Origin of the sequence: uncultured Chitinophaga sp., assembly GCF_902168175.1 — a bacterium.
Taxonomy (GTDB): domain Bacteria; phylum Bacteroidota; class Bacteroidia; order Chitinophagales; family Chitinophagaceae; genus Chitinophaga.
The window spans coordinates 1-54,355 of the sequence record NZ_CABHOU010000022.1 but is presented as its reverse complement, the minus strand read 5'-3'; the positions used below and the strand labels follow the sequence as shown (position 1 = coordinate 54,355).

The 54,355-nt window shown below is 48.8% G+C and carries 34 protein-coding genes, 6 tRNA genes and 1 pseudogene; 23 read left to right on the top strand and 18 right to left on the bottom strand.

Translation table 11 applies throughout. The annotated features are described in order from the left end of the window. Positions 1 to 79: 79 nt before the first annotated feature. The 3 genes from QZT80_RS03275 to QZT80_RS03265 are packed head-to-tail and all read right to left on the bottom strand — an operon-like array spanning position 80 to position 3,215. On the bottom strand, positions 80 to 1,309 hold the full coding sequence (locus QZT80_RS03275; protein WP_295117581.1) for a DUF4350 domain-containing protein: 1,230 nt from the start codon (positions 1,307 to 1,309) through the stop codon (positions 80 to 82). 4 nt (positions 1,310 to 1,313) lie between these two features. Next, positions 1,314 to 2,222: a DUF4129 domain-containing protein gene (locus QZT80_RS03270; RefSeq protein ID WP_295117578.1), complete on the bottom strand. Its 909-nt coding sequence runs from the start codon at positions 2,220 to 2,222 to the stop codon at positions 1,314 to 1,316. A gap of 6 nt (positions 2,223 to 2,228) precedes the next feature. Then, on the bottom strand, positions 2,229 to 3,215 hold the full coding sequence (locus QZT80_RS03265; RefSeq protein WP_295117575.1) for a stage II sporulation protein M: 987 nt from the start codon (positions 3,213 to 3,215) through the stop codon (positions 2,229 to 2,231). Between the two features lie 60 nt (positions 3,216 to 3,275). On the opposite strand from QZT80_RS03265, the gene QZT80_RS03260 reads away from it, so the two are divergent. After that, positions 3,276 to 4,085 (top strand): RDD family protein, encoded by an 810-nt coding sequence (locus tag QZT80_RS03260; RefSeq protein WP_295117572.1) that lies wholly within the window; start codon positions 3,276 to 3,278, stop codon positions 4,083 to 4,085. Between the two features lie 6 nt (positions 4,086 to 4,091). Here QZT80_RS03260 and QZT80_RS03255 read toward each other — a convergent pair whose 3' ends face one another. Together QZT80_RS03255 and QZT80_RS03250 are read right to left on the bottom strand one after the other, a co-directional pair. Further along, on the bottom strand, positions 4,092 to 4,568 hold the full coding sequence (locus QZT80_RS03255) for an RDD family protein (protein WP_295117569.1): 477 nt from the start codon (positions 4,566 to 4,568) through the stop codon (positions 4,092 to 4,094). Between the two features lie 39 nt (positions 4,569 to 4,607). Then, positions 4,608 to 5,072, bottom strand: coding sequence for an RDD family protein (locus QZT80_RS03250; RefSeq protein WP_295117566.1), 465 nt, complete (start codon positions 5,070 to 5,072; stop codon positions 4,608 to 4,610). Positions 5,073 to 5,271: 199 nt separating this feature from the next. Between QZT80_RS03250 and QZT80_RS03245 the strand changes: the two genes are divergently transcribed. The 3 genes from QZT80_RS03245 (at position 5,272) to QZT80_RS03235 (ending at position 8,222) form a co-directional block, all read left to right on the top strand. After that, positions 5,272 to 6,366, top strand: coding sequence for a carbohydrate-binding family 9-like protein (locus tag QZT80_RS03245; protein WP_295117564.1), 1,095 nt, complete (start codon positions 5,272 to 5,274; stop codon positions 6,364 to 6,366). Between the two features lie 5 nt (positions 6,367 to 6,371). Beyond that, a complete protein-coding gene (locus QZT80_RS03240) occupies positions 6,372 to 7,448 on the top strand; it encodes a family 10 glycosylhydrolase (RefSeq protein ID WP_295117561.1) in 1,077 nt (358 codons plus the stop codon). Positions 7,449 to 7,538: 90 nt separating this feature from the next. Beyond that, entirely contained in the window at positions 7,539 to 8,222 is a 684-nt protein-coding gene (locus QZT80_RS03235; RefSeq protein ID WP_295117558.1) for a hypothetical protein, read from the top strand. A gap of 32 nt (positions 8,223 to 8,254) precedes the next feature. Here QZT80_RS03235 and QZT80_RS03230 read toward each other — a convergent pair whose 3' ends face one another. Beyond that, on the bottom strand, positions 8,255 to 13,684 hold the full coding sequence (locus QZT80_RS03230; RefSeq protein WP_295117556.1) for an Ig-like domain-containing protein: 5,430 nt from the start codon (positions 13,682 to 13,684) through the stop codon (positions 8,255 to 8,257). An 869-nt stretch (positions 13,685 to 14,553) separates the two neighbouring features. Here QZT80_RS03230 and QZT80_RS03225 point away from each other — a divergent pair. From QZT80_RS03225 to QZT80_RS03205, 5 genes are read left to right on the top strand one after another with little or no spacing between them, the layout of a single operon-like run. Continuing rightward, on the top strand, positions 14,554 to 15,246 hold the full coding sequence (locus QZT80_RS03225) for a response regulator transcription factor (RefSeq protein WP_295117553.1): 693 nt from the start codon (positions 14,554 to 14,556) through the stop codon (positions 15,244 to 15,246). After that, on the top strand, positions 15,236 to 16,597 hold the full coding sequence (locus QZT80_RS03220) for a HAMP domain-containing sensor histidine kinase (RefSeq protein WP_295117551.1): 1,362 nt from the start codon (positions 15,236 to 15,238) through the stop codon (positions 16,595 to 16,597). Before QZT80_RS03225 ends, QZT80_RS03220 begins: the two co-directional genes overlap by 11 nt. Before the next feature lie 56 nt (positions 16,598 to 16,653). Beyond that, a complete protein-coding gene (locus QZT80_RS03215; protein ID WP_295117548.1) occupies positions 16,654 to 17,898 on the top strand; it encodes a TolC family protein in 1,245 nt (414 codons plus the stop codon). Positions 17,899 to 17,901: 3 nt separating this feature from the next. Next, positions 17,902 to 18,981, top strand: a complete 1,080-nt coding sequence (locus QZT80_RS03210) for an efflux RND transporter periplasmic adaptor subunit (RefSeq protein ID WP_295117545.1) — start codon at positions 17,902 to 17,904, stop codon at positions 18,979 to 18,981. Positions 18,982 to 18,989: 8 nt separating this feature from the next. Then, positions 18,990 to 22,088 (top strand): CusA/CzcA family heavy metal efflux RND transporter, encoded by a 3,099-nt coding sequence (locus tag QZT80_RS03205; protein WP_295117543.1) that lies wholly within the window; start codon positions 18,990 to 18,992, stop codon positions 22,086 to 22,088. A gap of 86 nt (positions 22,089 to 22,174) precedes the next feature. On the opposite strand, the gene QZT80_RS03200 is transcribed toward QZT80_RS03205, so the two are convergent. From QZT80_RS03200 to QZT80_RS03150, 11 genes are all read right to left on the bottom strand, one after another. Beyond that, positions 22,175 to 24,730 carry a polynucleotide kinase-phosphatase gene (locus tag QZT80_RS03200; protein ID WP_295117540.1) on the bottom strand — a complete coding sequence of 852 codons (2,556 nt, stop codon included), beginning with the start codon at positions 24,728 to 24,730 and terminating at the stop codon, positions 22,175 to 22,177. Continuing rightward, on the bottom strand, positions 24,720 to 25,790 hold the full coding sequence (locus tag QZT80_RS03195; protein WP_295117538.1) for a nucleotidyltransferase domain-containing protein: 1,071 nt from the start codon (positions 25,788 to 25,790) through the stop codon (positions 24,720 to 24,722). The genes QZT80_RS03200 and QZT80_RS03195 overlap by 11 nt, the downstream gene beginning before the upstream one ends. Further along, positions 25,780 to 26,541: a nucleotidyltransferase domain-containing protein gene (locus QZT80_RS03190; RefSeq protein ID WP_295117535.1), complete on the bottom strand. Its 762-nt coding sequence runs from the start codon at positions 26,539 to 26,541 to the stop codon at positions 25,780 to 25,782. Before QZT80_RS03190 ends, QZT80_RS03195 begins: the two co-directional genes overlap by 11 nt. Then, positions 26,541 to 27,920 (bottom strand): 3' terminal RNA ribose 2'-O-methyltransferase Hen1, encoded by a 1,380-nt coding sequence (locus tag QZT80_RS03185; protein ID WP_295117532.1) that lies wholly within the window; start codon positions 27,918 to 27,920, stop codon positions 26,541 to 26,543. The genes QZT80_RS03190 and QZT80_RS03185 overlap by 1 nt, the downstream gene beginning before the upstream one ends. A gap of 96 nt (positions 27,921 to 28,016) precedes the next feature. Continuing rightward, complete coding sequence (locus QZT80_RS03180; protein ID WP_295117529.1) at positions 28,017 to 28,610, bottom strand: GNAT family protein; 594 nt, start codon at positions 28,608 to 28,610, stop codon at positions 28,017 to 28,019. 110 nt (positions 28,611 to 28,720) lie between these two features. After that, positions 28,721 to 29,404, bottom strand: coding sequence for a GDSL-type esterase/lipase family protein (locus tag QZT80_RS03175; protein WP_295117526.1), 684 nt, complete (start codon positions 29,402 to 29,404; stop codon positions 28,721 to 28,723). Between the two features lie 89 nt (positions 29,405 to 29,493). After that, on the bottom strand, positions 29,494 to 30,510 hold the full coding sequence (locus tag QZT80_RS03170; protein WP_295117523.1) for a phosphodiester glycosidase family protein: 1,017 nt from the start codon (positions 30,508 to 30,510) through the stop codon (positions 29,494 to 29,496). A 68-nt stretch (positions 30,511 to 30,578) separates the two neighbouring features. Next, entirely contained in the window at positions 30,579 to 31,973 is a 1,395-nt protein-coding gene (locus tag QZT80_RS03165; protein ID WP_295117520.1) for a family 10 glycosylhydrolase, read from the bottom strand. 25 nt (positions 31,974 to 31,998) lie between these two features. Further along, complete coding sequence (locus QZT80_RS03160; protein ID WP_295117517.1) at positions 31,999 to 33,690, bottom strand: DUF5018 domain-containing protein; 1,692 nt, start codon at positions 33,688 to 33,690, stop codon at positions 31,999 to 32,001. A 28-nt stretch (positions 33,691 to 33,718) separates the two neighbouring features. Continuing rightward, the gene (locus QZT80_RS03155) at positions 33,719 to 35,425 is read right to left on the bottom strand and encodes a RagB/SusD family nutrient uptake outer membrane protein (RefSeq protein ID WP_295117514.1); all 1,707 of its coding nucleotides are present in this window, start codon (positions 35,423 to 35,425) and stop codon (positions 33,719 to 33,721) included. 11 nt (positions 35,426 to 35,436) lie between these two features. Beyond that, positions 35,437 to 38,628, bottom strand: a complete 3,192-nt coding sequence (locus QZT80_RS03150; protein ID WP_295117511.1) for a TonB-dependent receptor — start codon at positions 38,626 to 38,628, stop codon at positions 35,437 to 35,439. A gap of 831 nt (positions 38,629 to 39,459) precedes the next feature. On the opposite strand from QZT80_RS03150, the gene QZT80_RS03145 reads away from it, so the two are divergent. The 9 genes and pseudogenes from QZT80_RS03145 to QZT80_RS03105 all read left to right on the top strand — a co-directional run bounded on the left by QZT80_RS03145 (position 39,460) and on the right by QZT80_RS03105 (position 45,792). After that, a complete protein-coding gene (locus QZT80_RS03145) occupies positions 39,460 to 42,108 on the top strand; it encodes a family 10 glycosylhydrolase (RefSeq protein WP_295117508.1) in 2,649 nt (882 codons plus the stop codon). A 980-nt stretch (positions 42,109 to 43,088) separates the two neighbouring features. Further along, positions 43,089 to 43,161 (top strand) — tRNA-Ile (locus tag QZT80_RS03140). 22 nt (positions 43,162 to 43,183) lie between these two features. Continuing rightward, positions 43,184 to 43,256, top strand: a tRNA-Lys gene (locus tag QZT80_RS03135). A 30-nt stretch (positions 43,257 to 43,286) separates the two neighbouring features. After that, positions 43,287 to 43,359 (top strand) — tRNA-Ile (locus QZT80_RS03130). A gap of 14 nt (positions 43,360 to 43,373) precedes the next feature. Continuing rightward, positions 43,374 to 43,449, top strand: a tRNA-His gene (locus QZT80_RS03125). Between the two features lie 5 nt (positions 43,450 to 43,454). Beyond that, positions 43,455 to 43,527: transfer RNA gene (locus QZT80_RS03120), tRNA-Arg, on the top strand. A gap of 18 nt (positions 43,528 to 43,545) precedes the next feature. After that, positions 43,546 to 43,618: transfer RNA gene (locus QZT80_RS03115), tRNA-Gln, on the top strand. Then, a pseudogene (locus QZT80_RS03110) lies at positions 43,586 to 44,131 on the top strand (ribonuclease H-like YkuK family protein). The gene QZT80_RS03115 and the pseudogene QZT80_RS03110 overlap by 33 nt, the downstream one beginning before the upstream one ends. Positions 44,132 to 44,700: 569 nt before the next feature. After that, a complete protein-coding gene (locus tag QZT80_RS03105; protein WP_295117505.1) occupies positions 44,701 to 45,792 on the top strand; it encodes a slipin family protein in 1,092 nt (363 codons plus the stop codon). Positions 45,793 to 45,992: 200 nt separating this feature from the next. Here QZT80_RS03105 and QZT80_RS03100 read toward each other — a convergent pair whose 3' ends face one another. Further along, a complete protein-coding gene (locus tag QZT80_RS03100) occupies positions 45,993 to 46,295 on the bottom strand; it encodes a hypothetical protein (protein ID WP_295117502.1) in 303 nt (100 codons plus the stop codon). A gap of 187 nt (positions 46,296 to 46,482) precedes the next feature. Here QZT80_RS03100 and QZT80_RS03095 point away from each other — a divergent pair, with 187 nt between their 5' ends. The 5 genes from QZT80_RS03095 to QZT80_RS03075 form a co-directional block, all read left to right on the top strand. Next, entirely contained in the window at positions 46,483 to 47,064 is a 582-nt protein-coding gene (locus QZT80_RS03095; RefSeq protein ID WP_295117499.1) for an RNA polymerase sigma factor, read from the top strand. 110 nt (positions 47,065 to 47,174) lie between these two features. Beyond that, on the top strand, positions 47,175 to 48,344 hold the full coding sequence (locus QZT80_RS03090; protein WP_295117494.1) for a FecR family protein: 1,170 nt from the start codon (positions 47,175 to 47,177) through the stop codon (positions 48,342 to 48,344). 170 nt (positions 48,345 to 48,514) lie between these two features. Next, positions 48,515 to 51,880, top strand: a complete 3,366-nt coding sequence (locus tag QZT80_RS03085; protein ID WP_295117491.1) for a TonB-dependent receptor — start codon at positions 48,515 to 48,517, stop codon at positions 51,878 to 51,880. Between the two features lie 20 nt (positions 51,881 to 51,900). Continuing rightward, positions 51,901 to 53,343: a RagB/SusD family nutrient uptake outer membrane protein gene (locus tag QZT80_RS03080; RefSeq protein WP_295117488.1), complete on the top strand. Its 1,443-nt coding sequence runs from the start codon at positions 51,901 to 51,903 to the stop codon at positions 53,341 to 53,343. A 159-nt stretch (positions 53,344 to 53,502) separates the two neighbouring features. Then, positions 53,503 to 54,355: hypothetical protein (locus QZT80_RS03075; RefSeq protein ID WP_295117485.1), on the top strand; the 853-nt coding region annotated here is incomplete at its 3' end.

Here is a 54,355-nt window from a genome sequence, read left to right as displayed (position 1 = left end):
TCCTTATTGCCTGTACTGCTTCGTGCAGCGCCGAAAAGTCGGCCCGTGGCTGAAAACTATCAATTACTTCTGTTTCCATCTAGTTTGTTTTTAAATAAAAATGGTAAATACTTTTATAGAATGCTTTTAGTTCGTCGTCGGTAATACTGCTGGAAAGCCTGATGTGGTCCACCATTCTTATCATCCTTTCCACCTCTTCCTCTTTATGTCCCGATTTACGGGAAAGGCGATGGATAAAATCAACGTCCAGCACATTCGTGTTAAGGTTGTATTGCGTACGCACAAACTCCAGCAGATGCACGATCATTTTATTCGCCAGGTTCAGGTTGTTGTGATGCGCGAAATACAGCTTACCCAGGGTTTTCACAAACTCCAGCGAAGTATTTACTACCGGAGGTTTGGGTGGAATGATACGCTGCCTGCGCTTGCCTTCGAACACCGCAAACAGTATCAGTAACAACAATGCCAGCAAAAATGCCCATCTCATTGACGGGTAGCGCATCAGCACCTGCCAGTTAGAAAAATCGCCGCTCTGCGGGGCATTAAGGTGTTTATAGTATTCGTCCCAGAAAACGGCACCTATACCAGCACGCATATAAGCCATCATGTGCGCGAGCGCCTGTTCGTTGCTCCCCGTATTCAGAAAATAGTTGGTAAAAATATAGGGATTGAGTGATACGAATACCTGCCCGTTACCCCGCGTTATTCTCACAAAATTAGCCTGGTGGCGGTCATCCTCTCCGAGTACCGCACTCACCGCAGTATCGAGCGAAGCGAAATGATTATAGCCCATGCGGCCATCATAACTAAAATCAGACGGCCTTAAAGCCGGATTTACAAAAACCTGCGAGCCGCCTTTGGAAGCGCCCGTTACATCCATAGAATCGGTAAAGCCGAAGGTATCCATGAAAAGGGAGTCAATTGATTCTGCGGCTACAAACAACTGGTTGCCCGCCTCCACATACCTTAACATATCGGCCACATCCTGCTCGGAGGTGTATATATGCTTACCTGTTAAAATATACGCACTGCCGTCCGAGCTGCTCATATGCGTATCCTTACTGTAAGTTTTGGCAAATGGTTTAGTGACCACACGTAAGGGCAGGCCGCCGAAGAAGCCGGGCAACAATTTGTAGGCAACATATCCGCCGTACACACTTTTATCGCGGTAGCCCAGCGAGAGGCGGGCGTCAGCTTTAAACTTCGTCCGTTTGCTGCCCTGGTTATTATACCCGATAGCGATCATCATTACAATGAACACCAGCGCGGCCAGGCCAATTATCGTATAAATGAATACTTTCTTTTTCACGCCCTTACCTTAATTCGTTTTTAAATGCCATAAAGCGGCCATACAAATCATCAAATTGCTGGTTGTTGATAGTAGTTTGTCCATACCAAACATATTCATAAGCCAGCGTGAGCATGGAAAATGGTTTATACCAGTTCGAACTGCGCATTTCGCGGAGGTAGTCAGCATTGGTTTTATCGGTAGCTACGGCGATAAGTTGCTTTTCCTGTAGCTGTTCCAGCGTTTGCAGGTACAGGTAGCGAACGGCCTGCCTGAAGTTTCCTTCCGCAATTGCCTTACGCGCACTGGCCTCAAAATCAATGATCACTTCCTCCTCTTCTGTTGCTGCGTCTTCAGGCTTCACCCCTTTCTTTCGGGTGCCACTGCTGCGCAGAAATGAAAAGTCGCTGCCAGATATATATTTATAGATGGCCCATATCAGTAAGATCGCCATTAGCCCTACAAAAATCCAGAAAAATATCACCATTAATCCTGCAGCTCTGGACATAAAAGCCGCCCAGGCCCCACTATTAATTTCTCTTGGTTTAGGTTTACTTTCTTCTTCGTATTGCAAAGACTCATCTTTCCTCAATTCGCGCAGTACTTCCAGCGAGGCGTTGCGGGGAGAAATTTGTTCCGGGCGGTTAGTTTCACCGAAGGGGGCGGCAGTATCCCGCAGGGTATGATTAGTATTATCACGCAGCAGTGCTTCCCAGGTATCGTACGTTTTTTCGGCATCGGCCTCCTCGCTGTCTTCCTCCTCCACTTCCTCGTACACGGGCGTAGAGGTATCCTGGTCCATGATGCTTCGTTCTTCGGTACTCAGCAAAGCCGTATCTACCTCAATACCTTCCAGCTCCTGTGCGCATACTGCCATGGGCAGCAGCACGATTGGCAGTACGAGGTATCTTTTTATATTCCTTAGTATTTTCATTCCCAGCTATACGTTTGCTTTTTCCGGTTTCCCGTTCTCGTTTAGAAAATATCCTGCGCGTTTAAGTTGTAGCGGGTACAAAACAAAGTACCAGATCATGAATACCAGCGACATGGCAAGAATACTTACACATAGCCATACGGGCATTTCCTGTGCGCGGCGGGTAATAAAACTCTCCAGGAATGCGGCAGCAATGAAAATAGGTATCAGTGCCACGATGATCTTCACCCCGTCTCTCGCGGCTTTTTTAAGTGAATCTACCCGCTTGTGCGTACCAGGAAAAAGCAGGCTATTGCCCATTACAAGTCCGGCAGTACCTGCAATAACGATCGACGATATTTCCAGCGTACCGTGTATCCAAATCGTTAGTATCGACTGAATACCGAGCCCCTTTGCAAAAAAGTAATATTGGAAAGCGCCCAGCATAATTCCGTTAGAGGTTAACAGCCACAGCGTACCTGCCGAGAAAAAAATACCACCGATAAAACAGAGCATCGAAACCCTGATATTATTATAGCCTATACGCATCCACATCACCCATTCGTTTTCTGACTTGTATACACCGAAAGGGTCGTTGTTAGCGATATTACTTTCAGTCGTATTCACGTATTCATCTCCCAATACCCCTCTCACAAACGTTTCGTCGTGTGCGGCCGAAAAAGCGGCAATAATGCAGAAAAGCAGGAAGTAACAAAAGGTGAACAGGAAAACGCGTTGGTATTTGGCGAATAGCAGCGGCAGCTCAAGGGTGAAAAAACGGCCTATCCGCCCACGCTCCCCGCGGGTGCTACTATAGATACGCCTGTAAATAACGGCAGCCATGCTGTTAATGTACCTGGCAGAGCTGTTTCCGCTGTAGAAAGTTTTGGCGTAAGCGAGGTCGTCCAGCAGGGAAGTGAAGCGTTCCGCCATTTCATCCGGATCTTCTGTGGGTTCCTCCTGGTACTTCTTCCAGCGGTCGACATTTTTCTTAATAAAGAGGGATTCTCTCATGGCATCACATAAAATTACAGGCTACAAATACTCCGAAATATAATATATTTAATTCTGATTATGACTTCGATAAAAATACCTACCGCATTTAACATCGACCTTGAGTTTGAGTCGGCCGATATGGGCAAGCGTTTTTGGGCGTATATCATTGATGTGGCCATAAGGTTCGCTTACTGGCTCATCCTGACACTACTTCTTTCGTGGGCGTTTGGTGGCATCGAACATAAGATGGCAGCATTCCTGGAGTATGTACTTGTGCTGATACCCATTTCGTTATACTACCCTGTTACCGAATTTACGATGAAAGGGCAGAGCATCGGAAAAAAGCTGATGAACATTAAGGTCGTAGGCATGCAGGGCAATGAGCCCAGTATCAGCCAGCACCTCATCCGCTGGTTATTTCGCCTGATAGAATCGCCACTGATGATACTGTTGTTGTTTGCATTGATTGGCAGCGGCGCCTACGACCTCATGGCCTTTACATCACTGATCACTGCACTGATATTTTTTATGCCGCTGATCGTAATCAGCCGCTCTTCGTTGAAACAACGGCTGGGCGACATTACAGCAGGTACCATCGTGATCAATGTGAAACAAACCCATTCAATACAGGACACTATCTTCCGCGAAATATCTGATACCGGTTATCAACCTAAATTTACCCAGATACTGCGCCTTTCCGACAAGGACCTTAACAAAGTGAAGGAACTATTAGACCGGTCGGTGAAACATAATGACCACCTGCTGGCGGCCCGGGTTGCACAACGTATCAAAGAAGTGCTCCACATCGAAACCGACATGGAGCCTATGCATTTTATCGAAACATTATTGAACGACTACAATTACCTGGTTACCCGGGTTAAGGGGTAAAAAAGATTACTTGTTCTTTACTACCGTCGTGTTGGTCCACTTGTCGTGCCAGGGCGTGCCGAAACCGGAGAATGCTTCAAAAGGAACAATGCGGCAAAGGCTTCTTTTAAAAGCATCGCCCCAGGAAAGCTTTTCACCATTGAGGGTAGTTGCTTTTGTACCGGTAATGAACTTACCGATAGAACGGCCGCCGGTTGCGCCTTCTATAACGGTATAATAAAGCAGGAAGAAAATGATACCTACAAAATTAGTCGTTACTGAAAAGCTGCCTTCTTCGGCTGCCAGGGTTGCACCGAAGCCAGGGAGTGTGAGTGCAAGTATAACACCACAAATAAATATCACGATATAAGCGCAGATAAGATCTACGATAAAATTGGCGAATCGTTCGCCTCTGCTGGCATCCTGATGCACCACAAGATTATCAAGATCGGATGAAAACTGCGACAGTCTTTCATCAGTAGAATAGGGAGAATTTTGTTCCATAAAGGTTTAGTTACGAGTGTTAGGTATAGTTAATGATTACTATTTATTTTTCACTACGGTTGTACCCGTCCACTGATCGTGCCACGGCGTGCCAAAACCGGAGAATACCTCAAAAGGAACAATGCGGACAAGGCTGCGGTAAAAGGCATCGCCAAATGTGAATGGCTGGCCATCGCGCCTGACAGCTTTAGTGCCGGTCAAAAATTTACCGATAGAACGGCCTTTCAGCAACCCTTCCATCAACGTATAAAATGCCAGCATAAAAACCGAACTCAATACCACACTCGTAAACCAGGTATCCCATGCAAACTCCTCCTGTTCGAGGAACGAGCGGCCGTAAATAACCGCAAAAAAAGCACGACTGATCACCGAGGCTATAATTACATCGATAATGTAATTACCAAATCGTTCGCCTCTGCTGGCGTCGTGCTGAACAACTAAATCGTCCAGCTCGTCTGAGAAACCCGAAAGCTCATTACGGGAATTAGGGATGTTTGTTTCCATATAGGTTAAGTTTCAATGACCAATAATATAATAAATATAATTAATACTCAAATGAAATTGATGTTAATTCCTGTTTTTTACGCTCCGGGCTGGTACTAAACCACTTACCAGGCGACTTCCTTATCAATATAACATCATTTTACGGTGAATTACCTGTTAGCTGACTGGATAAAGACTTGTAATTATTATTTTTAGCGCCATGTGCAGATTTCTTTGTGGTGCCAGGAGCATCTTTACAAGCCTGCTGCTTTTACCGGCAGCCTTAACAGTGAACGGACAAACAGTATTCCCGGAACAATTAAATTACGTAAGCCACCGCACCGGCGATAGTATTACTATTGATGGAAGGGCATCGGAAACTGCCTGGCAAAAAGCGCCATGGAGCGAAGTCTTTGGCGATATTGAGGGTAGTAAAAAACCGCGCCCTACTTACCAAACAAGGGTGAAAATGTTGTGGAACGATGATTACCTGTTCATTTTTGCAGAACTGGAAGAGCCGCATATACAGGCCAGTCTTCGCAAACGCGACACCATCATTTACCACGATAACGACTTTGAAGTATTTATTGATCCGAATGGCGACACACATCAGTACTATGAAATTGAAGTAAACGCGTACAATACCATCCTGGACTTGTTTATGGGAAAACCTTACCGCAACGGCGGCCCCGCAATGATTACCTGGAATGCAAGAGGGCTTAAAAGCGCCGTACATCATTACGGCACTATAAACAAACCCGGCGACAATGACACCGCCTGGACTGTGGAAATGGCTATTCCATTTTCCGCATTAGGCTTTTATAACTGGAACCTTCGCCCGCAGGAAAACACCCGCTGGCGAATTAACTTTTCGCGCGTGCAGTGGGACTGGGATGTGGTAAACGGCAGTTATGTAAAACGTAAAGGCAAAAACGGCCGGCCGCTGCCAGAACATAACTGGGTATGGTCGCCACAGGGCATTGTAGATATGCATGCACCGGAAAGATGGGGCAACCTTTGGTTCCGCGCACAGGATAACAGTAACGTTGCCGCCCCGCTTCCGGAAGATGAAAAAGCACGTCGCCTGCTTTGGGAAGTGTACTATAAACAACAGCAATACCGCCGGCAAAAAGGCAAATACGCCACCAGTTTGCAGGCGCTTAGCCTGCCTAACATCGTAAACGGCGGCGGCGGTAAGCAGTTCGATATAGAAATGGAAGCCATCAGCCGCCAGTTTACGGCGAGGGTGGAATTACATAACAGCCAGCTCACCTGGAGTATAGACCAGGAAGGCAGGATTACCAACGACAAATAACCGTTATGAATAAACGCGACTTTCTTAAATCACTGGGCCTGGGTAGCCTGGCACTTGTACAACCATCGCTGCCAGGTGTAGCACAAAGCACCCGGCCCGCGAAAGCGCCCAAAGTATCGCACCGGGTATGGATAAATCCTGATCATAAAGATACCGAAGTGCAACTGCGCGAACGCTACAGCGCCTACAGGAATGCAGGTATCAGCGACCTGTTTTTCGAGGCCGACAGCGAACCGCATTACCGCATTGCACGCGCACAGGGCCTTAAAGCCCACCGCTGGATGTGGACCATGAACCAGGGCGACAAGGACCTGCTGGCGGCTCACCCCGACTGGTATGTAGTTAACAGGAAAGGTGAGTCGTGCGCCACCCAGCCGCCGTATGTAAACTATTACCGCTTTTTGTGTCCCAGTAAACCAGCAGTGCTGGAACACCTCAAAGCGCAGGTAAACAGTATTCTTTCCAGGAAAGAAGTGGATGGCTTCCACCTCGACTACATCCGTTATCCGGACGTTATTCTTCCTGTAAACCTTTGGAGCAATTACAAAATTGACCAGTCGAAGGAATTGCCCGAGTACGACTATTGCTATTGCGAAAGCTGTCGTAATGCGTATAAATCTCAATACGGCACCGACCCGCTGGAGCTGGAACATCCAGATCAAAGTCCGTCATGGCGCAGATTTCGTTATCAGCGAATTAATAATGTGGTGAACACGCTGGCCAAAGTAGCGCATCAGCATAAAAAACCTATAACAGCCGCCGTATTTCCTACACCCGAGATTGCGAAACGTATTGTTCGCCAGGATTGGGTGAACTGGGACCTCGATGCCGTAATGCCTATGATATACCATGGTTTTTACCGCGAAAACGTAAGCTGGATAGGCGATGCGGTGGACGAAGGCGTAAAAGCCCTGCAAGGCAAGTTCCCGCTGTACGCCGGCCTGTTTCTCCCCGACTTCGGGGGCAACTACGAAGACCTCGACCGGGGTATAAAACTGGCGGTGAAGAATGGCGCTGCGGGGGTTTCTATTTTTGGTGATGTAACGCCTGAAGTGCTAAAAGTACTGGCCGCGAATAAATAAACGACTTCCAAATAACAGGCAACAGCGCTCCCCGTGGGCGCTGTTTTGTTTTTACTGCTTATATTGCCGGCTCATTCAACCCGGCCCGCCATGAAAAGATTATTCTTTACCGTTTTAGCAGCATCCGCTTTTACCGCATGCAAACAACATGTACCTACTGCGCTTGATGTACAGCAAATCAAAGGTCCTGTGAAACAAACCATTGAAACACCTTATGCCACCAGCTTTCGCAATGGCGACTGGCAGAAAGACGGTTTAATGCCCGGTCAGATGTCGATGACGTTTAATTACAACGAAGCCGGGGAAGATACCTCGTACGTGATGGCCGATCATGAAGGAACGACCATCATCCGTTATGTTTCCGAATTTGATGATAACGGCGTTTCCACGGGAGGACGATCTTATAATGGGGATGGCAGGCTGGAAAGTATAACCATGGTACAACGTTACGCAGCCAACAAACTTCCGCTGGAGTACACCAGCTACTCCGCCACCAGCCAGGATACGTTCCGCAACGTGAGTGAGTTTAACGACAAAATGCAACTTGTACATATAACCATCTACCACCAGGAAGCCGAAGTACTGTACGACGAACGAATAGCATTCGGGGAAAAGGGTATTCCGGTTAAACGCACCGTTACCAATTCCGAAGGAGAAAAGAATGAAACAGCGTTCGAGTACCTGAATTTCGACGAAAAGGGAAACTGGATCAGGCGTTTGGAGAAGGGCAAAGACACCGTATTAAAAGAGCGAAAGATCACTTACTACAAATGAAAAGGGCGGCCAATTGGGCCGCCCTTTTCATTTTATCTTACTTTAATAAACGTTTTTGTTTCGAACTTGTCAGCATGCCGCAGCGTAACCAGGTAAACACCGGGAGGCAGGCTACTGATGTCGATCGTGGTTTCGTTAGCCCCTACAACCAGGTCTGTTATCAGGTTAATGGTACGTACGCCAGCCATCGTAGTCACGGTAATCGTCCATTTGCCGCCGCCAGTCTGCACAATTGTTTTCAGCTTGATAAAGTTGGTAGCCGGGTTTGGCACGAGGTCCATAGATTTCAGTATACCTGGCCTTGTATCGATTACCTGGCAGTTAACGCGCCTGATTGTTTTGGTGGCCGTTGCGGCACAACCAGCAGCATTGGTGTACACATAAGTAAGGGTAGATGTTCCCACACCCAGGTTCGCAAAATTCCACTCGCTGCCTGTTACGCCCTCACCACTCCAGGTACCGCCGCTTACATTGGCAGTAAGGGTGATCTTTCCTTCGGAGAGGCATACAGAATCTTTGGTTGTAATCGTTACCGCTGGCAGTGCATTTACCGTTACATCGAGGGTAGCTGCGGCCGTACAACCGCCCGCACCGGTTACCGTGTAGCTGATCCTGCTGGTACCTGCTGTTACAGCCGTAACAAGTCCGCTGTTGCTGATAGTGGCTACGCCATTTGTTGCGCTGCTCCAGGTACCGCCCGCAGTAGCATGTGCCAGCTGAAGTGTAGTACCTGCACATAGTGCATTACCGCCCGTGATGGTGGTTAACGCAGGCAGGTTGTTAACGGTAATGGTATGTTCCGCAGTACTGCTACAACCCTGAGCATTCGCTATCGTGTAACGGATGGTAGCTTGTCCTGCCGCCACACCACTTACCAGCCCGGCAGTATTGATATATGCTATATTGATATTACTGCTGCTCCAAACACCACCAGTTGCTGACGTAGTAAGGGTCGTTTCGCCGCCCACACACACCGCATTTGCACCGCCAAGTGTGGCCACAGCCGGCAGCGCGTTTACGGTTACTGTTTGTGTACCCGATACTGCACAACCGCCTGCATTAACAGCAGTGTAGGAAATCGTAACCTGCCCGCCGGCATTACCCGTTACCACACCATCGATAACCGAAGCCACAGCGGGGTCGGAGGAATTCCATGTACCACCCGCAACAGACGGTACCAGTGTGATACTACCGCTTACACAAACCTGCGTGCCACCGGTAAAGGTTACTGCGGCTGGCGCTGCATTTACTTTTAAAGGATGTCTTACGCTGGCCGAACAATTGTTCGCATTGGTTACCGTGTAAGTAATAATGGCATCGCCGGCGCTCACGCCCGTTACTTCGCCACCAGCCGAAACGGTAGCAATACCGGTCAAATTACTGCTCCATACGCCACCCGGGGTATTGTTAGTAAGTGTAGCGCTGTTGCCTGCACAAATAACATTTGTACCTGTTGTACCAGTTACAACCGGTGTTGCACGTACAGTTACAGCAACATCGGCAGTGCCGGTACAGCCATTACTGCTTACGCTATAAAATATGCTGGTGCTGCCTGCAGTTATGCCGGTTACCAGGCCATTGGAAACAGTAGCAATGCCCGCGTTATCGCTTGTCCAACTGCCACCGGCAACCGTGCTGCTTAACGTAAGCGTTCCATTTTCGCACACCTCAGTTCCACCGCTAAGCGTACCAGCGGAAGGCAATGCGTTTACTATAATATTATGTGTTGTAGCGCTGGTACAACCCGCAGCGTTGGTCAGTGTGTAAGTGATAACCGCGCTGCCGGAAGCAACGCCATTTACAACGCCTGTATTGCTGATTGTTGCCGCAGCGGTATTGCTGCTGCTCCAGGTACCACCTGCTATTGTTGCTGTAAGTGTTGTATTGCTACCTGTACATACTGCTCCATCACCTGTAACAGTTGGAGTTGCAGGGTTGGCATTAACCGTAACAGGCACACTCACGTTATTGCTGCAACCTGCGCTGGTTACCGTATAAGTTATACTGACACTCCCTGCTGTTATACCATTTACCACGCCGGTAGACGCACCTACTGAAGCAATAGCCGTATTGCTGCTGCTCCAGCTTCCGCCAGGTACACTATTGCCAAGCGTGATCGTATTGCCTTCGCAAACCTGGCTGCTGCCGGTAATATTGCCTGCGGAAGGTTTTGCCTGTACAGTAACAGGATAAGCCGCATTATTGCTGCAACCCTGCGCGTTTGTAACTGTATAAATGATATTTACATTGCCGGGTGTAACTCCGGTTACAGTACCAACTGCATCCACTGTTGCAGCCGTGCTGCTGCTGCTCCATATACCACCGGCCGGAGTAGCGCCCAGTACGATGGTGCCGCCTTCGCAAACCGCTGCAGCACCAGTAATAACGGGCACGGCTGGTTTCGCATCCACCGTAATAATATCTGTATAAGCATCACTGCAACCTGCGGCTACAGTAAGCGTATAAGTAATGGATGCCTGACCGGGAGCAACGCCGCTAACCACACCCGTTGTTGCATTAACGGTGGCTACTGCGGTGTTGTTGCTGCTCCATACGCCGCCGCTTACGGTATTAGCCAGCAACACGGTGCTACCTTCGCATACTGCGCGGTCGCCCGTATAAGCCGGTACCGTTACCGATGTATTTACGGTTACTTCCAGTGGTGTGTTGTTTACACAGCCATTAGCATCTGTAATCGTATAAGTAATAATAGTAGAGCCGTTTGTCAAACCGTTTATCACGCCACTGGAAGCGCCAATGGTTGCCACGACTGCATCGCTGCTGGCCCAGGTGCCACCGGTAATGGCATTACTAAGCGTGGCGCTGGAACCAATACATATCGCATTGGACCCGGAGATCGCCGGCACTACAGGGAGGCCGTTCACGGTAATATCTTTTGTTTCTGTAGCAGCGCAACCATTGCCATTTGTATAAGTATAGTTAATGGTCACCGTTCCCGCAGCAATGCCGTTTACAACACCTGCCGCATCTACAGTGGCAATAGCCGTGTTGCTGCTGCTCCATAATCCACCCGCGGTAACGTTGGACAAAGTAATAGCAGCATCTGCACAAACTTCATCGGGGCCGGTAACAGGCGTTACTGCGCCCGCAGGATGTACAGTAAGTGCTTTGCTACCGCTCGCGCTACAAAATCCGTCGTTGATGGTATAGGTGATCGTAACGGGGCCTGCGGTTATACCGTCTACGTTGCCGCCATTGTCCACAGTGGCAATGGCTGCATCGCTGGTGGTCCAGGTGCCGCCGGCAGCAGGACTGCTGAGTGTAATCTGTGAATTAACACAAACGGCTGCCGCACCGTTTATCACTGGCACTGCTGGCAGCGCGCGCACTTCCACTTCGAAAGGCGCGGAGCCCGAGCAGCCATTGATATCAGATACGGTGTAGGTGATAGTGGTAATACCAACTGCCTGTGAGGTTACCGTTCCATTAACCACCGTTGCAATTAACGGATCGGCCGAAGTCCAGGTACCGCCGGGTGTAGGGTTTGCCAGCGTAGTAGCAGCACCGATACAAATATCGCGGGTACCGGTAGTTGCACTGATAGAGCCGGGTGTATTAACAATGATATTATGTGTAGCTGTGCCGGTGCAACCACCGCTGGTTACACTGTAAGTAATCACTACAGAACCGCCGGTCACCCCGGTAACCAAACCGGAAGCATCTACGGTAGCAATGTTCACATCGCTGCTGCTCCACACGCCACCGGCCGTAGCATTGGCCAGCTGCGTGCTGGCGGTACCGCAAACAGTAGCATCGCCGGTAATGGCGGCTACGGTGGGCGAAGGATTTACAGTAAGGGCAATTGTATTCGAAGGCACCGCACAACCGTTATACAGGCCGGAAACCTGCAATTGCGCAGCCGCGGTGGGTGAGTAGGTATAAGTAACATCGGCAGTGCTGCTTAATACATTGTTGTCTGCCTTAAATTCAAACAAAGGATAAGCAAAACCAGATGTGGCCGTGAGCGTGATGGGCGAACCAGCGCAAATTTCAGTAGCGCTCGATGCCAGTGTTACCGGCAATCCATCCACCACCAGCTCTAAACCCGGTACACCGAGTGTGCCTACTTCGCTGATAATTGCGCCATCCATACTGATTGCGTAAAATGGCTGGGCTTTCACGTTAATGTTGCTATAGGCACTGAGGGGTAACGCCCCGGCCGTCGCCTTCATAGCCATACCAACATAAAAATCTTGTCCGGCAGTGGGTTGAACCGGAGCATCAAACTCGAAATATTTTATTGTGCCTACATCGCCGGTGGCTATTACTAGTTCCGGCGACTCGTCCAATATCATTCCGCTGGCATCCAGCAGTACGCCGTAAACCGTTCTGCCGGCCGAATTGGCGTCGGGAGACAATTGAACCCTTACGCCTTTTACCAGTACCGGGGTAACGGGCGGTGCTGTGAACTTAGCGGCAATAATACCATCGCCAGCCCCGTAACTCAACGGGGTGCGGGCCAAATCTGTTTCGTAATAACGCATATCGCCACACTCCACATTTTGCGTAACCGACTTTGCATTATTGGAGGTATTCTCATCCGCCGCAAGCGTAACAGTAATCGTTTGAGCACCACTCACATTGGTTGGCAGCGAGCTAAAGTTCACACTTGCCGATTCATCTGCAAGCAGAGAAGGAATAATTTGTGTTTCGCTATAAGGATTAGCACCGGTTACTGTAATGGTTACCGGGATATTCACCTGGTCCAGCTTACCACGGTTATGTATAACTGTAGTTACGCTGTTACCGGGATTAATAAATTTATTTTCGGTAGAACGGTCAAGCAACAGGCTTACCACGCGCTGATCGTTGTTGTACGGGTTGTCGAACCCGAGTAACAACTGGGGGCGGATAGTAGACAGCGACCCCAGGTTTTCAGGAGCGGTGGTGGTATTACTGGAAGCATACATTAAATTGCTGGTAGCATCTGTTATAGCTCTGTAGCTGGCGCCAGTAGTCGCATAGGTGCTACCTACATATTCATACGCCACGTACATATTGCCTCCTGAATAAGTAAAGGGCTGCGTTAGCGCACAAGTCACCTCACCAGGCGTACCCAATCCTTCTGGAATATTGTATACATCATTGTAAACTTCCAGCATACTGGCAATGGCGGTACTCCAGTTAGCTGACTTATTAGTAACCTGGTTGTCGCTGGTATTCTGAAGATAGAATTTCATATTGCCACCGGCAGGTGCGTTGGTACCACTGCTATAAGCAAAACTCATTTGTGCAATAACGGTGGTAGTAGATACATTCACCAGCTCGGCGGCTTTTAATAAAATAATGCCGCGAAACACACGATGGTTATCCGCACCGCTGGGCGCCCTTGTAGTAGAAACATTCGGTGCATTTTCAGGCACCCTGGCCACTACAAATGCCTGACCAAAGGCCTCAATACTAAAAACGGCTATAACAAGAAGGAGTATAATTTTCTTCATCGGCTTTCTTTTACGGTAATAACATGGAATGAAAAATCCCCCGGGAGTTCCGGGTCCACACGCCAAGTTGGGGCGGAGAGCATTATGTAATACTGCATAGGTTTATTAAATGAGTAAAATCAACTAATTACACTTGCACACCCGCGTGCAAAACGTTAGTCTTGGCATAGTTATGGTCAAAATAATTAGTTTCGGGGGAGGATTGATTTTAGAAAACTGCCTCAGAATCAACTTCTTTTACAAACAATTAAAGCCAAAATTAAGACTAATTTGATGTATTACCGCTAATATTTACCCTCTTTCACAAGCTACTGATCCACATTACCTTACCAAAAGGCCGTTCTACGATGGTATTTACGTCCATTTCCTGCCTTCCGATCTGTAAAAAACCAGTTTCTATCTGCCAATAGTATTATATCAACATAAGAACCCGGCTGTTACCCCTGCTGATATGCTCAATTCAGCCGCAGTAAACAAATTGCCCAAATTGGGTATACCTGCTAACATCTCTTCAAATGACAACACTCTACGTCGCCGAACCTCTATACTCCTATGCATGATCCTGTAGGAATCCATGCTGTATCTTACGTTTATCCTTCGTAGATCCTAGGTTTATCCTAGGTTAATTTTAGGTATTTAAGCCTAGAATGAACCTAGGATAAACCTAGAATGAACCTAGGATGAAGCCAGGATCTGGCTAGGATGGAGCCGGGATGTATACGGAATCAAGCTTAGCACCCTTATGAATACTGATGTGACCGGCACACATTGATATTGATGCCAGCGATGGAATGTCAATATCCACCGGTAAGCGGATGAGGGGGAACGTGCAGAGCGCCATTTAACGGTTAAATTGTAATTTCATGCCCATGCACAATTTGCTCCTGTTAGAAGATGATGTGAACCTGGCGGCCGATATTAAAGCCCAGCTGGACCGGGAAGGCTTTCACGTGGAAGTCCGGTACGATGGGCAGATGGCCGAAAAAACGGCGCTGCGCCAGGCGTTCGACTGTATTATACTGGACATTAATGTGCCCGGTAAAAACGGTTACGAGGTATGCCGCGCCATCCGGAACAATGCCATTACCACCCCGGTAATTATGCTAACAGCCTTCGGCGAGGTGGAAGATAAGCTGGATGGGTTTGACAGCGGGGCCGACGACTATCTGACCAAACCCTTTTATTTCCGCGAACTGCTCGCCCGCATTAAGGCCTTGCTAAAAAGGGGCGGGGCGCATAGTGAAGCCGTAAAAAGTATCAACATAGATAATTTAAATATCGACCTCGATAAAAAGCAGGTTAGCCGTGGAGGCCAGCTGATCAGGCTTACCGGGCGGGAGTTCAATATCCTTTCCATGCTGGCCGCCAATCCCGGGCAACCCTTCTCCAAAAAGGAACTGATAAATGCCATATGGGGCACTTCTGTAGAAGTAAATACCAATACCATCGAGGTTTTCATCAATTCGCTGCGTAATAAGATCGATAAAAACCAACCGGTAAAACTTATTCATACCCGCTTCGGTTTCGGGTATTACATCAGCAACGAGCCGCATGAAGCTTAGAAAAAAAATACTCCGCTCCTTTTCCTTCTTCTTTATATTGATACTGGGCCTAACGCTGGCCAGTGTCTATTACATTTCTGCGCTTAACCGCCAGCAGGAGTTTTACCAGCGGATCAAAGACCTTAATACCACGGTACTCAAATTACTGTCTACCGCCGAACGTATTGATAAAAGTCTTATCGACAACTTTGACGAAACCACCATTTACACGCTGCACGACGAAAAAATATTACTGTTCGACAGTACCGGTAAAAACATTTATACCAGTATAGACGATGCCAAAATACCTTACGCACGCAGCCTGGTACGCGAACTGCGCGACAACGGCCGGCACGAAATATTGAACAGCGAAGGCCAATTCGACATCGTAGCACACATCATTTACCACAACGGCCACAAATACTTCGCAATCGGAAAAGCCTACGACAAGGCCGGCCGCGACAGCCTTAACTTCCTGGGCTGGCTGCTCATCATCATCTTCCTCATCTCTCTTTCACTTTCATTTTTTGTAACGCTGTTTTTGTCGAAACAAATTACCAGCCCCATTACATCACTCACCAGGCAGGTAGACCGTATTTCGGCCACCAACCTGGAGAAGGTGGAAGTGCCGGGCAGCACCGATGAAATAGCCTCGCTGGCAACAGGATTTAATAATATGCTCACCCGTGTAGACGAATCGTTTGCCTACCAGAAAAACTTTATCCAGCACGTATCGCATGAACTAAAAAATCCGATAGCTGTATTGATTTCCAATATAGAAAGAGGGCTGAACGAAGACAAGCCCGATACCTGGAAGCAAAGTCTTGGCTTTCAGAAAGAAGGATTGATGCAGATCGCCGGCGTGATCAATACGCTCATAGAAATCTCCCGTTATCAACAAACAACACCGCAGGTATTTACCGATCGTGTGCGGATAGACGAGCTTTTGTTCGAATGCACCGACGACCTGCAGGTCGTTTATCCATCCAGTCGCTTTGGTTTTAACACCGCCGACAATATTACCAGTGCGGCCGACATGGAAGTGGCAGGCAATGAAAGAATGCTGAAACTCGCCTTCTACAACCTGCTTAAAAACGCCAGTGAATATTCAGACGACAGTTCCGCATCCATTGAAGTAATGAAAAACGATGGTGCTTTACAGGTACGTTTACTCAATAATGGCGCTACCCTGGCGCCTGAAGAACAGCCTTACCTCTTCGGCTACTTCTTCCGCGGCAGCAACAGCCGGAACAAAAACGGTATTGGTCTGGGCCTGGTAATGGTGGCCCGCATCCTGCAACTGCACGGGGCTTCGGCGCAATATAGCGTAGAAGATGGGAAGAACTGTTTTACGATAAAACTTCCGTCTTAAGCACATCTTTATCCCTCTTAAGGAAATCTTAAGTTGCTTCTTGCCAATATTGTGGCATGAAGTATTTGCCGTATATCATGTTGCTGGCAGCTCCCTTTACCGTTAAAGCGCAAAGTTCTCTTTCGCTTACGCCGGAGCAGGCCGACAGCATCTTTCTTAAAGAAAATTTACTACTGCTGGCGGAGCAGTATAACATCAGCGCTCAGGAAGCACTGATCATTCAGGCCAAAGCCTATCCTAATCCTAACATCTCCGCCGAACTACACACTTACGATACCGATAACCGCAAAGTCTTCCTCATCGGGAAGAATGGCGAAAAGGTGTTTTCCTTTGAACAACTGCTGTTGCTGGGTGGTAAACGTAAAACAGAGATTGCCATTGCCCGCCAGCATAAAGAACTGGCCGTGGCGGAGTTTGAAGAACTGTTACGCAGTTTGCGCCTGCAACTGCACAGTAACCTGCTTTCGCTGTATCAACAACAAACCGTGACCACACATTACGACAGGCAGTTGAAAGCACTGGATACGCTCATCACCCGTTTTGAGGAACAGGCGGCGAAAGGCAACCTGCCCTTACAGGAAGTGGTGCGGTTAAAGTCGGTGTACCTAAAAATCAATAACGACCGCTCCGAAATGGCGGCCATGGAAGTTGAGGCGCTAAAAAACCTGCAATTACTGCTACAAAAAACCACGCTTATTTATCCCACTATCGCTGCCAACGCCTTCGACAACCTGCTGTTGCTGAAAGATAACGACGAACTGTACAACCTGGCCATGCAACACCGGCCGGATGTACAGCAGGTAAAAGGGCAACAAAACATTTCACAGTTGCAGCTATCCCTTGAAAAAAGGCAACGTGTACCCGATGTAACGCTTAACCTGAGCTACGATCAGTTGGGTAACGCCTGGCGCAACCAATATATGACGGGTATTGGCATGCCGCTACCGCTGTGGGACCGTAACAAAGGGAATATCCGCGCAGCGGAAGCCGGCGTAAAGGCTGCTGCTATCTACGGCGCGCACAAAACATCGGCGGTAAGGGCAGAAGTGTTTGCCTCCTGGCAAAACATGCAACGCAGCATACGCGAATACAGCAAAGTAAAACGACTGTACACCAACGACTTCGACGCTGTACTGCAAGGCATTAACAGCAATTTCCAGAAGCGTAATATTTCGATACTTGAGTTTGTAGACTTCCTGGAGTCGTACAATGAATCGCTTACCGAGTTTGAACGCGTTAAGAACCAACTCGCCCTTGCCGCCGCACAAATTAATTATGTAACCGCAACAAATGTTTACTGATAAATGAAGTACTTATTATACACCGCGCTGCTGGCCGCTATGGCCGGCGGATGCAAACCGCAGCCACAGCATGAGGAAAAGGCATGGAGCTTTTCGCTGAGCGATAGCATGATGGCCCGATGCGAATTTGCCGTAGCCGCTATATCTGATGTGCGTAATGAATTGAAACTTTTTGGCAAAGTAGCCGCCGACAACAATCGCCTGGCCCAGGTTTATCCATTAGTGGGGGGAAATGTGATGAAGATAAATGTGGAGTTGGGCGATTATGTTAAACAAGGCCAGGTATTAGCAGTGGTGCGCAGTGGCGAAGTGGCCGACTTCCAGCGCCAGCAACTGGACGCCAATGCCGACGTTGCCCTGGCAGAAAAGAATTATCAGGTAGCAAAAGACCTGTACGAAGGCAAACTGAATTCTGAGAAAGATGTAACCGCCGCCGCCAAAGAGCTGGAGAAAGCGAAAGCGGAGCAGGCAAGAATTTCTGAGATCTACCACATCTACAGCCTTAAAGATGGTTCGATCATGAACATTACGGCACCCGGCAGTGGTTTTATCGTATCTAAAAATATTAACCAAAACGAACAGTTGCGCAGCGATAAAACAGATGCACTGTTTTCTATTGCGCAAATAGATGAAGTATGGGTATTAGCGAATGTGAACGAAACCGACATTGCCAGTGTGGCCGTGGGTTACGAAGCGGAAATAAGTACGATGAGTTATGCAGGCAAGGTATTTCATGGTAAGGTAGACAGGATTTTTAATGCGATAGATCCTGATACAAAGGCCATGAAACTGCTGATACGCATACCCAATAAGGAACTGTTGCTGAAGCCTGAAATGAGCGCCTCGGTTAAACTACTGTTCTCGGAAAATAAAAAACTGGTAGCCGTGCCTTCGTCGGCCATCATTTTCGATAAGAGCAAAAACTGGGCGATGGTGTTTAAAGACCGTAGCAATATCGAAACCCGCCAGGTAAAGGTGTATAGCCAGGTAGGCGATGTATCGTACATCGAGGCGGGCCTGCAGGAAAATGAAAAAGTGATTTCCCGTAACGGAATTATGGTGTATGACGCATTAAACGACTGATCTTTCCCATGAACAAATTCATAAAAAATATTATTGCCATATCGCTCCGCAATAAACTGTTCGTATTCTTCTGTACCGCCATACTGGCTATTGCCGGCTGGATCAGTTATATGAACATCCCGCTGGAGGCCTTTCCCGATGTAACCAATACGCAGATAGTAGTGGTAACGGAATGGAATGGCCGTAGTGCAGAAGAGGTGGAGCGTTTTGTGACCACCCCGATAGAAATTGCCATGAACTCGGTACAGAAAAAGGCGAACGTGCGCAGTGTAACCATGTTCGGCCTCTCTGTTATCAAAATCATTTTTGACGATAATGTGGAAGACTTCTTCGCCAGGCAACAGGTAAACAACCAGCTACGCAACGTACAATTACCCGAAGAGGTGGAGCCTGACGTACAGCCACCATACGGCCCCACCGGTGAAATTTACCGGTATGTACTGAAGGGCGACAAGCGTGACACCCGCGAACTGCTCACCTTACAGAACTGGGTGATCGACCGGCAGTTGCGCGCTGTACCCGGCGTGGCTGATGTAGTAGCCTTCGGCGGACAGGAGAAGATTTATGAGATATCGGTAGACCCGGTAAAACTCCAGAAATACGACCTTACGCCGCTACAGGTATATGAAGCAGTGACCAAAGCCAACCTGAACGTAGGTGGCGACGTGATAGAAAAGAATGGACAAGCCTACGTGGTACGGGGTCTGGGGCTACTTAACACCAGCCGCGATATCGAAAACACCATCGTGGCTAACTACAATGATAACCCGGTACTGGTGAAGAACATTGCCGCCGTTGCCGAAGCCAGCGCCACACGGGTGGGACAGGTGGGTTTAAATGATAAAGATGATGTGGTAGAAGGTATTGTGGTGATGCGGAAGGATGAAAATCCGGGTGAAGTGCTGGCCCGCGTAAAGGCCCGCATCAACGAGATCAATGCCAACGTATTACCACACGATGTGAAGATGGAAGTGTTTTACGATCGTGATAACCTGATGGAGTACTGCACGCAAACCGTGATGCACAACCTGGTGGAAGGTATTGTTTTCGTAACGGTAATCGTGTTCATTTTTATGGCCGACTGGCGCACTACGCTGATCGTATCGATTATCATCCCGCTTTCGCTGCTGTTTGCCTTTATGTGTTTGAAGATGAAGGGCATGAGCGCCAACTTATTATCGTTGGGGGCGGTAGACTTCGGGATCATCATTGACGGTGCGGTGGTAATGGTGGAGGGACTATTTGTTGCGCTCGACCATAAGGCCCACAAGTTTGGGATGGAACGGTTTAATAAACTATCGAAACTCGGTCTTATTAAGAAAACGGGCGCCGGGCTTGGTAAAGCGGTGTTCTTTTCTAAACTCATCATCATATCGGCCCTGTTGCCCATATTCGCCTTCCAGAAAGTAGAAGGAAAAATGTTCTCGCCACTCGCCTGGACATTGGGTTTTGCGTTACTCGGCGCACTCCTGTTCACGCTCACACTTGTTCCGGTACTGGTATCGATATTACTAAGGAAGAATGTGCGCGAGAAGAACAATCCTTTCGTCAACTTCTTTAATTACATCGTTGGTAAAGGTTTTGCCGTAACGTTTAAACATAAACGCGCCAGCGTAATAATATCTGTAGCGGTATTGGCACTGTCGTTGTTCTCCACCCGCTGGCTGGGAACCGAGTTTTTACCACAATTGAACGAAGGAGCCCTGTGGGTGACGGCCGAACTACCGATGAGCCTTTCGTTACCAGAGAGCGTGAACATGGCCAAAACCCTTCGCCGCGACCTGCAATCGTTCCCCGAGGTAAGCAGTGTATTGTCACAAACCGGCCGATCGAACGATGGGACAGATCCTAACGGGTTTTACTTCCTGCAGTTCCAGGTAGACCTGAAGCCGAAAAAGGAATGGGACAGAAAGATAAGTGTGGAGCAGTTGATTGATGAAATGGACCAGCAGTTAAGTCACTACCAGGGCGTTTTGTACAACTACTCACAACCCGTTATCGATAACGTAGCGGAGGCAGTAGCAGGTTTTAAGGCAAGTAACGGTATAAAGATTTATGGTGATGATCTTACCAAACTGGACGCCCTGGCCGAAAAGGTAATGGCCGAAGTAAAAGATATCGAAGGCATTAAAGACCTGGGCATCCTCCGAAATATAGGCCAGCCCGAAATAAGCGTATCGCTGGATGAGGAGAAGATGGCGATATACGGCGTACAGAAGGCCGATGCGCAAAGTATTATCGAGATGGCGATAGGTGGTAAAACCGCCACAGAGAAGTACGAAGGCGAACGGAAGTTTCCCGTGCGCATCCGTTACGAACAGGAGTATCGCAAGAATGAAGACGACATCATGCAATTACGTGTGCCTACGATGCGGGGCGAAAGTATTCCCCTGAAGGAAATTGCCGACATGGATAAAGTAACCGGCCCGGCCTTCATTTACCGCGACAACACCAAACGTTTTATCGGTATTAAGTTCTCCATCCGCGACCGTGACCTGGGCAGCACTATTGCCGAAGCGCAGGCACGTGTAGCAAAAAGCATCGAATTACCTGCTGGCTACACCATTGGCTGGACCGGCGAATTTGAGAACCAGGTAAGGGCAACGGCACGTCTTGGACAGGTAGTACCCATCAGCTTAATCCTGATATTTGTGCTGCTGTTCATCATGTTCGGCAATATCGGCGATGCTTCGCTGGTACTCGCCAACGTACCCTTCGCATTGATCGGAGGCATACTGGCCTTACACCTGGCCGGCATCAACTTCGGCATATCGGCCGGCGTGGGCTTCATTGCCCTGTTCGGGATATGCGTACAAAACGGGGTGATCCTTATTTCCGAATTCCATAATAACCTGAAACAACGACTGGCGCTGGTACCAGCTATAGTCGAAGGCGTAAAAACAAGAACACGACCAGTAATTATGACCGCTTTGATGGCGGCACTGGGTCTTACGCCCGCCGCACTCAGCACCGGTATTGGCTCAGAGTCGCAGAAGCCCCTTGCCATCGTGATCATCGGAGGATTAGTGTCGGCTACGATCTTCACCCTGTTGGTGTTCCCGGTGTTCTATTATTGGTCAGTAAGAAAAAAGCATGTGAATATATAGAAAGGTTGTGTTGTGCAGATTGGTTTTAGTAGTGTGGTTGTTTTTAATCAGGTATACCGGGGGATTTCTCCCCCGGTTTTTTTTGTTTATAGTCTTGGATCTACAGGTTCACTTTCCAACGCCAGCACGCCAAATACACAGGCGTGTACTTTCCGCAGCGCTTCTTTCTGAACAAAGTTTTCCAATCCCTCTAACCCTAAAACAAACTCACGCATAGCCAGCGAACGTTTGCCAGATAAACCGCGTTGTTTAAGACGGATCAGGTTTTCGGGAGCAGTATACTCTGGTCCGTAAATGATACGCAGGTACTCCCTACCCCTGATCTTTATGGCAGGTTGCGCTATGCCGCGCGGATGCTGGTGAATGAAGTCGTACGGTTTTACCACCATGCCCTCACCACCTTTAGCAGTAAGCTCCAGCCACCATTGTAGCGCGCTGTTTACATCAATTTCATCTTCGAGGTGTAACACACGATAGTTAGTAGCCAGTAACACCTGTTCATCGCCACGGCAAACACGGGCAATAGTTTCCATATGCCATTCGTGATCGCGGCTGGTGTAGGTTTTTCCTGCGGTAGCCAATAAATGGAACGGCGCCAGTTTGTAATCGGCAATGCTATTTACCGGCCAGCAGTACTGGCGGTAGGCATCGGTAAATTGCGCGGCCTGTTGTTTACGTGTACTGTACTTCTCCAGCAGCGGTACAGCACTGGGGTTACGAAGGGCGGTCTGCTGCAAAGCCTGCACCGCAATATCCATCGCCCTGCCAGAAGCCGCGCCTACCGATGCATATTGCGTTTGCAACAAACTTTGCGCCTTGGCGCTCCAGGGCATTAACTCACAATCGAAACAGGCCCAGTCTGTATTAAACTCCTCGTAGAAACCGGTTGTTTCCAAAGCCAGGTTCAGCCGTTGCAGTAATTCCTGCTCTACGGCCTTATCATTAAAATAAGCACGACCGGTACGGGTATAAATCGTACCTATTCCTTCGCCGGTAATGCCAAAAGCTTCCTTCACCGCCTGTTCATTCTTTGCTACGATTACTACAGCGCGGGAGCCCATATGTTTTTCCTCGCACACCACTTTCGTTACGCCTACGCCTTTGAAGTAGGAGAACGCTTCCTGCGGATACTCAAGATAGTCTTCCAGTTTACTCGTTTCGGACGGACTCATGGTAGGTGGTAAATAAATAAGCCATTGGGGATTAATAGCGAAACGGCTCATCACCTCAAGAGCGGCAATACTATTCTCCTCGCGCACGGTCACATTCTGGCCGAAACGTGTTTCGATAATTTGCTTACCGGTAAAGTCGGCTATATCCAGCACATCGTCGTTGGCCTGCTGCAGCGACAATGGCACTGTACCTGAGGGCAACAGCGGCCTTGCCGATACTACGTACACTTCTGCCGCAGGTACAGACACCAGTTCCCTTTCAGGATAACGCAGCGCTGTAAGATGGCCGCCGAATACACAACCAGTGTCTATATCGATCGTACGGTTCAACCATTGCGCCTGTGGTACTGGTGTATGGCCGTATACCACCATGGCTTTACCACTATATTCACTCGCCCAGTTGTACCGTACCGGCAATCCGAATTCATCTATCTCGCCAGTCGTTTCTCCGTACAAACTAAACTCCCGCACCGCCCCCGATCCCCGGCCGTGCATTTCTTCACGCAGGCCGGCGTGGGCTACCACCAGCTTTCCATTATCGAAAACGTAGTGGCTTATCAACCCATCGAGAAATGGTTTTAATTCTTCTATGAATGCTGCCGGCTCCTTCGCCAGTTGTTCCACCGTTTTTTCAAGACCATGACGCACCTGCACATGTTTGCCATTTAACCAGCGAAGCAGTTTTACATCGTGGTTGCCTGCCACGCAATAACCGTTATCGGATTTAACGATATCCATTACCAGGCGTAATACCGCCGGTGTAGCCGGGCCACGATCGCAAAGGTCGCCGAGGAATATTGGCTTACGCCCTTCGGGATGGCGCCATACGCCCTGCTGCGGTGCGTAACCCAGCTTCGTAAGCAACAATACCAGCTCGTTGTAACAACCATGTATATCCCCAATAATATCGAACGGACCTGTTACTTCTTTTTTGTTGTTGTATAGTTTATCGCGTTCGATGTGGGTAATCGCATCTATCTCCGCCTGACCGCGCAGTTCATGCACGTGCCGGAAACCTTCCAGTTTTAACCGGTGGATGCTCCGCTTAAGTTGTACCCACTGGCGGTGCAGGGCATGACCCGGCACCTGCCTGTCTGTACGGGCGGCACTGCGTTCATCGAGTACTTTCTCCGGCTGGTTCATCACGATGGCTACCGGTAATACGTGGTACTCGCGGGCCAGCGCTACCCATTTCTTCCTGTCATCTTCCGAAACGTTGGTCGCGTCTATCACTGTGAGTAGGCCGTTCTTCAAACGTTTAGAGGCAATGAAACGCACCAGGTCAAAAGCATCGGTGGTGGCGGAGAGGTTGTTCTCATCATCGCTTACCGCAGCACGGCACGCATCGGATGATACTACTTCTGTGGGTTTAAAGTGTTTGCGTGCAAAGGTGGACTTGCCGGAGCTGGAAGCTCCGACTAATAACACCAGTGACACTTCTGGTATATGTAATGTTGTTTTATCTCGCATAAAAAGAGGTCCTTATCTGCACCAGCAGCTCTTCCGCCTTTTGCTCGTCCGGAGCATCGGGCAGATCGCTGATGGCATACAGCTTTTCTATTTTGTCCATTTTATCTTCCACCATTTTCATCAGTTCAGCGTATTCATATTGTCCGTGCCGGATTTTCAATAAGAACTCCCTGTCGTTACGGTAAACGTTCACCTGCCGTTGTGTGGCTATTTCTTCAGCCATACTTAAAAGGCGGATGGTGTGCATCATGTTTTTAGCATCGTAGCCCTTGCCGTGGCTCTGCGTGCTTTCGTACCGGGCTTGGTTCCGTTCGGCTACCCATTGATGGTAGGAGGCATACTCGCGGCAGTATACGGAATACCCGTCCTTATTAAAATTCATCACACCCAGCGGTTCGAGACCTTTAGGCACGGTGCTTACCTGCACATCATTAGCATCAGGGCCGGATACGATGCCTTTAAACCAGGTATCGGCTGGCAACTGCTGATGATGATACAGCATGTATACATCGCGAAAGTGATCTACCTTTATCAACCCACATTCTTCCTGCTTAAAACCTCTATCTGTCAACCATTCACGAAGCGGTACGCTACCGTTACCTGCTATCATGTAACAAAAGTCGGCTACCGACTTTCGCTCGCCATCCATCGGTTTATTGATCATTTTATTTAGTCCGCCAGCCTTTTTGATCTGCGTTTTAGCATATCCGGCAAAGGTTTGCAGGCACAGTTTCGATAAAAAGTCTTCGGGTTTGATAAGATGCATCAGCGGATGTTTATACAACACCGCTTTATCCGGAGAGTTAAGCAGTTCGAGGATATTCGGATTGTTTTTACACAACAGTTCTACGAAACGGCCGATCTCAAAGTACACCTCATCGTTACTTTCATTACTCACCTGGTCCGTATATCCCATACCAAACAACTCCTTTTCCGGCAATACGAATATGCCTTTCAGGTCAGTGTCTGAAGTGGGCACCTGCAGGTTATAGGCACGGCTGCCGCTGATGCACTTCATCAACAGGTGGCCTGGCTCTGCGGTCAATTGTTCAAAGGTCATGATGCATATATTTTCGGAACAGTTCATCCAGCTCCTCCGTTGTATGTCGTATGGACGGGAGGGCGGATGCCTTTTCTTTACAATTATTCAATGTTTCCTGCAGCCAGTTTTGTAACAGGGGGATGGGCGTTATCAGCGCCTTCTCGTCCGCACCTGCCTTCACTTTCAACAGGGTGTCCACCGCCTGCTGCCAGGGTTCGTCCTGCACCAGCGTACGTAGTATACCAAACTCCATAGGTGGCACTTCCTGCTTCTCTATTATCCACAAAGCCGCCAGGGCAGGGCGCAGGGCGTAGAAGTATTTTTTGATCTTTACCTGCCCGCCCTGCAAATCGTTCTCCAGGGTATTAAAAGCCATCGACAGGTAATGATGACAGCCTGCACGGCACGAGAAATACTTTGGCATCAATGCTTTTAGTTCGTCTACGAACGCGTGGTTACCATCGTACCATACGGGCGACTGCAACCACTCGTACAAGGGTGCATTGGATTTAAGAAATAGCTGCAACGCCTTTCGCAAGTCCCAGCCACCGATGTCCAGCACTTCGTTTACCGGAAGTTCTATCACATCGCGGCGGTCGGCGATGGACAGGTAATCGGAGGTACGGCGGGTATATATAAAGCGTACGTCGTAGTCGCTGTCGGTGGAGGCAAAACCCCAGGCCCTGCTGCCCGACTCGCAGGCATACAGCACCTTTACTTTTTCATGCACTGCTGTTTCCAGCAACTTTTCTATTATCGTCAGTTCCATTATTCTTTCTTTTTAAATATCGCCATTTGCGTTAGGGCGCCTATTTCTGCGTCCTCTTCACCAACGGCTTTGTACTGCACGGCATAACCGTATTCATTCCCCAGCCTGTCGCCCCAGTTACGGAACTGCTCACGCGTCCATTCGAAGCGGTGGTCGCTGTGGCGCATGTGGCCACTGAACAGGCTCTCGAATTTAACGTTGTATTCCGCATTCGGGGTCGTAATAATTACATGAGCCGGTCGCGCATATTCAAACAGTACTTTTTCCAGGGTTGCCAGCCGTGGCTCGTCCAGGTGTTCTATCACCTCCACCAGGGCAGCAGCATCCATCCCTTCTATTCGTTTATCGCGATAAGTGAGGGAGCCTTGTACCAGCTGGATCCTTTCCTGCTGCGACAGTGGCAGCCGGTCGATCTTCAACTTTCTCTGCGTTATTTCCAGTGAGCGGTAACTCACGTCCATACCCAGTATCTTCTCAAACTGTTTTTCAGGAAGCAGCAGGCGTAATAGTTTGCCTTCGCCGCAGCCCAGGTCGGCCACGCTTTTAGCGCCTGTAGCCAATAGTTCGTCTTTCACCATCAGCAACCGCGCATCGTGTGCGCGCATCCTTGGCGCAACCACTTCCGCCTCTACTTCAGGCAGCTCTTCCTTCAACAACGACTGTATCGCATCACTTATCAAAGCTTTATGGTGGCGCAGGTACCGCTGTACGATCAGCTCCTTCGCAGGATGCTGATCTAACCAGGCCTTACCTTTCTCCATCAGCTTATCCACCTCTTCTTTCCCAACCCAGTAATGTTTATCGTTGTCGCATACCGGGATAAGAATGTACAGGTGCGATAACAGCTGCTGCATCGTAACCGTGTTCACCAGCGTTACGTCGAAGTAACGGCTTTCGCCCCACGCGGGGAACTTTTCGTCGAGCGGCAGGCGGGTGGCAATAATGGTATAACCCAGTGGCAGGAACAAATCGTTCAGTAACGCTTCACCGCCACGCACAGGCAATACCGGCAGCCGTATTTCGAACGGCATGGGCGTAGCAGGCAGTTCCGGGCGGTCTTTACAGCGACCATTAAGGGCCGATGAATAAGCTTTTGCGATAGCAGCACTCATAAACGAACTGGCCACGTACGGGCGGTCGTTTACATATTGCTGCAGGGCAAAATCATTTCCTGCGGGACCATTGTCTTTGCGCACCAGGCCAACCGGATCTATATCTAATAATAAAGCGGCCGTACACCGGGTTTCCGACACCTCGGGGTAAAACACGTGTGCAATACCGCCCGACAATTCCACCTGTTGGGTTTTATCGGGACGTTTATGCAAAAGGTATCCCAAGTCCGTAGCGGGCTTGTGGGTTGTTGTAATCGTGAGTAACATCTTTCTAAAAATAAAAATAACTATGGCATATTATGCCTTCTTCTTTCGTGTGGGGGTAGCTGAGAGGTGAACAAAGGTAGAATTTTTTAATAAATATCAATCCATCTTTTCCTCCAGCAACTTCTTCAAATGGAGTTTTACCGCAGGCCACTCCTCATCAATAATAGAAAAGTACACGGTATTCCTGTACTGCCCGTTCTCCATCACTTTGGCTTTACGCAGTACACCTTCAAACCGGCCGCCGATTTTGGCAATGGCTTTTTGAGATCGTTTGTTCGTATCGCCGGTCTTTATCTGTACCCTTACCATGCGCAATGTTTCAAAGGCGTAGGTGAGCAGTAATTGTTTACTCTCCAGGTTAACGGCCGTACCCCAATATTCGGGCAAATACCAGGTATAGCCGATTTCCAGGTTGCGGTGTTTAGTACTGATGTCGAAGTACTGGGTACTGCCTATCAGTTTACCGGTTTCGTTCAGTCTTACTGCAAAAGCGTAATGGGTACCTGCCTCGCGACCGTTGAAGCTCTTCTCGTAGAGTTCCACGAAGTTTTCGCGCTTCGCATAGTTCTCGGAATAGAATTCCCAAATGCGCTCATCTTGCGTGAGGGCTTCCAGTTCGGGGAGCAGGGGTGTTTCCAGCGGCTCAAGCGTTACAACGCGGCCGGAGAGTGTGAGGGGGTGTGTAATCATGTTGGACATAATTTCGGGGGTTTCCGCTATTAAATTACGGAATTTGCCCGAAAAAGAAACTGCGTAACCACCCGTGGCAGTTACGCAGTACATCCCAGCTCAGCACAAGATCACAGGTATTTTTTCTGTTTGAGGTAGTCTACCCAAAGCACATAAGCCTTTGGTGCCAGGTGAATCCCATCTACAGTAAGCGGCGTTTTAAGATCACCGTTCGCATCGGCAAATACATCGTTATGCAAATCGGCATAAGTAGCGCCATAACGCACCGCCAGTGCTTTAATATTATTATTCAGTTCGATGATGATCGCCTTTTTGTTTTTCAGGTATTCCGCCTTCAACACCGCATCGTTCATGGGCAGTACGCTCTGTGCATATATCCTGGTTTTGGGAGATAACTCCTTAATGCGGCGCAGGATGCGTTCGTAGTTGTTGGAGATAACTGCTACAGGCAGGCCACGGCCAATATCGTTAATACCGATATCGAGGAAAAGTTTCGAAGGTTTGCTTAGCAGGATGGTATCCAGCCGGGCGAGTACGCCGAAGCTGTTGTCGCCGCCAATACCGCGGTTCACAATGGCTTTGCCGGGCAGCAATTCGTTCCACTGCGCACGTTCGGTAATACTGTTGCCTACGAATACAATAACGCCTTTCTGCACGGGCAGCGTGCGAAATATCTCCATGCGGCCCTGGTAATAGGTGTTAGCATAACTGCTGTCTATCTTCTTTTCGGCCTGTTGTGCAAACGTGGTACCCGAAGCAGCCAGCATCAGCAACATAGTATATATCTGTTTCATGATGAAGTTTTCTTTTTAAAAGATGCGGCCACGACGAAACGTGGCCGCCGTTCCAAATTAATAACTATCGCTTTATCTGTGGTAAACTTTTATTTCTTTTTGATGATGATGGCGCTCATCACAGCGCGTTCGCCCGCAGCGTCCGAAGGTTTCACGGTTTGCTGACCGTTTACCACCAGCGCTGTGGAGCCGCCACCGTCAAGGTTAATAGCACCTGTACAACCCATGCTTTTCATCAGGTCGGCTGTTTCCTGTAAGTTCAATCCTGCACCGCCGGCGCTGTTATTACCTTCTACGGCCAGCACTACTATTTTACCTTTTGCGGTGTACCCAATCGCAGTACGGGCACGCGATGAAGTGTTATCAATATCTATCAGTTCTTCTTTATCTGTTATCTTCACCACATTATTATAGATAAGCATGGGCGAACCACCGATCGCCGAACTCACCATCCACTCTGCACCGCCAGCGGGAAAGGTGGCTGAGGGTACAGGCTGCGGTTCTTTATTCAGTTCATTAGCGCTGGGAACGGGATAACTATACACCGTACCATTGCCCGCTCCTACATGATACACCCAACTCACCTGCGGCACGCCGGCACTTGTTAATCCAAATGCAGCGCGGGTCGGATAATATGCCGTACTCACACCATTATAAGCACGGTTCAGCGAACGGATGTTCACCGCAGTTACGGTCCCATTGTATTTCACCAGGCTGTAGGAAACATTGGTGCCGAAAAAGCCGCCATTGATACAGGCGTATTTCGTTCCGCCTTCTTCCGAATAATAAATGCTGGGCTTTTTGTTCTTATCAGATACCACTGGTTTAAACTCCGCTACCGCGGGATCAAACACCACACAGTACGCGTTCATCGCTTTACTGTTAAATGCGGCGGTGCGCCTGTACACTTCCACGCCTTCTGGAAAGTTGGTCATCAGCGTGGTGGCCTTTGTCCATTCTGCGGGTAATTTGATCAGTGTGTCTTTGGCAGGCGGCGTTACCACCGGAGGCTCAATGGGCCTCGGCGGACCGGTGTAATAATCTTTGTCCTCAGAGCATGCTATGGATAAGCAGGCCGCTGCCAGGTAAATAGCAACACGTTTCATGAAACGATCGGGTATTAAACAAAAGAGGCAATGGTTACGCACCATTCCCCCTTTTCGTAAATGAAGTATTATGGCTTCGTGCCTTCCTTAATCGCATCCCAGAGTGGTACTTTCAGCCTGTTGTACTGCGGTGCGTACACGTGCACCACATCAAACAGCATTACACCGCCGGAGGTTTGTGATAGGATGTATTTAATGGCTTTTGAAATTTCACCGGTGTTTGCCCATGAAATGTTACCCATATCAATACTGCCGTAAAGTGGCATCTTGTTTTTAGTGATGTACTTGGTGCCATTAATCGAACCCTCAATGCTCCACCAATGGTACTTCATGGCGGCGGTAGCAGGATTATCGGCGAGTCTTATCTGGGTGAAGTAATTACCTGTCATCAGGTGGTCCAATGTTTCGCCGTAACCTGTTGCGCCATAACCCGGGTAAGCCCAGTCGAAGCGGATAGCCTGGTCATTGAACGGATCATACTCTTTGCTGGCCCAGTTTACGCCTACATAGTAATAGGTAGTGTACCATGCACCCACGTATACGCCGAAGGTTACGTTAGGCTTTACTGACTTCACGGCCGCACGCGCTTTTTCGAAAAAGGCCTGTATCACGGAGCAGCGGTATACCAGCCATTTCTGGTAGTACTTGCCGGTGACGTTCGGTTGTACCTGGTCGCCGCTCATTTTCCACGAGGCCACGATATCTGTCGGAAATTTCATCTTCCCGGCATCGGTATCATTGTACTTTACTTTCAGCCAGTTGATAAAATCTGTTTTAGAGAAGTCGGAGAAGTCGGCGTGGATGTCAGTATAACGGGCGTAATCGAGAATAAACCCGTCTATATCATATTTGCCTACGATCTCTTTAACGATGTTGATTACGCGCTCCTGCACCACGGGCTGTGCTGGATTCACAAACCCGTTTTTACCCATGGAGGTTACCGGTACACGGTTGCCTGCCGCATCACAAACAATCGATTCGTACTTGCTCCTGAAATCAGGATCGTCGAACAGTTTGCCTGAAGAGCGGGCACCATCGCCTTCTACGAACGTAACGATGGAAGCGTATACTTTAAACTGGCGTTTCCTGGCCTCCTGCACCATATAGCCCACGTAATCCACACCAGGGGTAATGGTTTTACCGTCCATGGTCGTGATCTGTGTGGCGTAGGCGCTGGGGTACATGGTGTAACCGGAACTGCCTTTTACATCTATCACCAAACCATTTACACCGACCATTTTCAACGTATCCAGCACGCGGTTGATGCCTGCGGTATCGTTTAACCGCCCGTAAGTGCCGAATACGTTAGAGCGGGCGTCTACCCAGGCCACTACATTGCGCTTGCGCACAGTGTCCACTTCTGGTTCGGGCTCGGGCCGTACCGGGCCGCCACCTTCTTTTTTACTGCAGGCGGCGAACAGGAACATTACTGCCGTACACGCTGCCAGGAAAGAATATCTCATCGCGATAGTTTTAAGTTAGATCTGCTTATTTCGCATAGTTGGTAAACTCATGCCCCATCAAACCTGCATTGGTCAACAGGCTATACACCTGCATACGTTCGCCGTTGTTGCTAAAGCCAATAGCGATGTCGCCCGTACCATTGCCATTGGTGTCGCCCTTCAATTCTTCGTCGGAAACAAATGGATTAAAGGTTGGATATACCGCACTGGTAAACAGGGTACTGATCAGCGATGTATTAGTTACATCGAACAGGCTCAGTCGCGCGGCACTGTTACCGGAAGCGGCGGTGTATTTCAGGATGGCGAGGTAGTTGGCGTTGTTGAACGTGGTGTAGTTCATTGGCATGTGATAGGTACCAAAAATCCTGGTATCGTTCGCAAAGCCTGCCAGCCTTGTTTGGGTGGCGCCGTTTATGAAACCTATTTCAAACTGGTAGTTAATGAAGTAGTTCGCATTGGCATCGGCCGATACTGGCTGCGCTTCGGCGTAAAAGCCGAGGTGACCAGGTGTACCGGTGATAGACTGGTAAGTGAGTACTTCCGGGTTATTATTTACGAGTACCCCGTTCGCTACTCTCCAGCGGTAAATAGTGTTCGACTGTCCGGCAGGGGCCATGATCACTGCGTTCTGACTAAGATCACCGAACACGTTTACCCTGCGGCCTACGCCACCGTCCAGCGTAATAGCGGCCGGGTTGGTGTTTGTCCAGTCTACCAGTTTCACCGGATTGGTATCTAAAGGACCATTGTATTTGTATAAAATGAACTTCGCGTTCTTGGGCGCCCATGAAGCAGCCAGCAATACGCCCTTGTTATCTTCCGCCATCTGGAAAGAAATCTGCGTGCCGAACGGATAGTGCATATCCTGCAGGTAAGCACCGGTAAACCTGTTGTACACGCGATAGTTGGAACCGCTGGCCAGCCTTCTTACCAGTACCAGGTAGTCGCCGCTCACGGCTATGCTCACGTCGTTGTTGGTTACGAAACCTAAATCGGTAGCTGTTTTCATAAACAGTTTACGGGTAATACCTACGCCGTACGGCTGTTTAACCGGCTCCTGTGCCTTCAGGGTGTATGTTCTGGCTACACCGTCTACTCCGGTAACAGCAAATGTCTGGTCACCTGCCGTGAGGTTGATGGCCGCTCCGTCCGTAATAGAACCTGTAGAATGCGGGTTGATCTCGTAGTTGAGCGTGGCATTGCTGATGTCCACACCTGGCACTACATAGAATATCACTTCTCCTGTAGCCTGTATAACGCCTTCTATTTCCTGGGCGGCCCCGTCGGCAGTAAAGGCCAGCGTTACTTTACGCAATGCGTAATCGCCTACCTTTTTACCTACTACCACGTACTTCTTCGTCAAACCAGTGCCGGAGCGTACAGTCAGATCAAATGGTTTGGTAAGGTCCATGGGTACGCCAATAGAAGGTGTCAGTTTTGCGTCGGTAGGAATAGTACCGCGCAGGATCACTTTTGTAAGATCGGTTTCGTCCTCAGAGTCTACCGGGTAATAATAGGGTATATCGAAGTAAATAGTGTCTTTTGTTTTGGAGAAGCGGGCCTCGAATAAACGCTCGCGCCCCATTTCAACTTTAGTACCGTAAATGTCGGCCAGGTCGTTCATATCCTTGGGCGTTACGGCATCGGGCTTGGCGCAACCGCTAAACATAACGCCGGCGCAAGCTGTAAATATGATGGTAGATAAAATGTTCCTCATGATAATAGTTTTGCGGTGTTAAAAATGCTTACCAGGGTTTAATCTGATCAAGACCTGTGTTAGCCTGCAATTCGTTGGTGATAATAGGCATGTAGTACATTGCCTTGATAAACTGCCTGTCCGCATCATCTGCCTCCACTACTTCATACTTAAATGTTGCGCCGTTAGGTGTTACCTTATGGCCATGAAACCTTACCGCGTTCAGCACGATGTGCGCTTTACGCCAGCGGCGGAGGTCCCAGTAACGGTGACCTTCGAAAGCCAGTTCCAGTTTACGTTCATGCTCTATTGCCACCATCATCTGGTCTGCATTTACAGCATTAGTTACCGGCACATTCGCACGGTCGCGTACTACCTTCAGTGATGTACGGGCACCTTCAATGTTATTGATCTTTGCTTTTGCTTCTGCATTGATCAGCAATACTTCCGCATAACGCATCTCGTTCCAGCTAAGGGTGCTTTTCAACTGCACGAAATTGGTGGCTTCGGGCGTCAGCATCTTCCGGATATAATAACCTGTAACAGTTGTTTTAGGATCGGTGGTGCTGCCGTACTGCACAAAACCTTCTACAGAACCGGGTGTAGTATTAATGGTACGCGCTTTCCAGGACGCACCGTTAAACAGGATGGACGCACCGAAACGGAGTTCCCTGTTCTGGTAAGGATTAGCCGCATGTACCGGGTTGTTCCAGTCAAACTTGGACCCGTCGGACATTTCATATTCATCTACCAGTTCGGCGGTGGGTACGCCATATACTAAACAGTTATCGGGATAATCTCCTTTAGGTGCAAAACCGAGGTCGTGGTTGTGCGTAAGACCCGGTGCTACGTAATCGATCTTAAATACTGATTCTTTGCTGTTCTTGTTGGTAAATGCAGCAGCGTACGAATCTTCCAGTTTATAATAACCTTCGCCCGCCAACTGGATCACAGAGTCGGATGCAGCAGCGGCGTTGGTGTAATAAGTGGTTGCATTCGCATTAGGGATACCGGTAAGCTCATCATCGTTATACTGCTTCTTGTCGTAATCGGCTACGGAAGCTGCGTACAACCAGGTACGGGCGAGCATGCCGAATGCTGCACCTTTGGTGGCACGGCCGGTACCAGTAGTAGGCCATGCTTTAGGAAGGTTAGCCGCGGCATATGCAAAATCAGCCGCGATGAACTTATAACACTCATCTTCGGAAGAGCGGTTGCGTTTGTAAGTGCTGTACTGATCGATGTTATCGAGCAACACCACACTGCCATGCAGTTTAACCAGCCATAAGTATACATAACCACGCACGAAACGGGCTTCTGCCTCATAACGTTTCTTTGTATCCTCATCTACCTTCGCATAATTTGCCAGGCCGTTCAGAAACTCGTTCACCCTGCGGATGCGCGAGTACCCTGCCTGCCAGTAGTTCAACTGCGGACCAGCGGCGTTTACCCTGCTCGCATCTGTGGCCAGTATATTCACCGTACCGTTGCCGGATACGGTGGAGGTATATTTCATGATATCGGTAAGTGCATCGGTAGCATTGCTGTAACCGATAGGGAACTCGCCGAATGCGAAGGTTTTGAACTCGGCATATAAACCGATCATATACAGCTCCATGTTTTTCGGATTGGCAAACATGCTCGCCTCTGTATACCTGTCTGGCGGTGTAACATCTATACTACACCCGTTCATCGCCGTCATCGCTCCTGCCAGCAGGCAGGCTCTTTTTATATTGAGGAGTTTTTTGATCATCATTACTGCAAGTTTTAGAATGTAACATTTACACCAGCTGTATACATGCGCTGCTGCGGATAGAAACCGTTGTTCACGTTAGGCATTTCCGGATCGAGGTACTTCAGCTTGTCCCAGGTAATAAGGTTAAAGCCGGAAGCATATATCCTGAACGATTCGATTTTCGCCATTTTCAACAGGTGCTTAGGCACGGTGTAACCCAACTGCGCTGACTTCAAACGCAGGTACGACCCGTCGCGGATCCAGCCGGAGTTGATGTGTGCGTTGTGTGCAGAGAGTGATGCTTTGTAAGCTGTGAGGCGCGGGAATTCTGCGTTAGGGTTCTCGGGCGACCATGCATTTTCTACCAGGAAGTAAGGTGCGTTACCATAACCATAGAAAGGTTTGGTAAAAGGGGTGTTATCATCTACACCGCTCGTGCCGCTCGATCCTTCGTAAGTACCTGCCAGCGATACGTCGCAAAGCGCAGCACCCTGTAATAAGGCAGTGAAATCAAACTGGCCATAACGCATGTCGATGTTCAAACCATACATCAGTTCGGGCATATTGCTGCGGCCAATTACGGTGAAGTCGTCGGTACGGGTAATGCGGCCATCGCCATTCAGATCGCGGTAACGGAAGAAACCGGGTGCTACCACACCACCACTTGGAGAAGGTGCGTCCAATGCTTCTTTCCAGTTCTGGTACATGCCATCTGTTACAAAACCATACTTAGTGCCCACAGGACGACCAATAATGCTAAGGTCTGCAGCTACGCCCGAGTTTTGTGCGCGGCGTAATACTTTATTACGTGCCCAGTTAAAGTTACCGGTTACGCCATATTCAAACTTGCCAATATTGTTACGGTGACGGATCTGCAGGTCTATACCGCGGTTATCCATAATACCGTAGTTAAACGATGCCGGCGCATAACCACCCATTGATAAAGGCACCTGTGTACCCGGGTTGTCGAGGATGTCGCTGGTTTTTTTGTAGAAAAACTCTACGTCCAAACCGAGTTTTCCTTTATAGAAAATCGATTCGAAACCACCGCTGTACGACATCGCTGTTTCCCAGTGAATGTTCACATTCGGAGGCGCGCTGGTGTATAAAGCTGCTGTTGGAACACCGCCAATCACCATCACGGGGCCATCTGTTAACATGTACGTTTGCATGTAAGAGAAGGCCGCAGTGTTATCGTTACCCAGGCGGCCAACGGAACCTTTCAGTTTAATAAAATCTACTTCAGGAAGAGTATTGAAGAAGTCCTCTTTGCTTACTACCCAGCCTAAACCCACTGCAGGGAAGGCTGCCCAGCGGTTCTCTTTCGTAAAGTTTACGGAAGCATCCCAACGGTTAGCGATTTCAAGGAGGTACTTTTCTTTGTAGTTATAGTTCAAACGTGCAACCAAACCCGCCCTGGAGTTGGTGATACGGCTGCTGCCTGTTGGCGATATCCAGTCGTTGGGATCGGTGCTGCCGTAATCGATCTCCTTAATATCTGTTAACTGGAAGTTGCTGGCACCGGTAGAGAAAATACTGCTACCAGCCTGCGACCATTCATACAACAATAACGCACTTACACCATGATCACCAAAGGAGTTGTTGTAGTTGATGCTCGGCTGAAAAGTTTTGCGGTAGTTCTGTCCGTACGACTGGCGCAGCGAGTTCTTCGTAACACCTGGCTGCGTAAATATCGGCGTCCAGTTACCGGTTACCTGGTCGCGGTCGCGGCCCATCATGTTATAGTTCGTTAACCAGCCTTTATTTTCAGTACTTGTTTTATCGTACGCAGTGAGCAATTTCACTTCAAGTCCTTTTACATAAGGCACTTTCAGCGTAGCGTTTACCTGGCCCTGGAACACGTTCGACTCGCTGTTCTGGTAACCCGATTGTTCAACCGCAGCAATGGGGTTTATCCATCCTGCGTTGCTGTAATAGGCTACAGGCAAACCATCCGGCGAGTACATCGGCATATTCGGCAACATACGCACCGCCTGGTAAAAGGGGTTCATGTAAGCCGTGTTATCCGGCGAAATACCAGGCGTTCTGCCCTGCTGCTGGCGTGCACCAATGTTCATCCCTACAGTCAGCAGATCGCTGAGGTCGGCCTGCACATTTGCACGTACGTTGTAACGTTTAAAGCCTGTGTTCTTTACCACACCATCCTGGCTTAACATACCTGCGGACGTAAAGTATTTTACTTTATCCGTACCACCTCTTACTTCCACGTTATGTTGCTGAGAGTAAGCCTTATTGCCCGTAAGCAAACCGATCCAGTCGGTGTTACCCAACATCGGGTTGGTGTTAGTACCGTTCCTTACGGCATCTATCTGCTCCTGTGTGTAAGTATAAGGGACCAGGTTCAAACCGTTGTTCTCCCGGTAATCGTTATCCATGTCCGTACCCTTGTTATACCATTCCATATAATCCGGCCCGTTCAGGAACTTCGGGAAACGCGTGTTCTGATTGCGTGTAACTGCGCCGCTGTAGCTAACTACCGGGCGTTGGTTCTTACCCTTTTTTGTAGTGATTAGAATAATACCGTTCGCAGCCTGCAAACCGTAAACAGCAGTCGATACTGCGTCTTTTAATATCGTAATGGATTCAATCTCGTTCGGGTCCAGGTTGCTGAACGACGGACGTTGCACATCATCAATAATAATAAGTGGAGCAGCAGCACCGTATGTGCCTGTACCACGAATGCGTAAGGTGGCATCATCCGCTCCGGGGCGGCCTGATTGCTGCAGGGTGGTTAAACCCGGCAAACGGCCCGACAACATGTTCGTTACGTTCATGGCAGGCATTTGTTTCAGTTGCTCACCGCTGATCTGCGATACAGAGCCAACCACTGTAGCGCGTTTCTGCTGGCCGTAACCCACCACCACTACCTCACCGAGACCGGTAGAGCTTTCCTGCAGTGTTACCTGTATGTCTTTGTTAGTAGGCACCGTAAGTGTAGACGGTGTATATCCCGTCATACTCACTGTAATCGTTACCGACGGGCCGCTGGCGTTGATCCGGAAAACACCGGTAACATCTGCCGCAACAACCGCTTTCGGCTCCTTTACCTGTACGGTAGCGCCGGGTAATGCTTCACCTTTCGCATCCTTAATGGTGCCTTTCACCACTATCGATTGCGCCGACAATGCCCCCAGCTGCAAAAAACTCAACATCATGAGCAATAGCCTGCGCATGGCTTTTAAAGAACGTGTTGACTGATTCATAATAGAATTGATGTTTATTAAAATTTCGGTTGATCTTAATTAGTTGTCGGTTTTCGTAAACAGCCGTTTTTTTGCAATAGCATCGCCAACCGGTAGCTGCATACCGGCATTTGTTGTATTAAGTTTATTGCCTTTCGGCCGATTGATGTTAAAGCGGAAACAATAGCGGTGGTTGACCCTGCATTGTGCCCCTGTCAGAAATTCATAACGGTTCCCTGGTATTCATAACAGGCTTTTTAAAATGCCACGTCCGGTAATAGGTATAATTATATATAGTTACCAGCTCCTCTTCCTACTTTTCAATTTATTTTAAAAACTAAGATCAATATTAAAAAATATTTCTCTTACATAAAAGCTTTTTAAAAAATTTATTTAACAAGTGTTTGATCAACACCCGGCCGCCGTTGTGTCACTCCCTTCAGCGGCTGAACAACACTGGGCAGGGATGGCCAAACGCTGTCGCAAACACACCCGCGTGTACTAAAACATGCCTCACCGTCCGCTCATCGTCCGCTCACGTACCGCTCAGGTGCCGCTCACCTTATATCCATCTTCCATGTTCCTTATATCTAAGGTGTATGTATTATCCTGTTTGCAGGGCATAACACCCTTAGCCCGCAACAATTGGGATGTATGGTGAAGCTATACCCTGAAGGTTGATTTAAGTGGGCCCCAGGATAATACTTATTGCACGTTTATGCCGAAGTAATTCAGTTAAACTGGCAAAATCTGCTAATTGGTGCATGTTTGTGCCGAAACAACCCGCAAAAACTTGCAAATACCCGATTTATCACTTAAATTAGAAAGGTCAACCAAAAAAACTCCACTAATATGATGCGACTTCTACCCCCATTGCTGTTTTTCAGCTTCCTGACCATTTTCTGTTCCGCCCAAACTGCTCCCAAACGCGAGCTGCGCGGCGCATGGATTGCTACGTACGCCAACATCGACTGGCCTAACAGAACGCAAACGCCCGCACAACAAAGGGCTGCGTTCATCAGCATTGTTGATCATCATAAGGCTACGGGCATTACCTCTTTATATATACAGGTACGCAGCCAGTGCGATGCATTATATCCAAGCAGCATCGATCCCTGGAGTGCAGACTTAACAGGCACGCAGGGCGTGGCCCCAGGCATTTTCTGGGACCCTATGCAGTTTATGATCGACGAATGTCATAAACGCGGTATCGAGTTCCACGCCTGGATCAATCCCTACCGCGCAGTGGCGAACAGTAACAACCTGCCCTCCTTCGCCTCATCGCATGTTGCCAAACAACATCCCGACTGGCTGCTGAGCCAGGGCACATTACGTGTACTCGATCCCGGTATACCGCAGGTGCGCGACTACATCACCAGCGTAATTACCGATATCGTGAGCCGCTACGATGTAGATGGTATTCATTTCGACGACTATTTCTATCCACCTTCTGCAGCGGCAGGAGTAACACCTTACAACGACGACAGCACCTACAATGCCGATCCACGCGGCTTCACCGTTCGCGGCGACTGGCGCAGGGATAATGTTACCATGCTCATCGGAAGGTTGTACGATACCATCAAAACACTGAAACCCTGGGTGAAATTCGGCGTATCGCCATCGGGCATTTACCGCAACAGCACCAATCCCGAAATAGGTACTGCTACCAGTGGGCTTGAGCATTACACCACCCTTTACGCGGATACGAAGAAGTGGCTGCAACAAGGCATTGTAGATTACATTATGCCGCAGGTGTACTGGTATATGGGCCAGCCCGGCGCTAACTATAGCGTAATCGTTCCCTGGTGGAACAACAATGCTAACGGTCGTCATATCTATATTGGCCTGGCCGGTTACAAAGTAAACGATCCTGCGCAGGGCGTTAACTGGGCAAACCCTTCGCAGATCCCGAACGAAGTGAGGTTTAACCGCACGTTTAGCAATGTGTACGGGCAGTCGGTATACAATACTTCCAGCATGCGCGTAACCACCAAACTCGGTTTCCGCGATTCACTGCGACTCGACTTCTACAGCAAACCCGCGCTTATGCCCAACATGCCATGGCGCGATAGCATTGCTCCTGATGCCCCTTCAGCGGTTTACGCTTCTCTCTCCGCCGCCGACTCCGTAACGCTCACATGGATGAAACCTTTGTTTAACGGCGATGAAAGTAACCGTGCAAGGCAGTTCGTTGTGTACCGTGGCACTACTCCTCAAATCAATACAGACAGTGTCGCTAACATTCTGTCCATCACCAGTACAGATACGACCACGTTTACGGATAAAACTATTTTACCAAACACGACTTACTACTATCTCGTTACTTCACTGGACCGTTATCACAACGAAAGTATCATCTCCAACATCAGCGCTAACCAGGCCCCGGATATATTGTGTGCAGGCGACCAGGTATTACCGCTGGATAGTAACTGCACCGCCACACTACCAGATTACACTTCGCTCGCCCTCGTGAACGACACTACTGGTGTTACGCTTACACAGCAACCACTGGCAGGCACGCTGCTCGCATCGGGCAGTATTACACAGGTAGCACTTATTGCGACCAATGCCGGCGGCAAGGCCGACACCTGTTACTTCAGTGTTAGCACAGTAGATTCCTTAGCGCCGGTAATTACCGCAACTGCCGCTAACAATGGCACTATTACCGCAGGTACTGCAGCAGGTAAATGTTTACTTGTGGCCGGTAAACAATTCGATATCACCGCCGTTGACAATTGCTCACCAACACTTACATACAGTTATACGCTTACATACGGAGGTGTTACTTCGCAACCAGTTAACAGCAACAGTCTGCAAGGCGTAACCTTCGCCAAAGGCACTACCACCGTGAACTGGAGCGTTAGTGATGTGAATGGCAACGTAGCCGCTTACAGCTACAACGTAGTGATTGCCGACCAGGAAAAACCTGTGATCAGCAACCTGGTTGTTACGCCACCAGTACTCATTCTGCCAAACAACCAAATGAGGAACGTAACCCTGTACTACAACACCAGCGACAACTGCGGTGCCGTAACTACCACTGTAACCGTAACCAGCAACGATCCTAATGCAGGCAACGACTGGGAAGTAACAGATGCTCACCATGTGAAACTGAGAGCAGTGCGTAGCAATACTGGTCAGTACAGAGTATACACCATCACCGTAACCGCTACCGATGCTGCAGGCAACACCAGCACGCAACAAACACAGGTATACGTGTTACAATTCATCTATGGTCTCGGCGAACTGGTACCAGGCACTATCGACGTACAGGCAAGGCCTAACCCGTCGGCCAACCAGTTCACCCTGGTAATGAAGAGCAAACTGGGTATACCGATGAATGTAAGGGTGTACAATCTTTCCGGAAGAATTATTGAAAACCGCAATAACGTAGCTGCAAACAGCACCATTACCCTTGGCGCCAATTACACTGCCGGTGTATACTTCGTAGAAGTAACGCAAGGCATAGGCAAACAGGTAATCACACTGATAAAACTGTAGCTGCAACATCTTGATTTTTTCTTCTTGCTTAACTATGCACGGGCTGGCCCATAAGGGCCGGCCCTTTTTTTTGACAACGTTGGATAACGAGTTCTATCGCAATGGCATTCCCCTCGCCGTCATTGCGAATGGGTTGGACTGCTAACGCAGCGATTCTTCGACCCTCGCGCTTTTCACTGCAACTAGACTAAATCGATAGTTTGCCTCACTTCTTACCAATGACAATCAGGTTGGACTGCTATCGCTGAAATTATTTGGCCCTCACGCTTTTCACCGCCACGAAGACTACAGCAACATTTTGCTTCACTTTGTTACCCTATAAAGCAGAGAAGCAACCGCCCAAACAAGTGTCCACGGCTGAAGGGAGTGACACAACGGCGGCTAAATAGCATTACTGAAGCTTGTTCCTAAAAAATATTTTCATGATTAAAAACGTAATTCATCTATTTGATAATTACTGGTTTAATGCACATTTCTAACGCGTAACATTACACGTACTTTTAATTATTTTATAAAAAATATTTGTGAGAATAAAAAATATCACACATCTTTGCACTGTTAAAAAAATCATAAAAAACATGTCACTATTCATTTTACATACAGCGCCAAAGAACCAGGATAGCCGCACAGGCTATATGGGTTGCAGGGCAGGTTATGCAAAAGGATAGTATAAAAGACTAATCCGATATAACTGAAGCCCTGCAAGAGATTGCGGGGCTTTTCTTTTTTATTGACCTTTAAAAAAAACAGCATGCAATTGCGACAGAGTTACATATGCATTAGCCAATGGAATGACAAACAAACGTTTGGCAACCGGGAAAGTTATGCGCATTCGTTTGCACCGCTGGGCAATAAAGAACTGAAAAAAGACATACGACCTTTTTATCACCACACGTAGGTAACACTTCGTGCAAGGATTAAAAAACCCGGTCGTATCAAATGCGACCGGGTTTTTTATTTGATCTATTGTAAACCCAAAATGTTCCGTAGCTCAATGGTCAGAGCACCTGCCTTATACGCAGATGGTTGCTGGTTCAAATCCAGCCGGAACAACATCTGTTGTTTAACCCAAAATTGGCCCGTAGCTCAACGGTTAGAGCACCTGTCTTTTAAACAGGGGGTTGCTGGTTCGAGACCAGCCGGACCAACACTTTTTTGATCTGTTGTTAAAGCCCTATTGGCCCGTAGCTTAACGGTTAAAGCGTCTGCCTGATACGCAGAAGACTGCTGGTTCGAATCCAGCCGGGCCAACAGCAAAACAAACATGGTGCTGATAGCTCAGTGGCAGAGCACCCGGTGGTGGGCCGGGGGAGCAGGGTTCGAATCCCTGTCAGTCACCCAACATACGGCCGGTAGTTTAATGGAGAGAATCTCACGCTACGAACGTGCAGGATGTGGGTTCGAGTCCCGCCTGGCCGACGACATAAAATAAAATCACAGCCGGTGGTTTAATGGTTTAAAATTTCATGCTTTGACCATGAAGATGCAGGTTCGACTCCTGCCTGGCTGTCTTGATCAACACCCAATAAATGAAGTCATGGAACAGCGTAAAAGCTGGCGCAGGCTCAATGGAACGATCATTAACATGCCCATCCGCGAGGAAGTAAGACTTGCGCTGATGGCCGAGCAGGAACTCGGGCATGCGATGAAAGTTTGCATTGGTACCGACAGCCAGGTAAAAGGCAGGTGTACGGAGTTCGCCACCGTAATCGTATTTATCCGCAAAGGAAAAGGCGCGTATATGTACATCCAGAAAGAGGACGTGTATCGCAAAATGAGTATCAAAGAAAGGATGCTTGAAGAAGTTGCGAGAACGGTGAATATCGCTTACGAACTCACCAGCCTCTTTACCGCATTTAATGTAGATATGGAGGTGCATGCAGACATTAACACGAACCCACTTTTCAAAAGTAACGATGCCCTGAAAGAAGCCATGGGTTAAATTATGGGGATGGGGTTCGATTTTAAGGCCAAACCCTACGCGTTTGCCAGCTCCAGCTGTGCGAACAAGGTAGTACAATAAAATACTGTGCGGTGTGTACACAGCACGAACGATGCTTTCAGATGAAAGCCGGGTAAGTAAAAGCAAACGGCAAGTCCGCGCGTAGTTTAAAAGAAACTGCGCTCTGCAACGGTAGTAACCGGTTGTATACAGGGAACCCGAAGCGCCATTGCCCATCATCTATGGGTCGGGAGTTCGATTCTCCCCCGTTGAAGAACGGTAGCTCAGTTGGTTAGAGCAATAGACAAAACCAGGTTCGATTCCTGTAACCCTCCGGGGTAGCTGGTAGCACCAAATGGAGATTTGAAACCTCTCATGTAACAGAGTACGCCTCTCTTAAAAGCGGCGAAAAAGGACCGGTGTCCTATTATCCCAGTTTACCCGGCAAAAGGCCGGAGCCGAAAACACCCGGTACCTCACCTGCAGGGATGCAGGCACATGTTAGGACTAGCGTAGGGCAAGCCACTTTATGCGGGCAAAAGGCCCGTGGTAAAAACTTCCCTTACGCTACCCGGCATGTTCGCTTCCCTCCGTGTGGTAAAGGTGGAAAGGGATGCAGGTCCTGTTTTTTAACCCCTTAATATTAACCGATGAAAAGAATAACAATCAATGCCTGGCAAAAAGGCCTGGTATTTAAAGAAGGCGCATACCGACGTATGCTGAACGAAGGCAACCACTGGCTGGGCCGGAAAGATACTGTAACCGTTTACGATATGGCTCAACCCTTTGTGACAGGTCTTGAACTGAATATCCTGTTGAAAGATGAGGCAATGCGCGATGCACTGCATATTATCGATATAAAGGAAGGCCAACTGGTACTGATGTACGAAAATGGCCTGATAAAACAAGTACTCTCCGCCGGCCGCCACGCCTTTTGGAAAGGACTGATGGACTACCGGTTCGTATGGGTAGATACCACGAAAGTGGAAATCACCGAAAACATCGACAGGGCTACGCTTGGCAACAAACTGGTATCGCAGCATGTACGTTCTGTTACCATCAGCAACCACGAAAAAGGATTGCTGTTCATAGACGGAAAATACGTGCAGATGCTGGACGCGGGCGTGTACCACTGGTGGACGAATAAAATGTCGCTGCAGGTGTTCATGGCCGACATACGTCAGTTGCAAACAGAGATCACCGGACAGGAAATATTGACCCGCGATAAAGTATCGCTGAGGATAAACGCCTGGGCGCAATACCACATCGCCGATATAGAAAAAGCGATGCTGGAAATAAAAGAATACGACAAACAACTGCACGTAAGACTGCAATTGGCGCTTCGCGAACAAACAAGCGCCTTAACGCTCGACGAGTTGATGGAACGTAAAGACAGCATGGATAACACTTTACTGGCAGCGATAAAAACCAGCGACCTTGGGATCATGGTGACCGGTTTCGGCATAAGGGACGTGATATTAACCGGCGATATGCGCGATATCATGAACCAGGTATTAATGGCTGAGAAAAAAGCGCAGGCCAACACCATCATGCGCAGGGAAGAAACTGCGAGCACACGCAGCCTGCTTAACACTGCCAAACTGATGGAAGACAACCCAATGCTGTTCAAACTAAAAGAAATGGAGTATGTGGAGAAAATAGCCGAAAAAATAGGCACGCTGAGCGTTAATGGCGACGGCGGCATAGTAGACGGTCTCCGTAAAATACTTACAGGAAAATAAATTTTATTATCTCTTCTAATTTCGTGTGGAAGCGGGCTGGCTCTTTTGGGCCGGCCCTTTTATATTCCGGAAATAACGATATACGCACCCAGTTCAAAGAACCCGATATCAGTATTGCAGGCATTAAACAGGCAGCCACTTCTGAAAACCTCAAAGCGATCATCACTAAATATTCAAAGGAGCAGCCCGGGAACGAGTAATTATTGGGCGGGCGTTGTTACCACCTCGTCGGTCGTTTTCAGTTCGGAAGAACCTTTAATAGTATAAGACCACCCCATGATAGCAATAGGAACGGCCACCAGTGCCAATAATACGGCCAGAATATCCTCCCAGGTTTTTTTATCCTTTACAAATAACGCGGAGATAAAAGCGATCAGGAACACCACTGTGCATACAATAGCTACAGAAAGCGTAAGAATAGACGAGCCAGATGCAAGGGCGTAGATAATAAATGCTCCGCCACAGCCGGCTGCAGCAAGCAAGAGTTTCGTAATGTTCTTCATAACTATATTTCGATATCAGAATTGGGTGGCGAAGATAATACATGAAATTTTTGCAGTCAACCCATATCCTGACAGCGGCGGCTTTGGATAATTGGTTTAAGCAGTTATCTTTATAAAAAACAACTCATCCCCACTGCGCCGGTGCCGGCTTAACAAGGGGGCCGGCCTTTGTGAGGGCCCGTCACAAATGCAGGAGCTCGTCCACGATAAAGAATTGTTCCGTTTGGTATCCGAAGGCGACGAAGCTGCCTTCCGCCGCCTGTTTAACCTGTACGTACCTAAATTTTTGCCCGCCGTACAACACCTTACCAAAAACACCGCCGTTACCGAAGACGTGCTGCAGGAAGCCTTTCTTAAAGTATGGCTAAACCGCGACAAGTTGCCGGAAGTGGAACATCCGCGGGCCTGGCTGCTCAAAATCGTCTACTACCAGTGCTTTTCCTTCCTGCGCCGACAGGCCGTACATGAAAAGGCAATGGGCATCATGGCCGAAAAGCCGGAAAGCAGCAGCATGGAGGACGATATGGCCTTCAATACCCTGATGCGTACCGTATCGGAAGCGGTGCAGCAACTGCCGCCACAGGCAAAACGCATTTACCTGTTAAGCCGTGAGGGAGGATTAAAGATAGCGGAGATTGCGGACCAGCTTAATATTTCACCGAACACGGTAAAGAACTCCCTGGTACGCTCGCTACAGTCCATCCGCCAGTACATTGAACAGGCGGGGCACTTTTTACCACTTTTTATCCTGTGGATGATAGGCCTGTGACTCCTTAAAAAAATATTTTTCCTCCTGATAGGTCCTATTGTTCCACTTGTGCGTCTGTAATAGTATGGGCTCACCCATTCCACGTTTCTGACATTCTAAAAAGGTACAAATTGGAACCTCGCGAACGATTTGCATATCTGGCCGCCCGGGCCACCAGCCATTCCGCCACCGCCGCCGAACTCGATGAGTTATGCGCCCTGCTGGCCGCTATGCCCGCCGAAGAAATTCCGCCACAGCTGGATTTCCTGCTCCGGGATGCTGCCCCCGTAGCATTCGACGCCGCCCATTGGAACAACATTGCCACCCGTATACTGGCAGCCGACAGGCCTGCTGCCGCTAAAGTAATTCCTATCCACCGCCGCAGCCGCTGGATGTGGGCTGCTGCCGGAGCAGCACTAGCTATCACCACGGGTGCTTACCTGTTTAAGTCTGGCCAGGCAACCAACGCCCCGGCTATCGCGACGCAAAACACCACACCGCTTATTACCCCGGGCGGCAACAAAGCCACCCTCGTACTCGGCGATGGCTCCAGCATTTCGCTGGACAGTGCCGCTAATGGCGCGCTTAGCCAGCAGGGAAATGCAAAAGTGGTGAAACTCGCCAACGGACAACTGGCCTATCAATCCGCACAACAATCATCTGCCCAACCTATATTATACAATACCATCGTAACACCACGCGGCGGCAAATACCAGGTGATGCTGCCCGACGGCAGTAAGGTTTGGCTGAATGCAGCCAGCAGCCTGCGTTACCCTACCGCTTTTAACGGTTCGCGCCATGTAGAACTTACCGGCGAAGCGTATTTCGAAATAGCACAGGATGCAGGCAAACCTTTTATCGTAACAAACGGCAGCACCTCGGTAGAAGTGTTAGGCACCCAGTTTAATATGATGGGGTATGCGGACGAAACATCGACCAACACAACCTTACTGAGCGGTGCGGTAAAGGTGAACGGACAAAAAATTACACCCGGCCAGTGCGCCAGCATCAACCATAATAGTGGCAAGCTGGAAGTAATAAACAATGTGAATACCGAAGCTGCCATTGCCTGGAAAAACGGGTACATCCAGTTCGAGGGCAACGACATCCGCTCGGCCATGCGGCTGATAAGCCGCTGGTACGATGTAGCGGTGGAGTACCGGGGCCATGTGCCTTCGCACTTCCGGGGCACTATTCCCAGCAACGTACCGGTATCCGAAGTATTAAAGATGATGGAGATGACCGAAGAAGTAAAATTTGAGATCAGCGGGCGAACGATCATTGTATCGCCAGGCAAGTAACATATTAACCAGCTAAAATTCCACGTATTATGAGTCCCTGACAAAACTATGCTCCTACCATACGGGCATAAAAAACCGGGAGTGTTCGCACCACGCCCGGCCGCATTAAGGTCCGTAACTGACAATCGTTTTCGGCAATCATTAATTATTTACCCTAACCATACAAATGTATGCAAATGACGCTTTTTTCCCAAAGCGGGCCTTCGCGCGCCGCCAGTGGTAAAAAACATTTTCCACGCTTATTAGTAAAAACGTTACTGATCATGAAATTAACGGTGCTATTGATGACCATTACCATGCTGCAGGTACACGCAGCAGGTTATGCTCAAACAGTGACCCTCGCTCACCGTAACGCCCGGCTGGACAAGGTGTTTTCCGACATCCGGAAACAAACTGGCTACAACTTTCTCTATACCGATGAGCAGTTATCACATGCAACAGACATTTCGGTAAAGGCCACCAACCTGCCGCTGAAAGATGCACTGGACCTCTGTTTCCGTAATCAGCCACTTACCTACAGTATTAATGGGCAAACCATTATTATTAAACGGCGCGAAGAAACGGTGGCCCGGGAAGTGCGTGTTACTGAGGATATTACCGTAACGGGCAGAATTACCGACAGTAAAGGCGAACCGATTCCTGGTGCCAGCATCCAACTAAAGGGTACATCTAAAGGTGTGGTGACGAATGAAAACGGGCAGTATAGCATTACCGTACCCGCAGCAGACGCCGTACTCATTATTTCCTCACTCGGCTTCGACCGCCAGGAGGTGATCGTGAACGGAAGAAACGCCATCAGCCTTACCCTTAACACTATTGCATCCAAAATTAATGAGCTGGTAGTAGTGGGATATGGTGAACAGAAACGCGGTACGCTTTCCAGTTCCATTACATCTATTTCCGGCAAAGAATTCCAGGAGCAACCCGTAAACCGGTTCGACCAGGTATTGCAGGGACGCTCGCCCGGTGTAACGGTAACAAATGCAACCGGTGCGCCCGGCGGCAGCGTACGTATCCGCATTCGTGGTTCCAACTCTATTAATGGCGATAATGGTCCGCTGTATATCGTAGATGGTTTTTTCGGCGCAGAGTTTTCTTCCATTAACCCGGAAGATATTGAGTCGATACAGATATTAAAAGATGCTTCGGCAACGGCCATTTTCGGCAGTCGTGGTTCCAATGGAGTGATCGTAGTAACGACTAAAAAAGGAAGCAAAGGGGGCTTGAAAGTGAACTTCACGACCCACCTGTCTTCCTCCAGCGTTATTAAGAAAATGGATTTGCTGAATGCAGGCGACTTTGCCGAAACTGCCAACGCCCGTGCGCAGGCAATCGGTACTACAGCCCCCTTCTCCGAAGCACAGATCACCGACTTTAAGGCGAAAGGCGGCACCGACTGGCAGGATGAGATTTTCCGTACTGCCATTGGTCAGCAATACATGCTTAACCTGAGCGGCGGCACGGATAAAGGCGGTTACTTTATTTCCGGCGACTACCTGAACCAGGACGGTGTTATTAAAAACTCTTCGTTCAAACGTTACACCCTTCGCTCTAACATCAATGCCCGCATGACCGACAAGTTATCGGCATCGTTAAACATCGTAGGTATTTACACCGCCGCTACGAATATAGATATACCGGCCGATGGACCTCACAGTCCGTTGGCACAGGCTATTACCTGGTCGCCCACCTTACCGGTGCGAAATGCGGCTGGTGCTTACACCGCAACAGATCCCATCAGTTCCGTGTTCTTTAATCCTGTTGCCCTTACCACCGACCAGCTGGCCGTTACAGAACGTATGCTGGCCAATATGATCGGCGGGTTTAAGTATGAGGACATTGTACCCGGACTTTCGTTAAACCTGCAATACGGCGTTAACTATCTTGGGTATGACAATAAAGCCTTCGCCGGGAAAGTGGTAAACAGCGGCAGCTCCACCGCCAGCCTGCGCAACAACCGGGAAATAAGATTACAAAACACCAATACGCTGCACTACGACCGTAAATTCGGCGATCATCATCTTGACCTTACAGGTGTGGTAGAATACCAGCAATCGACCTACAACTATATGTCCGCCGGGGCGAGCAACCTTACCTACGAGAACTTTATGTGGAACAACCTTGCTCAGGGTACAGCAGGCATACCTAACTCCGGTTATTCCAAATGGTCGCTGTTTTCACTGGTCGGCCGCGCTAATTATGCATTTAAAGATAAATACCTCGTATCCGCAGCGCTTCGCCGCGATGCCTCATCAAAATTCGTTGGCGACAATAAATACAGTTACTTCCCATCTGCATCAGTAGGATGGGTAGTGTCTGAAGAAGACTTTATGAAGAGCGCCACCACCCTCAGCCTGCTCAAAATACGCGGCAGCTGGGGAGCAACGGGCAGCGAAGGAGTAGGGGCCTACAGCACCTTCTCCGCATACTCCAACCGCGTGGGTTCTTTCAACAACAGCACGTCTGTTACTGGTATTGTGCTTAACAACATCGGCAACCCTGAACTTAAATGGGAAACCACCGTACAAAAGAACATAGGTATTGAAGTAGGCATACTGAACAACCGCTTTATGTTTACTGCCGACCTGTTCGTGAAAGACACCCGCGACCTGCTGCTTACCGAAACATTGCCCAACTACCTGGGCGGCAATCCTATTACCCGCAACGTGGGCGAAGTACAGAACAAAGGCGTGGAACTGGCCCTGGAGGCGGTGGTGATAGACAAGGGCGATTTTACGTGGAACAGCTGGCTGAACTTCTCTTACATTAAAAACAACGTCGTATCCATCGGCAACAGCGATATTATTTTCGATGCCACCCGTAAGATTGGTGGAGGCATGTCGCTGCAACCGGAGTTTGTGGTAAGGCCAGGCGATCCGCTGGGCTCTATCTGGGGCCTTACCTACCTTGGCACCTGGAAGCCCGGCGACGAAACCAAGGCCGGCGTATTTGGTGCTAAACCCGGCGATGCAAAATATCTCGATAAAAACACCGACGGTACCATTGATGCAGATGATTATGATGTAATCGGCAATGGCGTACCTACCTTCTCGTTTGGATTTAACAACACCTTTACTTACAAAAACTTCTCTCTCAACTTCCTGCTGCATGCCCTTACAGGCTTCGATAAACTGAACTACAATAATGCCGCCACCATGTACCTCGGCGGCGATGCGAGAGAGGCGACCAATGTGGATATCAAAGACCGGTACATTCCCGGTGTAAACGAAACATCGAACATACCAGCCTTCAGTTCCACCAACCGCAACTTCACCCAAAGCACACGCTTCCTCGAAAGCGCCGACTTTTTGCGGTTAAAGAACCTGAGCCTGTCGTACACCATACCCAAGGCAAAAATTGCGAACAAAGCCGGCGTTAAGGTATTCGTTAGTGCCACCAACCTGTTTACCATTACCGGTTACAGCGGCATAGATCCCGAAGCTAACAGCGCCGCCGGTGATATAAGGCAGGGTATCGATTACGGTGCATATCCCAATTCTAAAACCTTTACCGCAGGCCTTACACTCAGTTTTTAAATTGATAAAAAAGATCTTACATGAAGAAGCTATATATCATTGCAGCAATATTTCTCGCTACCGGTTGCAGTAAACAATTAACAGAAGAACCCCAGGGCCTGGTTATTGGCTCCGAAGGTTTAAGCAGCGAAGCCGGACTGGAAGCCGCGCTCACCGGTGCTTACGGCAGCCTGCTGGTGCCATGGGAAAGTGGTTTCACAACCGTTAGCCAGATAGCCATGTGCATGGGGGGCGACGACTTAACCACTCACCCCGGTTCCAATAAAGAAGAATTCCGGGAGTATGACCGCTTCTCTGTTTCTTCCCTGAACAGCCGCATGGTGCCCATATGGCGCGGTTGTTACAAAGCGATACAGTCTACCACCAACATCATCAACAATTATGCAGGCGTAACCGATGGCAACGAAGCCACGATCAAAGTGATAGTAGGTGAAGCCTATTTCGTTCGCGCACTTTGTTATTATTATCTCACCCGTTTCTGGGGAGCAGTACCTATCATTCCATCAGAAAAATACAGTTCAGAATATCTTACGCTCGGTAAAAGTCAGCCTGCAGAGGTGTACAAACTCATAGAAGCTGATCTTGCCAAAGCCGAAGAATGGGTGCCCAATACCAGGCGTGCGCCCGGCCGGCCTAACAAGGGTGCGGTAAAAGCTTTACTGGCAGATGTGTATTTAACCGAAGGCGGATGGCCTATTAAAGATCAGAGCAAATATGCACTGGCAGCAGCCAAGGCAAAAGAAGTGATCGACAATAAAGCATTGTACGCGATTGATCTTTACCAGGGTGGTTTCCTGAAAATATTTGCAGGCGGCACCTCCGAAGATGTATTCGCGTTTTATACCCGTGGCCAGTGGATTACTTACAACTCCTTCTACGGCCTTTCCACCATGCCCGAAGACGAAGGTGGCTGGAGCGACTTTTTCCCGGAGATCAAATTCTTTAACGACTTCCCTGAAGGCACGAGGAAAGAGGCTACGTTCTCCACATCCTTCGTTGTAGCTGGCAATACCATTCCCTGGCAAAACACCAGCACCAAACATCCGTACTATAAAAAGTTCACGATACAGTCTGGCACTAAGGCTACCTATATGTCCAACAACCCAATAATCATGATACGTTATGCCCACGTTTTGTTAACATACGCAGAAGCGCAGGCACGGGCGGGCAGTGCGCCGGACGATGCAGCGTACACAGCGCTGAACGCAGTAAGAGCGAGAGCTGGTCTTACGCCACTGTCTGCCTTATCGCCCGCCGATTTTATTAACGCAGTAATAGACGAACGCAAATGGGAATTTGCGGGAGAGTGGAGCCGCTGGTTTGACTTAGTGAGATTAGAAAAAGTAGAAGAAGCCAATGCCGTAAAAGATCCGGCAGATATGGCACCCACCGGCGCCATTACCAAAACCCAGTATACACTTCCTATCCCTGGTGCAGATGCCCAGGTGAACCCGAATTTGTAAATACAGTTGCTTTCTTCATTTTTTGTGAGCGGGCTAACCCGGCCCGCTCCTGCCCCGTAAGGCAGTACCCATCATTTGTTCCACGCAGGCGAAAATTTTATAGAAAACAGACAGGCACAGGTTCCATTATTAATTCACGTTTTTGAAAAAACCCTCGTTATGAAAAAACAGATCACCACACTCATGATGGTGCTTAGTTTGCTGTTTGGCGGCAAACTACAAGCCCAGTTCCTGCTCCTCGATGATATGGAGGGGAACGGCCCATGCTCGGGCAATTGGACATCTTTTATCGGTAACCCCGGAACTACAGGAAGCATACAATTTAATGTAGCCAATCCCAGTATTTCCGGACTAAATCTCAGCGCACATGTAGCGAAATTTACGAAAGACACCACCTGCTCCGAATGGATGGGCACAGGATGCACACTTCCCGACTCCTTTGACCTTAGCAAGGCTAACACCTTTAAAATGCTGGTGTACAGCAGTCTTAAAGAAGAAGTGCTATTTAAACTGCAACCCGGCGCCGACTACACAAAGGCAGTTTACTTCACTTATAAAATTAAAGCGGCCAATACCTGGGAAGAAGCCACCTACGACTTCTCCAGCGTTAAAACCCGCAAAGACTTTAACCGTATTGAAGTACACTTTATGGACGGCCGTAAAACCAACGGCACCCTGTATTTCGATTATGTACTGGGCCCAAATCCCGTTAACATTACCGTTGATACCGCACGTATCGCCATGGGGCAGGAAAACGGCACCGTACTCACCGCCAGATTATACGGCGGCACCTTTGACCCCGCGCTCACCAAAAGCAACTGGGTAGTGAGCAATCTGCCCGCAGGCGTAACGGTAGACAGCATCCTGAGGGTGAACGACACTACCGCGCAAATTGTACTGGCAGGCAACTCGGCCGTTAACTACTCCCGCAGCAATGTAACGATCACTGTTGCCGGCTCAGAACTTACCGATAACAACCTGGCCAGCTACGTGGCGAAAGGCCTGGTATTAC

Bases quoted from the DNA above. Each gene is read 5' to 3' on its own strand.
- QZT80_RS03215 (WP_295117548.1), top strand. From the start codon at position 16,654: ATGAAGTATTTGCCGTATATCATGTTGCTGGCAGCTCCCTTTACCGTT.
- QZT80_RS03245 (WP_295117564.1), top strand. From the start codon at position 5,272: ATGTGCAGATTTCTTTGTGGTGCCAGGAGCATCTTTACAAGCCTGCTG.
- QZT80_RS03200 (WP_295117540.1), bottom strand. From the start codon at position 24,730: ATGCGAGATAAAACAACATTACATATACCAGAAGTGTCACTGGTGTTA.
- QZT80_RS03100 (WP_295117502.1), bottom strand. From the start codon at position 46,295: ATGAAGAACATTACGAAACTCTTGCTTGCTGCAGCCGGCTGTGGCGGA.
- QZT80_RS03185 (WP_295117532.1), bottom strand. From the start codon at position 27,920: ATGTTACTCACGATTACAACAACCCACAAGCCCGCTACGGACTTGGGA.
- QZT80_RS03205 (WP_295117543.1), top strand. From the start codon at position 18,990: ATGAACAAATTCATAAAAAATATTATTGCCATATCGCTCCGCAATAAA.
- QZT80_RS03255 (WP_295117569.1), bottom strand. From the start codon at position 4,568: ATGGAACAAAATTCTCCCTATTCTACTGATGAAAGACTGTCGCAGTTT.
- QZT80_RS03230 (WP_295117556.1), bottom strand. From the start codon at position 13,684: ATGAAGAAAATTATACTCCTTCTTGTTATAGCCGTTTTTAGTATTGAG.
- QZT80_RS03175 (WP_295117526.1), bottom strand. From the start codon at position 29,404: ATGAAACAGATATATACTATGTTGCTGATGCTGGCTGCTTCGGGTACC.
- QZT80_RS03195 (WP_295117538.1), bottom strand. From the start codon at position 25,790: ATGACCTTTGAACAATTGACCGCAGAGCCAGGCCACCTGTTGATGAAG.
- QZT80_RS03085 (WP_295117491.1), top strand. From the start codon at position 48,515: ATGCAAATGACGCTTTTTTCCCAAAGCGGGCCTTCGCGCGCCGCCAGT.
- QZT80_RS03265 (WP_295117575.1), bottom strand. From the start codon at position 3,215: ATGAGAGAATCCCTCTTTATTAAGAAAAATGTCGACCGCTGGAAGAAG.
- QZT80_RS03220 (WP_295117551.1), top strand. From the start codon at position 15,236: ATGAAGCTTAGAAAAAAAATACTCCGCTCCTTTTCCTTCTTCTTTATA.
- QZT80_RS03150 (WP_295117511.1), bottom strand. From the start codon at position 38,628: ATGAATCAGTCAACACGTTCTTTAAAAGCCATGCGCAGGCTATTGCTC.
- QZT80_RS03270 (WP_295117578.1), bottom strand. From the start codon at position 2,222: ATGAAAATACTAAGGAATATAAAAAGATACCTCGTACTGCCAATCGTG.
- QZT80_RS03165 (WP_295117520.1), bottom strand. From the start codon at position 31,973: ATGAGATATTCTTTCCTGGCAGCGTGTACGGCAGTAATGTTCCTGTTC.
- QZT80_RS03190 (WP_295117535.1), bottom strand. From the start codon at position 26,541: ATGGAACTGACGATAATAGAAAAGTTGCTGGAAACAGCAGTGCATGAA.
- QZT80_RS03170 (WP_295117523.1), bottom strand. From the start codon at position 30,510: ATGAAACGTGTTGCTATTTACCTGGCAGCGGCCTGCTTATCCATAGCA.
- QZT80_RS03225 (WP_295117553.1), top strand. From the start codon at position 14,554: ATGCACAATTTGCTCCTGTTAGAAGATGATGTGAACCTGGCGGCCGAT.
- QZT80_RS03155 (WP_295117514.1), bottom strand. From the start codon at position 35,425: ATGATGATCAAAAAACTCCTCAATATAAAAAGAGCCTGCCTGCTGGCA.
- QZT80_RS03240 (WP_295117561.1), top strand. From the start codon at position 6,372: ATGAATAAACGCGACTTTCTTAAATCACTGGGCCTGGGTAGCCTGGCA.
- QZT80_RS03095 (WP_295117499.1), top strand. From the start codon at position 46,483: ATGCAGGAGCTCGTCCACGATAAAGAATTGTTCCGTTTGGTATCCGAA.
- QZT80_RS03105 (WP_295117505.1), top strand. From the start codon at position 44,701: ATGAAAAGAATAACAATCAATGCCTGGCAAAAAGGCCTGGTATTTAAA.
- QZT80_RS03210 (WP_295117545.1), top strand. From the start codon at position 17,902: ATGAAGTACTTATTATACACCGCGCTGCTGGCCGCTATGGCCGGCGGA.
- QZT80_RS03250 (WP_295117566.1), bottom strand. From the start codon at position 5,072: ATGGAAACAAACATCCCTAATTCCCGTAATGAGCTTTCGGGTTTCTCA.
- QZT80_RS03160 (WP_295117517.1), bottom strand. From the start codon at position 33,690: ATGAGGAACATTTTATCTACCATCATATTTACAGCTTGCGCCGGCGTT.
- QZT80_RS03180 (WP_295117529.1), bottom strand. From the start codon at position 28,610: ATGATTACACACCCCCTCACACTCTCCGGCCGCGTTGTAACGCTTGAG.
- QZT80_RS03235 (WP_295117558.1), top strand. From the start codon at position 7,539: ATGAAAAGATTATTCTTTACCGTTTTAGCAGCATCCGCTTTTACCGCA.
- QZT80_RS03080 (WP_295117488.1), top strand. From the start codon at position 51,901: ATGAAGAAGCTATATATCATTGCAGCAATATTTCTCGCTACCGGTTGC.
- QZT80_RS03145 (WP_295117508.1), top strand. From the start codon at position 39,460: ATGATGCGACTTCTACCCCCATTGCTGTTTTTCAGCTTCCTGACCATT.
- QZT80_RS03260 (WP_295117572.1), top strand. From the start codon at position 3,276: ATGACTTCGATAAAAATACCTACCGCATTTAACATCGACCTTGAGTTT.